The 54,616-nt window shown below is 66.4% G+C and carries 57 protein-coding genes, 1 tRNA gene and 1 pseudogene (2 of these 59 cut by a window edge); 21 read left to right on the top strand and 38 right to left on the bottom strand.

Annotation, left to right across the window (positions count from 1 at the left end):
• Positions 1-680, bottom strand: the 5' portion of a protein-coding gene (locus ACT3CF_RS02155; RefSeq protein ID WP_478420085.1) for a hypothetical protein. 79 nt of this gene lie to the left of the window's left edge; the window shows 680 of its 759 coding nt (coding positions 1-680); it begins with the start codon at positions 678-680; the stop codon falls past the left edge of the window.
• A gap of 54 nt (positions 681-734) precedes the next feature.
• Here ACT3CF_RS02155 and ACT3CF_RS02150 point away from each other — a divergent pair, with 54 nt between their 5' ends.
• From ACT3CF_RS02150 to ACT3CF_RS02135, 4 genes are all read left to right on the top strand, one after another.
• Positions 735-2,306, top strand: coding sequence for a TIGR04141 family sporadically distributed protein (locus ACT3CF_RS02150; RefSeq protein WP_478420084.1), 1,572 nt, complete (start codon positions 735-737; stop codon positions 2,304-2,306).
• A 194-nt stretch (positions 2,307-2,500) separates the two neighbouring features.
• Positions 2,501-3,904, top strand: coding sequence for a site-specific DNA-methyltransferase (locus ACT3CF_RS02145; RefSeq protein WP_478420083.1), 1,404 nt, complete (start codon positions 2,501-2,503; stop codon positions 3,902-3,904).
• Complete coding sequence (locus tag ACT3CF_RS02140) at positions 3,901-4,380, top strand: DUF5681 domain-containing protein (RefSeq protein WP_478420082.1); 480 nt, start codon at positions 3,901-3,903, stop codon at positions 4,378-4,380. The genes ACT3CF_RS02145 and ACT3CF_RS02140 overlap by 4 nt, the downstream gene beginning before the upstream one ends.
• Complete coding sequence (locus ACT3CF_RS02135; protein WP_478420081.1) at positions 4,377-4,772, top strand: DUF5681 domain-containing protein; 396 nt, start codon at positions 4,377-4,379, stop codon at positions 4,770-4,772. Before ACT3CF_RS02140 ends, ACT3CF_RS02135 begins: the two co-directional genes overlap by 4 nt.
• Before the next feature lie 6 nt (positions 4,773-4,778).
• Here ACT3CF_RS02135 and ACT3CF_RS02130 read toward each other — a convergent pair whose 3' ends face one another.
• A complete protein-coding gene (locus ACT3CF_RS02130) occupies positions 4,779-4,985 on the bottom strand; it encodes a helix-turn-helix domain-containing protein (RefSeq protein ID WP_478420080.1) in 207 nt (68 codons plus the stop codon).
• A 122-nt stretch (positions 4,986-5,107) separates the two neighbouring features.
• Between ACT3CF_RS02130 and ACT3CF_RS02125 the strand changes: the two genes are divergently transcribed.
• Positions 5,108-5,341, top strand: coding sequence for a DUF5818 domain-containing protein (locus tag ACT3CF_RS02125; RefSeq protein WP_478420079.1), 234 nt, complete (start codon positions 5,108-5,110; stop codon positions 5,339-5,341).
• Here the strand turns inward: ACT3CF_RS02125 and ACT3CF_RS02120 are convergent.
• Genes ACT3CF_RS02120 through ACT3CF_RS02090 form a run of 7 tightly spaced genes read right to left on the bottom strand, consistent with a single transcriptional unit; the run spans position 5,320 to position 11,752 of the window.
• Entirely contained in the window at positions 5,320-6,195 is an 876-nt protein-coding gene (locus ACT3CF_RS02120) for a DUF2971 domain-containing protein (RefSeq protein WP_478420078.1), read from the bottom strand. The genes ACT3CF_RS02125 and ACT3CF_RS02120 overlap by 22 nt on opposite strands.
• A gap of 40 nt (positions 6,196-6,235) precedes the next feature.
• The gene (locus tag ACT3CF_RS02115) at positions 6,236-6,514 is read right to left on the bottom strand and encodes a hypothetical protein (RefSeq protein ID WP_350031591.1); all 279 of its coding nucleotides are present in this window, start codon (positions 6,512-6,514) and stop codon (positions 6,236-6,238) included.
• A 25-nt stretch (positions 6,515-6,539) separates the two neighbouring features.
• Positions 6,540-7,250: a hypothetical protein gene (locus tag ACT3CF_RS02110; protein WP_478420077.1), complete on the bottom strand. Its 711-nt coding sequence runs from the start codon at positions 7,248-7,250 to the stop codon at positions 6,540-6,542.
• Positions 7,247-8,011, bottom strand: a complete 765-nt coding sequence (locus ACT3CF_RS02105; protein WP_478420076.1) for a hypothetical protein — start codon at positions 8,009-8,011, stop codon at positions 7,247-7,249. Before ACT3CF_RS02105 ends, ACT3CF_RS02110 begins: the two co-directional genes overlap by 4 nt.
• On the bottom strand, positions 7,995-9,845 hold the full coding sequence (locus ACT3CF_RS02100; RefSeq protein ID WP_478420075.1) for a hypothetical protein: 1,851 nt from the start codon (positions 9,843-9,845) through the stop codon (positions 7,995-7,997). The genes ACT3CF_RS02105 and ACT3CF_RS02100 overlap by 17 nt, the downstream gene beginning before the upstream one ends.
• A 40-nt stretch (positions 9,846-9,885) precedes the next feature.
• Positions 9,886-10,107 (bottom strand): hypothetical protein, encoded by a 222-nt coding sequence (locus ACT3CF_RS02095; RefSeq protein ID WP_120219631.1) that lies wholly within the window; start codon positions 10,105-10,107, stop codon positions 9,886-9,888.
• 55 nt (positions 10,108-10,162) lie between these two features.
• The gene (locus ACT3CF_RS02090; RefSeq protein WP_478420074.1) at positions 10,163-11,752 is read right to left on the bottom strand and encodes a DNA cytosine methyltransferase; all 1,590 of its coding nucleotides are present in this window, start codon (positions 11,750-11,752) and stop codon (positions 10,163-10,165) included.
• Positions 11,753-11,821: 69 nt separating this feature from the next.
• On the opposite strand from ACT3CF_RS02090, the gene ACT3CF_RS02085 reads away from it, so the two are divergent.
• Positions 11,822-12,265: a very short patch repair endonuclease gene (locus ACT3CF_RS02085; RefSeq protein WP_478420073.1), complete on the top strand. Its 444-nt coding sequence runs from the start codon at positions 11,822-11,824 to the stop codon at positions 12,263-12,265.
• A gap of 282 nt (positions 12,266-12,547) precedes the next feature.
• On the opposite strand, the gene ACT3CF_RS02080 is transcribed toward ACT3CF_RS02085, so the two are convergent.
• Positions 12,548-15,736 carry an SIR2 family protein gene (locus tag ACT3CF_RS02080; RefSeq protein ID WP_478420072.1) on the bottom strand — a complete coding sequence of 1,063 codons (3,189 nt, stop codon included), beginning with the start codon at positions 15,734-15,736 and terminating at the stop codon, positions 12,548-12,550.
• 118 nt (positions 15,737-15,854) lie between these two features.
• Here ACT3CF_RS02080 and ACT3CF_RS02075 point away from each other — a divergent pair, with 118 nt between their 5' ends.
• Positions 15,855-16,046 carry a hypothetical protein gene (locus tag ACT3CF_RS02075; RefSeq protein WP_478420071.1) on the top strand — a complete coding sequence of 64 codons (192 nt, stop codon included), beginning with the start codon at positions 15,855-15,857 and terminating at the stop codon, positions 16,044-16,046.
• A 288-nt stretch (positions 16,047-16,334) separates the two neighbouring features.
• Here ACT3CF_RS02075 and ACT3CF_RS02070 read toward each other — a convergent pair whose 3' ends face one another.
• Positions 16,335-20,006 (bottom strand): hypothetical protein, encoded by a 3,672-nt coding sequence (locus ACT3CF_RS02070; RefSeq protein ID WP_478420070.1) that lies wholly within the window; start codon positions 20,004-20,006, stop codon positions 16,335-16,337.
• Between the two features lie 337 nt (positions 20,007-20,343).
• Between ACT3CF_RS02070 and ACT3CF_RS02065 the strand changes: the two genes are divergently transcribed.
• Positions 20,344-21,729 carry a hypothetical protein gene (locus tag ACT3CF_RS02065; RefSeq protein ID WP_478420069.1) on the top strand — a complete coding sequence of 462 codons (1,386 nt, stop codon included), beginning with the start codon at positions 20,344-20,346 and terminating at the stop codon, positions 21,727-21,729.
• Positions 21,730-22,005: 276 nt separating this feature from the next.
• Here ACT3CF_RS02065 and ACT3CF_RS02060 read toward each other — a convergent pair whose 3' ends face one another.
• Entirely contained in the window at positions 22,006-22,335 is a 330-nt protein-coding gene (locus tag ACT3CF_RS02060; protein ID WP_478420068.1) for a hypothetical protein, read from the bottom strand.
• Between the two features lie 116 nt (positions 22,336-22,451).
• Here ACT3CF_RS02060 and ACT3CF_RS02055 point away from each other — a divergent pair, with 116 nt between their 5' ends.
• The 4 genes and pseudogenes from ACT3CF_RS02055 (at position 22,452) to ACT3CF_RS02040 (ending at position 26,756) form a co-directional block, all read left to right on the top strand.
• Positions 22,452-22,946 carry a DUF3489 domain-containing protein gene (locus tag ACT3CF_RS02055; RefSeq protein ID WP_478420067.1) on the top strand — a complete coding sequence of 165 codons (495 nt, stop codon included), beginning with the start codon at positions 22,452-22,454 and terminating at the stop codon, positions 22,944-22,946.
• A pseudogene (locus ACT3CF_RS02050) lies at positions 22,928-23,374 on the top strand (DUF2924 domain-containing protein). Before ACT3CF_RS02055 ends, ACT3CF_RS02050 begins: the two are co-directional and overlap by 19 nt.
• Complete coding sequence (locus tag ACT3CF_RS02045; protein ID WP_478420066.1) at positions 23,371-25,059, top strand: recombinase family protein; 1,689 nt, start codon at positions 23,371-23,373, stop codon at positions 25,057-25,059. The pseudogene ACT3CF_RS02050 and the gene ACT3CF_RS02045 overlap by 4 nt, the downstream one beginning before the upstream one ends.
• Before the next feature lie 341 nt (positions 25,060-25,400).
• Positions 25,401-26,756 (top strand): DUF6538 domain-containing protein, encoded by a 1,356-nt coding sequence (locus ACT3CF_RS02040; RefSeq protein WP_478420065.1) that lies wholly within the window; start codon positions 25,401-25,403, stop codon positions 26,754-26,756.
• Positions 26,757-26,853: 97 nt separating this feature from the next.
• On the opposite strand, the gene ACT3CF_RS02035 is transcribed toward ACT3CF_RS02040, so the two are convergent.
• On the bottom strand, positions 26,854-27,321 hold the full coding sequence (locus ACT3CF_RS02035) for a hypothetical protein (RefSeq protein WP_478420064.1): 468 nt from the start codon (positions 27,319-27,321) through the stop codon (positions 26,854-26,856).
• A gap of 645 nt (positions 27,322-27,966) precedes the next feature.
• Between ACT3CF_RS02035 and ACT3CF_RS02030 the strand changes: the two genes are divergently transcribed.
• From ACT3CF_RS02030 to ACT3CF_RS02015, 4 genes are all read left to right on the top strand, one after another.
• On the top strand, positions 27,967-28,737 hold the full coding sequence (locus tag ACT3CF_RS02030; RefSeq protein ID WP_478420063.1) for a hypothetical protein: 771 nt from the start codon (positions 27,967-27,969) through the stop codon (positions 28,735-28,737).
• Positions 28,738-29,183: 446 nt separating this feature from the next.
• The gene (locus ACT3CF_RS02025) at positions 29,184-29,462 is read left to right on the top strand and encodes a hypothetical protein (RefSeq protein WP_152997792.1); all 279 of its coding nucleotides are present in this window, start codon (positions 29,184-29,186) and stop codon (positions 29,460-29,462) included.
• 137 nt (positions 29,463-29,599) lie between these two features.
• Positions 29,600-30,382, top strand: a complete 783-nt coding sequence (locus ACT3CF_RS02020; RefSeq protein WP_478420062.1) for a hypothetical protein — start codon at positions 29,600-29,602, stop codon at positions 30,380-30,382.
• Between the two features lie 36 nt (positions 30,383-30,418).
• Complete coding sequence (locus tag ACT3CF_RS02015; RefSeq protein WP_478420061.1) at positions 30,419-30,598, top strand: hypothetical protein; 180 nt, start codon at positions 30,419-30,421, stop codon at positions 30,596-30,598.
• Positions 30,599-30,725: 127 nt separating this feature from the next.
• Here the strand turns inward: ACT3CF_RS02015 and ACT3CF_RS02010 are convergent, their stop codons facing one another.
• On the bottom strand, positions 30,726-30,932 hold the full coding sequence (locus ACT3CF_RS02010; RefSeq protein ID WP_478420060.1) for a hypothetical protein: 207 nt from the start codon (positions 30,930-30,932) through the stop codon (positions 30,726-30,728).
• A gap of 231 nt (positions 30,933-31,163) precedes the next feature.
• Here ACT3CF_RS02010 and ACT3CF_RS02005 point away from each other — a divergent pair, with 231 nt between their 5' ends.
• Positions 31,164-31,745, top strand: a complete 582-nt coding sequence (locus tag ACT3CF_RS02005) for a recombinase family protein (RefSeq protein ID WP_478420059.1) — start codon at positions 31,164-31,166, stop codon at positions 31,743-31,745.
• 80 nt (positions 31,746-31,825) lie between these two features.
• Here ACT3CF_RS02005 and ACT3CF_RS02000 read toward each other — a convergent pair whose 3' ends face one another.
• Together ACT3CF_RS02000 and ACT3CF_RS01995 are read right to left on the bottom strand one after the other, a co-directional pair.
• Positions 31,826-32,539: a helix-turn-helix transcriptional regulator gene (locus ACT3CF_RS02000; protein ID WP_478420058.1), complete on the bottom strand. Its 714-nt coding sequence runs from the start codon at positions 32,537-32,539 to the stop codon at positions 31,826-31,828.
• Positions 32,540-32,812: 273 nt separating this feature from the next.
• Positions 32,813-32,905 (bottom strand) — tRNA-Ser (locus tag ACT3CF_RS01995).
• A gap of 163 nt (positions 32,906-33,068) precedes the next feature.
• Here ACT3CF_RS01995 and ACT3CF_RS01990 point away from each other — a divergent pair.
• From ACT3CF_RS01990 to ygfZ, 3 genes are read left to right on the top strand one after another with little or no spacing between them, the layout of a single operon-like run.
• On the top strand, positions 33,069-33,830 hold the full coding sequence (locus tag ACT3CF_RS01990; protein ID WP_478420057.1) for a DUF1134 domain-containing protein: 762 nt from the start codon (positions 33,069-33,071) through the stop codon (positions 33,828-33,830).
• A 35-nt stretch (positions 33,831-33,865) separates the two neighbouring features.
• Positions 33,866-34,111, top strand: a complete 246-nt coding sequence (locus ACT3CF_RS01985; RefSeq protein ID WP_478420056.1) for a DUF1294 domain-containing protein — start codon at positions 33,866-33,868, stop codon at positions 34,109-34,111.
• A 42-nt stretch (positions 34,112-34,153) separates the two neighbouring features.
• On the top strand, positions 34,154-34,900 hold the full coding sequence (ygfZ, locus tag ACT3CF_RS01980; RefSeq protein ID WP_478420055.1) for a CAF17-like 4Fe-4S cluster assembly/insertion protein YgfZ: 747 nt from the start codon (positions 34,154-34,156) through the stop codon (positions 34,898-34,900).
• 8 nt (positions 34,901-34,908) lie between these two features.
• Here the strand turns inward: ygfZ and ACT3CF_RS01975 are convergent, their stop codons facing one another.
• From ACT3CF_RS01975 to ACT3CF_RS01870, 22 genes are all read right to left on the bottom strand, one after another.
• A complete protein-coding gene (locus tag ACT3CF_RS01975) occupies positions 34,909-35,598 on the bottom strand; it encodes a phytanoyl-CoA dioxygenase family protein (protein ID WP_478420054.1) in 690 nt (229 codons plus the stop codon).
• A 157-nt stretch (positions 35,599-35,755) separates the two neighbouring features.
• On the bottom strand, positions 35,756-36,892 hold the full coding sequence (locus ACT3CF_RS01970) for an OmpA family protein (protein ID WP_478420053.1): 1,137 nt from the start codon (positions 36,890-36,892) through the stop codon (positions 35,756-35,758).
• A 119-nt stretch (positions 36,893-37,011) separates the two neighbouring features.
• Positions 37,012-37,530 carry a DUF2793 domain-containing protein gene (locus tag ACT3CF_RS01965; protein WP_478420052.1) on the bottom strand — a complete coding sequence of 173 codons (519 nt, stop codon included), beginning with the start codon at positions 37,528-37,530 and terminating at the stop codon, positions 37,012-37,014.
• A 22-nt stretch (positions 37,531-37,552) separates the two neighbouring features.
• Positions 37,553-39,739, bottom strand: coding sequence for a GTA baseplate fiber-binding domain-containing protein (locus tag ACT3CF_RS01960; protein ID WP_478420051.1), 2,187 nt, complete (start codon positions 39,737-39,739; stop codon positions 37,553-37,555).
• Positions 39,740-39,766: 27 nt separating this feature from the next.
• Complete coding sequence (locus ACT3CF_RS01955; RefSeq protein WP_478420050.1) at positions 39,767-40,153, bottom strand: NlpC/P60 family protein; 387 nt, start codon at positions 40,151-40,153, stop codon at positions 39,767-39,769.
• Positions 40,150-41,007, bottom strand: coding sequence for a DUF2163 domain-containing protein (locus ACT3CF_RS01950; RefSeq protein ID WP_478421315.1), 858 nt, complete (start codon positions 41,005-41,007; stop codon positions 40,150-40,152). The genes ACT3CF_RS01955 and ACT3CF_RS01950 overlap by 4 nt, the downstream gene beginning before the upstream one ends.
• A gap of 26 nt (positions 41,008-41,033) precedes the next feature.
• Entirely contained in the window at positions 41,034-43,301 is a 2,268-nt protein-coding gene (locus ACT3CF_RS01945; protein ID WP_478420049.1) for a phage distal tail protein, Rcc01695 family, read from the bottom strand.
• Positions 43,302-43,331: 30 nt separating this feature from the next.
• Positions 43,332-43,907, bottom strand: coding sequence for a tail tape measure protein (locus tag ACT3CF_RS01940; RefSeq protein WP_478420048.1), 576 nt, complete (start codon positions 43,905-43,907; stop codon positions 43,332-43,334).
• Positions 43,900-44,103 (bottom strand): phage tail assembly chaperone, encoded by a 204-nt coding sequence (locus tag ACT3CF_RS01935; RefSeq protein ID WP_478420047.1) that lies wholly within the window; start codon positions 44,101-44,103, stop codon positions 43,900-43,902. Before ACT3CF_RS01935 ends, ACT3CF_RS01940 begins: the two co-directional genes overlap by 8 nt.
• Entirely contained in the window at positions 44,100-44,411 is a 312-nt protein-coding gene (locus ACT3CF_RS01930) for a GTA-gp10 family protein (protein ID WP_478420046.1), read from the bottom strand. Before ACT3CF_RS01930 ends, ACT3CF_RS01935 begins: the two co-directional genes overlap by 4 nt.
• Positions 44,408-44,815, bottom strand: a complete 408-nt coding sequence (locus tag ACT3CF_RS01925; protein ID WP_478420045.1) for a phage major tail protein, TP901-1 family — start codon at positions 44,813-44,815, stop codon at positions 44,408-44,410. The genes ACT3CF_RS01930 and ACT3CF_RS01925 overlap by 4 nt, the downstream gene beginning before the upstream one ends.
• 52 nt (positions 44,816-44,867) lie before the next feature.
• Complete coding sequence (gene gp17, locus ACT3CF_RS01920; RefSeq protein WP_478420044.1) at positions 44,868-45,269, bottom strand: tail completion protein gp17; 402 nt, start codon at positions 45,267-45,269, stop codon at positions 44,868-44,870.
• Positions 45,266-45,517 carry a hypothetical protein gene (locus ACT3CF_RS01915; RefSeq protein WP_478420043.1) on the bottom strand — a complete coding sequence of 84 codons (252 nt, stop codon included), beginning with the start codon at positions 45,515-45,517 and terminating at the stop codon, positions 45,266-45,268. The genes gp17 and ACT3CF_RS01915 overlap by 4 nt, the downstream gene beginning before the upstream one ends.
• Entirely contained in the window at positions 45,514-46,068 is a 555-nt protein-coding gene (locus ACT3CF_RS01910) for a head-tail connector protein (protein ID WP_478420042.1), read from the bottom strand. Before ACT3CF_RS01910 ends, ACT3CF_RS01915 begins: the two co-directional genes overlap by 4 nt.
• 86 nt (positions 46,069-46,154) lie before the next feature.
• Positions 46,155-47,210, bottom strand: coding sequence for a phage major capsid protein (locus ACT3CF_RS01905; protein WP_478420041.1), 1,056 nt, complete (start codon positions 47,208-47,210; stop codon positions 46,155-46,157).
• The gene (locus tag ACT3CF_RS01900; RefSeq protein ID WP_478420040.1) at positions 47,207-47,611 is read right to left on the bottom strand and encodes an HK97 family phage prohead protease; all 405 of its coding nucleotides are present in this window, start codon (positions 47,609-47,611) and stop codon (positions 47,207-47,209) included. The genes ACT3CF_RS01905 and ACT3CF_RS01900 overlap by 4 nt, the downstream gene beginning before the upstream one ends.
• Positions 47,608-47,916: a DUF6127 family protein gene (locus ACT3CF_RS01895; protein WP_478420039.1), complete on the bottom strand. Its 309-nt coding sequence runs from the start codon at positions 47,914-47,916 to the stop codon at positions 47,608-47,610. Before ACT3CF_RS01895 ends, ACT3CF_RS01900 begins: the two co-directional genes overlap by 4 nt.
• A 93-nt stretch (positions 47,917-48,009) precedes the next feature.
• Entirely contained in the window at positions 48,010-49,119 is a 1,110-nt protein-coding gene (locus ACT3CF_RS01890) for a phage portal protein (protein ID WP_478421313.1), read from the bottom strand.
• Between the two features lie 51 nt (positions 49,120-49,170).
• Entirely contained in the window at positions 49,171-50,493 is a 1,323-nt protein-coding gene (locus ACT3CF_RS01885) for a DNA-packaging protein (RefSeq protein WP_478421312.1), read from the bottom strand.
• 65 nt (positions 50,494-50,558) lie between these two features.
• On the bottom strand, positions 50,559-51,077 hold the full coding sequence (locus ACT3CF_RS01880) for a hypothetical protein (RefSeq protein WP_478420038.1): 519 nt from the start codon (positions 51,075-51,077) through the stop codon (positions 50,559-50,561).
• Positions 51,078-51,258: 181 nt separating this feature from the next.
• Positions 51,259-52,206: a diaminopimelate epimerase gene (gene dapF / locus ACT3CF_RS01875; protein ID WP_478420037.1), complete on the bottom strand. Its 948-nt coding sequence runs from the start codon at positions 52,204-52,206 to the stop codon at positions 51,259-51,261.
• 137 nt (positions 52,207-52,343) lie between these two features.
• Complete coding sequence (locus ACT3CF_RS01870) at positions 52,344-53,666, bottom strand: dicarboxylate/amino acid:cation symporter (RefSeq protein WP_478420036.1); 1,323 nt, start codon at positions 53,664-53,666, stop codon at positions 52,344-52,346.
• A 71-nt stretch (positions 53,667-53,737) separates the two neighbouring features.
• Here ACT3CF_RS01870 and glmM point away from each other — a divergent pair, with 71 nt between their 5' ends.
• Positions 53,738-54,616, top strand: the 5' portion of a protein-coding gene (gene glmM / locus ACT3CF_RS01865) for a phosphoglucosamine mutase (protein ID WP_478420035.1). It continues 462 nt past the right edge of the window; 879 of the gene's 1,341 nt are visible here — the first part of the coding sequence; the start codon lies at positions 53,738-53,740; the stop codon falls past the right edge of the window.

Below are 54,616 nucleotides of genomic sequence, written 5' to 3'. Positions count from 1 at the left end.
CCGCCGCTTGTATGATCGAACTCCGCATAATCGAAGATAACCAGTCCATAGCCATGCCTGGGCAACAGGGTGCGGCGATAGTCATCATACCGCCGTCGTTGCTCGCCGCGCGGCACGCCCGACACCGTAATCCGTTCGTCGAACAGCTTCACGCGCTGGGTATGCTGCCGCTCGTGGTACTCGATCACGAGGCGAAGTTCGTGATAATATGCATCGACGGGCAGCAATGACCGTCGACCAGAGGACCCCGGATCGCCCTGCAGGAACGAAAAACGGTGCTGGCGTGAAGCCTTCCTGCCGAGGACCGCGTCGCAGATGTCGATGATCCAGGCTTCATCACTGCTCGCTCTGACGGATGACGGCGAGCTGTTACGTGCCTTACCAATGGCGGGCTTGATCCCCCTGCCATGGGCGAGCGTATCGAGCACCCGTGTCATGTCGGCGTGCTCGGCGCTGCCGATGCGAACCTCCCAACGGCCGTAATGGGAATGCCATTGCAGCCCAGCACTTCGAAGCGCCGCGCGGAACCGTTTTGGATCGATGCCCCGGGACCGGGCCAACTCGATGGCCGATGTGATGGTTGCCTTCCTTGTCATCTGTGACCTGCCCTGATCGATGCCCACTACCAACCATCTTGAAGCGAATTTTTGCCTGGAAAGATCAGAAAATACCTGATGCAATAGAAAGTTCGATGAAAATACTGACTATGTAATCGTCGAACTGATGGGGGCACCATGGCTGAAAAGACCAACAAGCTTACGGTCGGCCTCATAAGAGCCGATCTGACGGAAGTTGACGAGATCGTGAAACCCGATGTTCAGGGCATTTCGGTCGAGGAGGTGGGCATGTTCTACACCGAACGATCCCGGCCACGGCCACCAGACTGGATCACCGACTTTTTCGGCAACGTGCTTGGCGACAATCTCGGCATAATCACGTCGAGCGCAAAGGGCGTTCTGCTCGTGCCCATAGCTGACGGAAACGAGACCCGCATCTTCGCGGTCATCTTCGGGCATGGACGTCACTTGCTGCGGGATGGAGTACTCGAAGAGCGTTTCGGCCTGAAGGTCGTGCTCAACAGCGTCGATCCGGACAGCCTTCGCAGCATCGACAAGACCGCCCTCGGATCTGTTCCGAAGCAGAGTCGGGAGCAGATCAGTCGAGAAGGCGGTGCGGCCAGCTTTGGTATCGATATCGAGCAGGACCTGGTGAATTCCGTGACCGGGAAATCCCGCATCGAGAGATTTGGCCGGACGATTACCGGTCGAGACACCTTTTCGGCCTCCGCTAAATCCGACGTGCGGGATGTCGTTGATTTCCTGACCGAGGCCCTCGAGCAGTCCAGGAAGGAAACATACAAGGATCGCTTTGATTGGATCGACCATATCAAGGACGTGCGGTCCAGGGACGCCATTGAGGCGCTCAACAACGAGCTCGTGCGCCGACTTCAGGCGGGTGAACTGGATCACATATGGATGGCTCCCCCGGATATAATTGACTGGGCGGATGCGAAGGGCTTCCGATATCTTCGCAAGCGGTCACCCTTGTTCCCCGACCTGGATATTGGTGATCTCATCAGCGCCGCCGGCGATCACGCAGTCGACCTCGAGTGGCTCAAGAACTCGAATATCCTGCTTGTATCCGCGGCAAGCGATGACGTTATCGGCCGCCCATGGCCGGCATACAAATGCATGTATGCCGAGATCGAAATCGGCGGTGCGATGCATGTTCTGAATGCCGGCAAATGGTTCCAGGTCGCCGAGGATTTCACAGCACTGGTCAACGCCGATTTTGAAAACACCCCAGAATGCCCAATCGAACTGCCCGAATACCGGCATGGCAATGAAAATCTGTATAATCTGGATGTGACCGCGGCCTTGCCTGGCTCACATTGCATGGATGCCGACCTGATTATGCATGGTGGTGGCCAGAGCAAGATCGAGTTCTGCGATGTTCTGACTCCCGACAGGACGCTTTTCCACGTGAAGCGCTACAGTGGGTCCGCGCAGCTCAGCCATCTGTTCTCGCAAGGTATGGTGTCGGCGGAGCTGCTTCTATCCGACGCCGAATTTCGTCGAAAGCTGAATGATAGGCTGCCTGACGCCCACAAGCTCGCCGATTTCAATGCCCGGCCCGACCCCACGGAGTATGAAGTTGTCTTTGTCGTCATCAGCAAATCAGCCAACCCACTCAACCTTCCCTTCTTCAGCAAGGTGAGCCTGCGAAATGCACGGCGAAGGCTTCTGGCCTATGGATTTCGGGTATCAAGAAAGAAGGTGCGCGCTATCGCGAACGAAGCCGCATGACGCGCTTGGCCGACGCCGCATTTCAGGCAACGCCGACCTTGAGCAAACGATCTGAACAGCTTATGGTCGCAGCGCCTTAGACGGGACTGACGATGCGCGGCATGGGCCGTGATGATCTCGCCGTTGCAGGGCGGTCAAGCTGGACATGGGTTCAGCCCCGCTTGGAAAGGTCCACCGCCGAGCATGGGTGAGGCGTGGTTTTCGGATCAACATCCGGAGCCCACGCCTTTTTTTATGTGGTGGGCTCCGGTAGCGACACGGAGCCCATCATGGCAAAGCTTGAAATCATCTATCGCGCGGTCGGCGATCTTCGCCCCCGCGCCACCAACCCCCGCACGCACACGAGGAAGCAGTTGGAGCAGATCGCGGCGTCAATCCGGCGCTTCGGCTTCACCAACCCGATCCTGATCGACGAGGAGGACGGGATCATCGCCGGCCACGGCCGGGTCGAAGCCGCGAAGCTGATCGGCATGACCGACGTGCCGACGGTTCGGCTCGCCGACATGAGCGAGGCGGACATCCGCGCCTATGTCATCGCCGACAACCGGCTGGCGGAGAATGCGGGCTGGGATCGGGAGCTTTTGGGCCTCGAACTCAAGTATCTGTCCGAACTCGACATCGACTTCGATGTGACGATCACCGGCTTCGAGCCGCCCGAGATCGACGTGCTGATCGGCGAACTGTCGCTTGATGGCGATGCTGATGATCCCGCCGACGCCGTGCCCGAGCCCGCCGCCGGACCCGCCGTCACCCGTCCTGGCGACATCTGGCGCATCGGACCGCATCGCCTGATCTGTGGCGATGCCACGCGCGCGGAAACCTACGCCGCGCTGCTGGGCGAGGAGAAGGCAGCGATGGTGTTCACCGATCCGCCCTATAATGTGCCGATCAGCGGGCACGTGTCGGGTCTCGGTAATGTCCGCCATCGCGAATTCGCCATGGCGTCGGGCGAAATGTCCAGCCCCCAGTTCACCGGGTTCCTGACCACCGTATTCGGTCATCTCGCCGAATTCTCGGTCGATGGTGCGATCCATTTTCAGTGCATGGACTGGCGCCACATCGGCGAAATCCTCGCGGCGGGCGACGCAGCCTATACCGAGCTCAAGAACCTGTGCATCTGGGCGAAGACCAACGGCGGCATGGGCTCGCTCTATCGCTCCGCCCATGAGCTGGTGTTCGTGTTCAAGTCGGGAACGGCGCAGCACGTCAACAATGTCGAGCTGGGCAGGCATGGCCGCTACCGCACCAATGTGTGGAGCTATGCCGGGGCCAACAGCTTCGGCGCCAATCGCGACGAGGATCTGGCCATGCACCCTACGGTGAAGCCGGTGGCGATGGTGGCGGATGCGATCCTTGACTGCTCGCGCCGCAAGGACATCGTACTCGACGCATTCGCTGGCTCCGGCACCACGCTCGTTGCCGCGCACCGGACCGGCCGGCGCGGCTACGGCATTGAGATCGACCCCATCTATTGCGACGTGATCATCCGCCGCATGCGCGAGACCTGCGGCTTGGATGCCGTTCTCGATGCCGATGGGCGCGGGTTCGAGGAGGTCGCTTCGGAACGGCTGACCGATGTGAAGGAGGCGGCGGAATGAGCGACCACGGCGTTGGCAAGGGCCGGCCGCCCCGCAACTGGCAGTTCAAGCCCGGGCAGTCCGGCAATCCGGGCGGTCGGCCTAGGAAGAAGGGCGTGATCGATGTGCGCGCCATTCTCGACGAGCCGATGACCGCGATCCAGGAAGGGCGCGCGCGGACGGTCTCCCCCAGGGAAGCCGTCCTGCGCAAGATGGTGCGAAAGGCGCTCAAGGACGACGATCTGCGAGCGATCCGCTATCTGATCGCCCAGTTCGATCGGCATGGCGTTCTGGAAGCACCACCCTCCGGCATCGGCGGGGGCGTGCTGCCGTTCCCCAATACCATGCCGTGGTCAATGGCGATGGATCTTGCCGAGAATGTCGGGCCGCCGCCCTGGAATGATAAGCAGAAGGCATGGGCGCGGGCGCGCTATCTGGCGAACCGGAGCGATGAGGAACGGCATTACGACGAAGCAAGGGGGTATCCGGACCTGTGAGCAAGGGTGTGAACGAAGCTAGCGGGCGCGATGCTTCGCCTAGGGGTCGTCCTTTCGGCCCGAGCAATCCCGCGCCCCGCAAGGGACGACAAAAGGGCGCGCGCAATGTCGAGTCCATTGTCCGCGAAATCGCCATGGAGAAACACAAGGTGAAGAGCGACGGCAAGATCCGCCGCCTCACCACGGCCGAACTGGTGCTTCTGGCGCTGCGACGGAAGGCGCTGAGCGGCGATGTACGCGCGGCGGCCGATATCGACCGGCTGCATGATCGGCATGGTCCGGCGGAGGTCAAGGGCGGCTGGCTGGTGGTGCCCGCGCCCATGAGCCAGGAGGAATGGCAGGCAATGGTCGAGTTGCACAATCGCTTGGTCGTGCATCCCGACGAACGCTGAGCGCCGTCAGTCGAGAAGCTTGCCCATCGATACGCCGAGCGCATGGGCAAGTTTCTCCACGACCGTGATCGTGGGGTTGCGCGCGCCGCGTTCGATGTCGCTCACATAGGTGCGGAGCAGCCCCGCCTCATCGGCAAAGGCTTCCTGGCTCAGGCCCCTGTCCTGACGCAGTTTTCTCAAGTTGGCGGCGAGCCGCTGGCGAACTTCGTCCATCGCCAGAGAAACACGCGTTCGCAGTCGATCAGTCTACAGACGATCAGTGACATTCCGCTTGACTTCGTTCGGCGTGGAAGCCTTCGGTGTGTCACTTATTGTCTACATTCGGAGCAAGCTCGATGCCACGCGGCACTCGTCATACAGTGACTGGAATACTACACCTCGCCAGGCGCGGCTTCGAGCTGCATGTCGATGGCGGCGGGGTCTGGGCACTCGACGTTCCGTCGTGGCGCCGGACGCGGAAACTGGTGGACCAGCGGGTGACGGTTGTGGGAACACGATCGGGATTCGACCTGCTGGATGTCCATGTTATGTGGACTGCGTCACCTACTCAGCTGATCTCAAGACCGTAGCTGGTCGGCAATCGCCTCACTTCTCGTACCGGCACGCCGTGGAACCTGTCGGCAATCAACTTGGTGAGTTCGCTTCGGAATGCCTTATCCATCTTCTCGCCGATGATGATCTGCTTCACCGCTTCCGTTGGATAGGCTCGCTTGATCGGTTGCTTTCCCCCCTCAAGGGTACGGATCAGGAGTCTGATCTCTCGTTCATAAGCCCATTCTGCAGGCTTTGCCGCGAATGCCCGGCGCCATATCGACTTCATCAATGCGAGCGCCTCATCCGCACATTGCTGGAAGTCTTCCAGCTGGCTTGGCCATGCTTCCTTCTTGTCGAAACATTTCATTTCCGTCTTTGTTTCGTCGATCGCCATCAGGTGATAGTCGTACTGATCTTCAGCGACGACATAGATGAAACTGTCCACGAGCGGAGGCGTATCAAGATATTCGACATCGGTTAGGTAATCCTTGGGATCGTCCCCGAGGATCAGACTTTCATCAAAGGCAACGCAGAAACCGCGCATGCCATCGGCATAATGAGACCACATGAGAAGATTGTCCGGTGCCGCGCAGAAACATGCGATCCGGGTGTGATCGAAAAGCAATTGGAAATCAGGTTGCGCCTCGTCGAGTGACTCGAAATATTCCTGCCAATCGTCCGGAGGATCAAGGATATCCACGTCCACAAAGCCCCAAGTAGCGCACGCGGCCTTGAATCGATCCACTTCATTCAAGGTCGGGATCCCTTGCTGCAGGCTCGACCAGAATTCGAATGGGTCGTTGAAATCCTCGAAATGCCGACAAAACAGAACGCCATTTTGGAGGTTTTCCAGACTGTAATGGTTCGGAGGAAAATACTTGTAGATCATGCCATGGTAATCGAGAATGCCGGAGCCAACCCGCCGAGCATCACTGCTGATTGTTGCCTGAACTATCACTGGTCTTGTTGTCGCGGATGCGCCAGCATTTCGTTTCCGCGTTCTGCTCGACCACCCCTTCAGCTTCCATCAATGCAAGAACGGTCCGGGAAATATGCCCTTCGTGGCCGACGTGCCCTGAGTATATACCAAGCGATCGGCCGATCTGGGCGTTCTTCAAACCGGATGCGGGCGCTTCGGTCAGCAGCAGGTAGATCGCCTCCCGCAGCTTCGCCATCGCGTCCTGTGCCAGTACGTAAGGATATGCCATTTTCCTGCGTCTGCCTTTCGGGTGCCTATTGTTCCTTGGGTTTGAAGCGATCGAATTCCTTGGGAAGCAGGTTCACGATGTGCGCTGCATCCAGATCGAAAAGATTCCAGGTGACATCCAGCTGCTGTCGCACCTTGGCCAGCCGCCGAGGCGTACCGGCCGTCTTGCCGCCCGCTCCTCGCTTCAACCCGTCCTTGCCATCATCGAAATAGAGTTGCCGGGCCGCTCTTTGGAATTCCATGCTGAACATGTCCTGCTGACTTGTCAGCTGCTCGCGTATTTCAGGCAGAACCGAGGGGTGGGCGCACAGCAGATGATCAGCGGCATCGCCGAGGCTGCCCAACAGGACCACCGGCATCCGGATCAGATGGCGCTGGGCCTTCTGCCAGTCTCCAGGGTTACTCGGATACCAGCGATGGATTTCCTTTGGCTTCCTGTCGCCTTCGGAGTTTTTCGGGAACACAACGTCGCGCAGTATGAATGTCAGCCAGGCCCAGATGCCGGCTCTGGGCAACACATGCGTCCACTCGGGACCCAGTGACTGAAGCACTCGAGCAGCCAACTCTTTCGAAGTTGCGGCAGGAGCATCGCTGATCGATTTGGTGCCCGAGACCGGCAATGCAAATTGCGGGTCGACAGGATTGATGGCGCTCTCCGGCAGGTCTCCCTCAAAGATCCGCTTGAAAGCGACCAGCCCCATCGGCGTGAATTCGTATATGGCTGGATATTCTGTCATTCGGCGTCTCCCGGCTGGGTTTCCTGAAGCAGCTGGTCTGCCAGGTTGTGGCGAGAGCAAAACGAATCCAGAAGACGTTCGATGTAGTTCTGCCTCTCGTTCTTCTCTTCGGAATCTGTAGGCGGGTTTTCGCCGGGCATGATGGAATCAGCCCATTTCAGCCAGTCTTCGACCCAAGGCAGATCGTCGGAATATTCTCCTCGCAGGATCTCGTCGAAGACCTGCTTCACGACGCTGGGAAGCACAGCGCCGACAAAAACGGGATCGTTGCGGGCCCACATCGCGGCGTTTGCTATACGCTTGTCCACCTTGACCAGGGGATAGTCCGATTCCCGGATCTCGAGCTTCCATGACTGGGGAGCCGTATCATCCGCAAGGAACAGCAGGATGCCTTTGCTGCTTTCCTGGTCCTTGTGGTCATTCTTCTTCAAGGTCCAGCTGTCGGTACTGGCAAGCAGCAGCCCCATCGCCTTCGTGCCCGGATCAGCGATCCGGAGCTGACAACTCGGCGCGACAAAGCCCTGAGACTGCAACTCCCGGCTGCTGCTCATTTTGCCAACCGTTCCGAGATCAACAATCTCGACCCGCTTGTTCTCGACGAGGCGCAAGGAAACCCGCGCATTTTGTGGAAATTGCTTGAATGCGTCGGGACTGACCAAGGTCATGGTCACCAACGGCTTGCCGCCGATCTCGGTCAGCGAGACCCTCGCGACTGATTTGCTGAGCTGGCGTCTCCCGGTGAGCCTAATCCGTCGACGCATTGCTCTCGGTCCTTATGCGAATGTCGAGTTCACGGCGAGTGTCGAAGCCTTTGACTTCGATCACGCTGCCAGACACCCAGTCCTGAATTCTCAGACGATTGTCCGTGAAACTGGGCGTGCAGTTTTCCGAAAGGATTTCCAGATCCTCGAACCGGAAATCATACTCGCTCCATGGCGGCTTGCCCGAACCATCCGCATAGGCAACCGTGACATCCGCCAAGGCCGGGAACTTCGTGTAGTCGGCATTGGAATTGAGACGAAAGCCATCTTCAAGTGCGTCTACCGTTACCGCACTTGCATTGGCCGGCGGCGGATCGACAACTGTGGGACGATCCGGATTCGGATCCTTCTCGTTGGGCTTCGGCACTTTCTTCTTCGGACTGGACGGGTCCGGCACGGAAAAATATCCCTCCCACACCGAAGTGTCCGGCTCTGCACTCTCTTCGGTCAAGAACTCGCGAAGATCGTCCGGAAGCGATTTGACCAGCCGCTTCACGTGTATTCCATCAAAGCCTGCATCGGCGAGCTTCGTCCGAACCTCCTTGGATTCAAGCAGGTCGAGATGCGCCTTGCCTTCACAGAAATTGAGATACTGAGCCAGCGGCTCCTGATCGATCAGCATGACAAGATCTATGTCAGCGGGCCGCCGGCTGCGAACATCCGGCAGACTCATCCCTTCCCGAAAGAGGCGGTCCAACGGCATCTTGCCATAGGGTGTTGGTGCAGCAACAATCGTCACGCCGACCCTTGTGGTCTGGCCAGACTTGGTCATCGGGAAAGTGAGTTCGAAGGCGATTGTCTCGCCGTTGGCGAGCTTCTCTCGATAGCGTTCTGCATCGGGCAGATCCCGGTAATCGACCAGCTTTGCCTTGGCGTCCGGCAGCTGGATGGCCGACTTTGAACCGGCAAGACCAGCATCGATCATTGCCAGATAGCGGCTGGTCCCGCCCTTGACTGGCTTCGACTTGATGTGTTGCGACACACAGGGCGCAACCTGCTTGATTGAATCCTTGTCGAGGCGATCCACACCCACTTCGACGACCAAGGTTCCGTTGAGAATTGCTGGAGCGAAATGATCTATCGCAGCGGCAAGAATGCCGTCCTCATCCAGCTCGTCATGAGGAAACGGGATGACGAGGGAAAGCCCTGTCAGATCGGCATCCTGGGGGTAAGGCGAAAGCCGGAATGCATCGACCAGCGATGCGTGAAATTCCGCTCCATCATGCAGCCTGTAAATCGAGTTTTCTTCGCTTTCGGCAAGATATGCATGGGTGGACTTGAAGTCCGATCCATATTGATCGGCCTTCAGTACAGACATGCCACATGCGGCAACGGCCTTGTCATCGAAGCGCCGGGTCAGCCCGATGACGGTGTGCATCTGTGAGGCAATCAGAAAGGTCACTCGCCCGATACCTCTGCCTCCCCGTCCGGTGCCGGTCTTGTTCGAGAGGCCGAAGTTCAGCCAGTATCCCCAGAAATCGCCTTTTCGATCCTTCAGATCGCCAAGCAGACCCTTGGTGTTCGAATCCTCGACTACGATCCATTTGATCCGCTCACTGGCCCAGCCTGTTGGCACAGGCAGGTTGGCTCGTTGACGGTGCTCCATTGCCTGCCTGAGGAAGGCCCCGCGTTTTCCAAGTCGATCTTCATGAAAGGAGAAGCGGATGACGACCGGCTTTGTCATGTCCAGCCGGGCATCAAGACTGTTCTGTATAGCCTCTCGGACGAACGTTTCCGAATAGGGATAGTCGACGCGGTCGAACATCTCGCTGTCGAGCCCCTGATTTATGGGCGTGCCTCCGACCGAAGGCCATATCCAGGACCAGCCACTCATGCTTGAACCCCACATTCAGATCTGAAGATACCGCTCACGCCTACAGCCGGAACTCCCCGCCACTGCCCTCGCTTTCCTTCGAAAAGCGCGCTTTGGCACCTTCGAGGCCCTTCTGCAGGGCGCCAAAGATCTTTCGGATGTCAGCTTCGCTGAATTCATAGGCCGACCTGTTGGACAGATTGCCAATCAGCTGAATGTCCTTCAGCGCCTTGTTGACCCTTGCCTCCGCAAGTTCGACGAACTTTTGACGCTTGTCGCGCATAGGAATCTCACATTCTCGAAATATGCGTGGAATGTGTCACGATTCGCAATTTTCGTCAATCCATACGATCACATTCCGAAAATATTGCGGGAATGTGCAGGACGTGCGCCGATCGAAGCAGTCGCGCTTGTGCAAGCAAGTTACTGAGAATGTTTGCAATCTGACGAGCAAGGAGCGGTGGAACAGCATTCCCCACCTGGACAAACTGCTGAGTCCGGTTGCCCTCGAAAAAGTAGTTGTCGGGGAATGTCTGCAAACGCGCCGCCTCCCTGACAGTCAGACTGCGACACTGAGTCGGGTCGGGGTGAATGAAGTAGTGCCCATCCTTGGATATGTGGCTGGTGATGGTGCTGGAAGGAGCGTTCCAGCGCTGCACCCGGAAGCGATCAGCGAACTTACCGGAGTCCCAATTGCCATGTGCAGGGGCCAACTGGCCCGGGTATTCGTCCGCCTTGGGAGAACGTTGAAAGTGCTCGGCAAACACGGCCGCGAAGGCATATCGCGCGAGGTCGCTCTCCATGTGCCCGCGGGTTTCGTGATTGGGGAGTTCTCGCAGTTCCGGATCGCTCAGCCAAGCCCCCAGCCGGTTGTCGGATACCGAAGCCATCTGCCTGCTGGACCGCGGCGGAAGCTCTTCGATTTCCTGGAGATTACGCGCGTGACCGACCAATGTGTCGGCAACGCGGTTCAGCCAGGTGCCTTCATTGCGGCAGGCAGAGGCGGCCGCCCGATATGCCGCGATGACAGTCTTGCGCCATGTTTCGGGGTTGTCTTCAGTACGGCTGAGGCCGCTGCGAAGTTTCGGCATGCCGGATAGAACCGACGATACCGTCGCCTGAGTGGCAACGGGTTCCAGCGTGTGCCCGGAGAGCATCCCGCTGTCGTCACGTGATATTCGGTCGGAGCGGATGCCCAGGAGAATCACGCGGTGACGGCTCTGGGGTATGCCATAGTCTTCGCAGCGAATGATATGGCCGCCGTGGCGCCCCTTGCCACCTGCAACCAGAGGGATGAGCGTGTAGCTGTCGGGACTGCCTCCTGCAGAACGCAGGTCGGACAATACCAGATCGAAGATGCCTTTGCCCTCGACCCTAGAGGACAGCATCCCCTTCACGTTTTCCATCACGAAGGCGACCGGTTTCAGCTTCCCGATGATCCGGATATATTCACGATAGAGGAAGTGGCGATGATCCTCCGCGGGATCGTAACCCTTGATGCCGCGATTGCGGGCACGACCGACAAGCGAATAGGCTTGGCAGGGTGGCCCACCGATCAGGATCGCTTCGTTTCCGGCCACCTCGCGAATTTCGTCGAGCACGGGATCCAGTGCGGCGGTCGCAGCTTCCGTGCCCAGTTCCAGCATCATGGTTTCACGAACCGCTGCGGCCCATTCGGCTGCATGTTGCGCGATCAGGTCATCCCTCGAGATCCGGCCGGCAATATAGTCATAATAGGCCTGCGGTATTCGATCGAACTGCCGAACAAAACTGCGGAGGCGTAATGTAGCGAATGCGGACGCCTCCTTCTCGATCGAAAGCGCAATATCGAAAATTCTGCTTTCCGATTCATCTCGCAACGAAGAAAAACCCTCGGCCAGACCTCCCGGCCCTGCAAACAGATCAACAGTCTTGAAACTTCTGGTCATCCGCCCGACAATTCCTTTCATGGTTCAACCACATACCAGGACCGGCGGAACTAGCCAGGGGAATTCGTGATGGCCGACGTCGTCGACAAGGCGACGCGGTCCAGAATGATGGCGGGGATCCAGGGGCGCAATACCAGGCCCGAACTCGCCTTGCGAAAAGCCCTGCATGCACGGGGTTTACGATATCGGCTGCATTACAAGGGATTGCCGGGTAGGCCCGATCTGGTCTTTCCGAAATTTCGGGTAGTCGTGTTCGTCCATGGATGTTTCTGGCATCGCCACGAGGGCTGCCGGTTCACGACCACGCCCGCCACTCGACCGGAATTCTGGGCTCGGAAATTCGAGCAGAATGTTCTCAGGGATCAAAGGGCGCTTGCCGCTCTCGAGCAGTCCGGATGGCGAACCGCGGTCGTGTGGGAATGTGCGATCAAGGAGCAAGGTGGCGAACAGGTCGGTGACAAGATCAGCGCATGGTTGATCGACGGCCATGAGTCATTGGTTGTTCCTGATTGACACGCCGAGCCGAGCGCGGGGCCACAGCCGGAAAAATTCGAAAACTCCCGGCGCAATCGAAGAAGCGGAGGCTGCATCGTTTCCAATGAGGACTGCTAACGCCCTAAGAACAGACGTGCGGAAACAATCGCCGTTGTGGAAACCGATAGTTCATTCAGCAACCAACCCGGAAAGCGAGTGGTCGTGAGTAGCTTTGTGTACGGGGGCGGCTATGGGAATCTCATAATTCTTCTAGACGAATTGGGCTGCTTCGACTTGATGAGCATGGTTCCGACTGCAGGCTTAGCGAAAACGGATAGTTCGCTGCTCGAGCGACTGATAGCGTCGATCGACCTCTATTGAAGGATCTGCTGCCATAAGGCGATCCAGAATATCAGCCATGTCGTAACTGCTGCCGCCGGTCGGGCCGAAAATCAGCCAGAGGAGGTCGAGCACTTGGTGCGGGTACGCCTCCGGCGCTTTGCTCTGCTTGATTGGATGAACGCTGGCACGCTCGCGCGCATAGGGACTGAAATAGGGTCGCAGCTTGGCCAGCGCGTCCGGGAAATGCTTTCCGGAGCCTACTGCCAGTGCCATTAGGTCGCGGTTGAGCGCATCGTCGACGAAGCGGCGTTCCTTCGGCCAGACCCGGTCGAAGAAGGGCACGACCATCTTCTCCCAAGCCTCCTCGGCGCCGGCCTTGTCATTATGCATCCAGCGAACCAGGACATCGAGCGTGCCGGTGCGGATCTTGAGCGGCGCTTCGCGTAATGCGCGGCCAACATCGGCTTCGCCGATGCCCCATCGGTCGGCGTCGTCGCCGCGTACCGAGGCGAGCGCTGGTCGCAAAATGCCGGATGCGATCTGCGCAGCAAAACCAGAATCGGCCCGGGCCTCGACGACACCGCGCAACACGGCCTCGGGCGCCACCTTGGTGACTTCTGGGGTGATGCTGCTGTGCGAGACGAGCACCGCGCGCAGCCCACGCGCCTCATCCGTGTCCGCCGCTAACCGCGGCAGAAGGTGCGCCTCGACCAGCTCCACATCGGCAAGGAGCATGAAGGCGAAGTCGTGGATGAGCACCGCACGCCCGACGATCCCAGCCTGACCGTCGTCGCTCGCGACCAAGGCGAGCCGCGCACGCTGGCGTTCCTCATGTGGTCCCTCGGTCTTGCGCGTGTGATCGAGCTCGGCAAGGAGGACCTGCGCCAGCCTGCCGGCAGCGCGATTGATGGCGGTTTCGTAGAGGTTCTTCTCGAAGTCGATCTCGTGATCGGAAACCCGCACCGCAGGCCAGAGCCTGTCGCACCAGTCCTCGAGATTGGCGATAAGCCGGCGCGGGCCGAACATCAGCAGATCGACCACGCTCGCGGCAATCGGCTGGAGGGCTTGCATGTCGAGCCCCTCAAGGTGCGCCAGGGCATCAACCGCGAGCTGGTTGCGCAGCGGCGCATCCTTCTCGTCATTGCGGAACGCTAGCGCCGCCATCAGATCATCCCACAAAGCGATATTGGGCGCGGTCAGCTCGGCGGCCGTGAGCGTCTCGAACGCGCCCTTGGGGTCGGAGCGGCAATAGCTTCTCCACCCCATCTGCTGATTGATGTCGGGGCTCTGGCTGAGTTCCGCAGCGACCTTCAGGCGATCGTCGGGATCGGCCTCGACGATCGGCCCGCTGTCGCCCACCACGGTCCGCACGCCGTAGCTGTAGGAACCGAAAAAGTCGCGGTCCTCGACTGCGCGATCGAGATGAGGCCGTCGCGCCACGATTGCGTCGAGTTCGGCCCCGCCCGCTTCCGAGAGCACGCCTGCGGCATCGAGCATGTTCAGACGGAGCCAGACCTCGCTGTCGCGAGCATGTGCGCGCCAGTCGACCTGGCCTTCTTCCAGAGGATAGCCGGCATAATAGGCGTCGCCATTGGTCCGGATTCGGGCCTCAACGGCATCGAGGAGCGCGGGCGTGGCATCTGCGGCCCTGTCGCGCAGCGCCAGGGCAAACTCGCGGCGGATGATCCAGAAATCAGTGTCCTCCAGCTCGAGCAGCAACTGCAGCGCCTCGTCCGCCGAGAAGGCGGCTACGTAACGCTCCGCATGGAGCAGCAGCCGAGTACCCATCCGCCCCGGCCATGTCCGCCATTGCGCCGCCTGCGCACGGGCGCGATCACGATCGACGGCGACCGCTTTGGGAAAAGCGTTCACGATCGCACGGACGAGGAAGATCACGCCGTTGTGATGCTCGTTCTGGCCATGATCCTCGACCGAGGGAACGCTGTAGTCGCTCGTGTCGTAATCATCGACGATCATCCCGAGATCGACCGACTGCTGAAGCGAGGAGCGCAGAGCTTCGCTGCCAAGTTCAAGGATACGCACCGCATAGTCGTCGAGCGCATTCAGAGCTTCGATGATCTCGTTCGCGCCATATTCGTCAACGACATGGAGATCGAGCGCGGCAAGATTCGACAGTCGCAGCTCGCCCGCTTCCGCGTCGACAGCTTCCGTCACCTCATCCCCGTCCTCCTCATGGAGCCGCCAAGGTCGACGGGCCACGAGCATCGGCGCAAGAAGATTCACCGACTGCGCGAGCTCGCCATCGAGGATCAGGCCCGATTCGAGCTTCTGCTTGAGGGCATAGGCATTCTCGTCGAAGTCGCCGGCACGCTCGGCCGGCCCGGCCGAAAACAGTATGCGCCAAGCCTTGAGCCAGAAGGACGATGCCGGTGGGGCTTGCCGCAGCCGTTGATCGAGGCGAGAGAGGAAGTCATATCCTAGGATCGCGTGCCATTCGACGGCGATCATGAAGCGCTGGCGGTCCTCGAAATTGCGCGCGATCCAGGCGGGGATCACCCAAGTGGCGTCTTGAGTCGACCAGAGTTTGTTGTCTTGAAGGACGCGGAACCAGCCCGGATCGGTGATGGCGTCAAGCGCGACCGGCCAGAGATCGCTGCGGTCGGTGAAGAGCCAGGAAAGCTCGCGCAGTTGCTGATCGGTGAGCGGGCTGCTGTCGCCGATGAGGATCTGCCGCGCGCGCTCCTCGCGCGATCGCTTAGGGCGCTCGATGATATCGGCAAGCCGGTGGAGGTCGCCCCAGAGCGGCGAATGATCGGGGACACCGGTCACGGGGTTGAGCTTGCAATAAGTGAGCGGCGTGACCGCCAGCGTGCCCCACCCCGCCTCCGCCTCGACAGGATCATCCTCATAGGCGTCTAAGGCATAGACGGGGCGCAGGTCCGGAAAACGGGCGCGGTCGGCTTCCAGCACATTGAGGAAGTAGCGGACCGGCGCATCGGTGGCGCTGTAGCCGATGAGGACGATGGTCTTGCAGCGGGCAAGATCGAACAGGAATCGTGAGGCCCAGCCCGAGCGCATATAGGCGTCGCCATAGTCGGCGATGGTGAGGACCAGCGGCGTCGGATCGAGGTCGAGCGTCGGGTCGACCAGCCTGCCATGGATATGAATAGCCGGCGCCGCCGGGCGCGGGGAGGGATTGGCCCGCAAAGCTTTGCGATCGAACCAGCGGCGCAGGTAGTTCTAGCGCTCGCTCGAGCAGCGTGTCGAAATTGGTGGTGACGGCGAGGACGCGATTGCTGAGATCGCGCGAAAGTCGCAGCACCGTGTGGTGCTGGTCGAGCCGCGGATCGGCGGGCACCGCCAGCAGTTCGGAGGCAGCGCGCACCATCGCCTCGGGATCCGCGAGCCGGCAACCGAGGGCGCCGAGCACTTCCTCGAAGCGCTGACCGTCATAGGATCGCTGCTCCGACGCATCCATCTCGACGCCAAGCCGCGCATAGGTTTGGTCGACCAGTGACTTGAAGTCGGGGAGCTGCGGCGCGCTGATGCCTGTACCGCACAGGAACACGACGTCCCCTGCCATCAATGCGTCGATAAGCGCAGAAGGGAATTCTGGGCCATGATCCGAGAAGCGCAAGGACAAGGGAGAGGGCTTTCAAATAGGGCAGACCTAGAAGCGAGCGAACGTGACCAACTTTTACCAGCACGGCAACGTGAATGCGAGGTTTCTGAGCGCGTCAATGGCTCCAGCTTGGTCCCAAATCTGTTGGACAAGCCGCACTAATTCGGGTTTGGCCAGCATCTCCTACCTTCCCTCGATGCGAAGCTGGGCATCGAGATCTTCGAAGACGCCATGTCGATCATAGGATTTGGCGAGTTCGTGAAGTGTGGCCCCCAGGTGCGGATGGGTCGCCTCTAGCGCCACCGCCTGATTACGAAAATAGTCGGCGAGCTCGCGTTCTTGGTCGCCACCCTCATAGGCGCCGCGCGAGGACGTGCCGCGCTTGTTGATCGTGCCGGTGTAAAAGCCGCGCAGCATCTCCTCCGATCCGGCACTCTCCAGCAGCGATCGCGCGCTTTCTCCCGGCCAGATGCCGTCAGCACCGTCCGGTGCGTGGGCAAGGATTTCGCCCAACGTGATGTCGCAGACCTCCAGCCTATCCTGCTCCGTCGCGAGGCGCCGAGCCTCCTCTACGAAGGCGGTAGCCTCGCTGGAATCAATCGAATCATCCGCACAGGTTCCTGGCTGCCGCCGGCACGCGTGCAGTATATGCCAGGCATTCTCCGCTGCGCCTTTGTGCGCCTCATTGACCTCGCGCTGCGGTCCGTTGCGCCGCTTGTACACTAGACAGAGTAGCTCAACGTAGACTTCCGGCTTTGCCATTAGCACGCGGTAGAGGGTCTTTGCATGATGCTCTCCTCTGAAGCCAAACGCGCGGATGAGCGCGAATTCGAGCTGGACGAGCCGCATCTCCTCGATGGTCCCGGCAGCTTCGATAAAGTCGATCGCGTGCTGGAACACATAGCTTTGCGGCATATGTCCTTGGTCGATCTCTTCGCCCTTCAGCACGCCCTCGAGCATGGCCATGACAAGCTCGGGATCATAGGCCGAAAATTTGATGTGGCAGGCGTTCAGCGCCGAGACCGGCCGCCGGTGCTCGATCAGTTTGCCGAGTGCGTGTGTCATGTCCGCGGGGTCGTCGAGCCAGAGATTGCTCGTGCAGTTCGACCAGTAATGTTCGGCCTGCCCGATTTCCTCGGCGCGGCGCCAGATATCCGGATCGTGCGGACACAGCACGAGCAGGCGCGCCAGCCATTCTGCCGACCGTTTGTTGGCGGGCGCAGAAGCGAAGATCGCGTCGAGCGCCCCCTCGCGCTGGTCGGGCGGCGTACAGCACAGGATGGCAGCGGCGAGCGTCGTGCCGACTGCACCACGCTGAAGGTCGCCCGCCTGTTCGACAATCCAATGATGCAGCTTCTCGCCCGACAGGCCGATATGCGGAAGATGGCAGCCGACCGTCCAAGGATCGCCATGCCCTTCGGCAAGCTCGAGTACCCCGGGCCAGCCGTCACAATCGAAAATCTCCTTGAGGGCGGCGCGGGCGACGATCGCGCCCTGTCGCTCACCCACATCGAGCGCTTCGCCGCGGGTTCGGATCGGCAGCTCTACCCAGCCGTTCTTGAACAGCCAGGCATTCCGGATGATCCGGTCTTCCGGTTCCAGAGCGACGTAGGCGGCCTCAAGCGGCTCGAGCAGCGCGCCGAGCGCCGCGTCGTCGCGCTCGTCATAATTGCGGTGCCAGTGCAGCTTGTGCCGCAAGGCCGCGCGCAACGCCTCTTTGTCCGCATCGCCGAGCGTGGCGCAATCGGTCAGCAGCTCGATAATGCGCTGCTGGCGGGGGCCATCGAGATGGGAATATTTCGGGATCAGCTTCGCTACCCTCTCGGCATTGCCGCGCGACATCGCGATCTGGCGATCGATCGCGGCGACTTCCATAGTGTGCCGGTCGAGAACGGTCGCGCCGTAGCCGGCGCCCGCATCGTCGTCGCGCCATTTTGGCCGTGCGATATGACTGGCCGTATCCGAACCCGGCCCGGTCATGCTGTCGAGCAGCGCGAAGGCAGCATCGGGGGTCTGTTCGATCAGATAGTCGATCGCGGCGATGCGCTGTTCAACGGTGGCCGCAGTCTGGGGAAACCAGGACCGATAGAGATCGAGGAGAGAGCTTTTAGGATTGTTTCCCCAATTACCGTGGATTTCGACGGTGCAGAGTCTGGCGAGGATTAGCGATACACGGCGCAGCCGGTTGGGCGCCCAAGCCAGCGTCTCAAGTGCCCAGAGCATGCCGGCATGCCAGCAACGGCTACCGAACCCTGATCCGCTCGTTTCCAGGAATACGGCGAGCGCACCGCCATCGGGCGCCGCAACCCCGGCCTCGACGGCGGTCAGGAACTCGTGCGGACTAGCTTCGGCCAAGGCGGGTAATTGGCCGGCTAGCGACAGCCAGCGAACGCGGTCGCCGCCGCGCAGCAGTGCGCGGACAAGCCGATCGATGCGGCCTTGGATGTCGTTGGCGGCGAGCCCCGGGACGTCAACGCCGCGCACGGCCAGTTTGATGAGCGTGTCGCACAGCGAATCGAGAAGCAGGCCGCTGATCGGGCGCACCTTGCCATGGATCGCAGCGGCGTAGCGGTGCTCATCCGCCAGTTCGAGCTGCGGATCCGGGGCCGATAAAACCGTTTCAAGCTCGGCAAAATAGCGCTCAAGCTGCGGCGGCGTGATCCGCTCTCCGAATATGGCGAGCAGTTCGAGAGCCGATTTCGCCTTCCAGACCGTGCCGATATGGAGAAGCGGCGAATCGTCAAGCCGCTCCAGCGCAAGGAGATCGGCTTCAAGTTCGGCATAATCGCGGCCGCTGATCCGCGCGACGATATCGGTATCGTCGTCCTTGCCTGTCGACCAGCCACCGACCAGACAGACGGTCGCGAGCGCATCCGCCGCGGGATGATCGAGCCAGGCCGGCCGACGGATTGAGGGATTGATGGCATGCTGACGACGGAACACCGACCAAGAGCGGCCGCATAATGTCGACAGGCGACGTGTGTCATTCTCGTCGAGACCGATGAGCTGAAGCGCTTTCTCGAACTCGGAGGGCAGCGCGCGCTCAAGCAGCAGCTCGGCATCGTTGAGCTTTCCAGCTACCCCCCTGAACTGGCGCGCCATGTCCCCCGATGCGTAAGGCACGACAAGCGCTAGCCGGTCGCGCACTGATGGCGCTTCGGCAATGGCAGGCGTCGCGGCGACCGCGATCCCAATCGCATCGTTCGCCTCGACAAAACGCCAACCCTCGACGCTTGTCACGACGACGGCAACGTTCCCAAGGTCGCGCTCCTCGATCATGGCAGCCGCTGCGAATGCCGCCGCCTCCTCTACACTGTCGGCCTTTATGGCCAGTGGCTCACTCGATGTCCCATCGCGAATTCGGCGGACCCGCTGGACGAGCTTCGCGGCCTGGTCCGTCCGTCCGGTCAGCAGTGCGTTGGAGGTAATGCGCGGCGAGCATTGCGCTCCCCATTTCGCGAGATAGTCTGCGAGACTTTCAACGCCGGGGCCCGACAGGCCGAGCTCCTCGCCGAAGGCAAGACGTACGGCGGGCGATTGCTCCAGCCATTGTTCGAGATCATCGGCGTCATAGGCACGCACATCCTTCCACGCGCCCTCGGCGATCTTCTCGTCCCGCCAACGTGCCTTGGCGGGCCAACGGCGCGCAGTGAGCGCCACATAGGTCCGGGTCGCGCGGTTATTCTGCGGGAGGGCAACACTGCGCTTTGTATAGTCCTCATTGGCCTTCGCGACGATGTCGGCCCGGCAGCTTAGTTCCCAGCAAGAATGACCGGCCGGCACCCAGGCATTGCCATGCTCACTATATAATTCGCCGTCGAAACCCGGGAGCGTGACGGAATCTCCGGCGGGCATCGCTAGTTCGGTCGTTGTGACAGCGCCGTGGATCAATCGCCGAATGAGCCGCGGCAAATCTGCTTGTGCCGGAGTCGTGCCCGCCCACCGGGCAATTTGCGTCGCATTTACCATGGCCCGGAATAGCCCATGAGGACATTGAACGGAAGAAGAACAAAATGGGTCGTGCAACATGCGCCTGCACTAGTAGTGGACGGCGCCCGGCACGGGACCCAAACTGGTGTCATATAGCGGCGGGAGCTCCGACTCGCCGTCACGAAGCGCACTACCAAATTGATTTATTCGTATTGACTGCATTTTGGTGGAGAAGTCAGATCACGACCCTATCTAACCATCCATGACCGACCAATTCTCCCGCGACCGCTCCGAAAAGCTGGTCAAATTCTATGAAGCTTATCGGACCTTGCTCGACGCGACACCGGTGGACGGCAGGTTCATAGAATATCGCTGGTGGACACTGCCGAACCCGCTCAACGCCGCTTGGATGGCGTACAGCCATATGCTCAACGAGTATGCGACCGAATTGGCAAATATCATCAACGATCTCACCAACCATGTGCACCGACTACGCGCGTGGGACAGCGTGCTTGCTGGGCTCAACGACACCGACAAACACGAGGTGAGCCACGAGTTCATAGAAACGCTTGGGACGGTCGCGCTCGGTCAGCCCTATGCGATCAAGTCACGATTCGCGTTTGCTGTCGGGCATCTATCGCATCAGGCTAACCAAGCCGCGGACGGGCGGGACTGGAAGGATGAGTTTCCGGACAAGAACCTCTACCTCAACGACATCGAGCCCTATGCGTCGCAGTGGAAGAAATACCGACAGTTCAAGCTGAAGCTGGAGCGGTTGGCGGGCAAGAAATTTAAGCAAGCGTCAGACGACTTCCGCAACACCTACAATCACGGCTTTTCGTCGCGGTTTGTTGTCGGCATGACCGCGATGGTCAAACGCGAGGTGATCGGAGGCCAGGTCCGCTACGCCTTTGGCGGGAATGATCCGTTGACAGTTGCCGAGGTCGTCGATCTCCTCGCAATCGAACGCGACCATTGCCATCGCGCGTTCGAGGCGTTCCAAGCGCTTGTCGAAGAACAGATTGCCGCGATCGTCGCGGTCGAGGGTGGCGGCCAGGCGGCGAGCGGCGGACGGGCACCCGACCCGGCCGTCGCCAGCGACTTCTTCAACTTCTCGCCCGAGACCGGCGATATCGTGTTTCGCGGCAAGAAGGTCGGCTCGGCCATCTATGCTGATGGCAAGACCAACGTGGCCTTCAGCATCGCCTATGAAAGCCAGGACGAGAAGTGGATCCTACCGCTGTCGTGGCTCGGCCATGGGCTGAGCCAAGCCGGGCTCGATAAGCGACCGCCAGTCGTCGTCGAAATGAGTTTCGATGCGGAGGATGTCGAGCTGGTGGCGAGCGCCGGACCAGTGCTGCTGGTCGAAAAGACCCTTAAGGTCGATGGTCGATCATGGCGCTTTCATAAGTCGGACGCTGATCACTGGCCGTCACCGCTCCATGGGCACGATTACGATCACGGGCAGGTGATCGACGGCATTACCGGCGCGATCTACGACAAGGCGACGAGGAGGCACATCGGACAGCTCAAGCCTAAGAAGCTCGATGCGATGCACCAGATGCTGCGCTCATCAAAGGATTTTGCGCCGCTGGCGGCACGGCACCTCCCCACGCCACTATCCTCACCGCCGCCAAAGAAGCAGTAACCTCAGGCAGTGTCTGGCGGCCGCCCGACAAATTTCAGGTAGTCAGAAGCGCCGAGCAATCTCGCTTGGGCTTGGGTGCTCAAAAACGGCAATACTGTCATCCACAAGACCTTTCGATCAAGGTCATCGAAATGAGCGACTGCTTTTGACGCCGGCAGTCGGACAGCTGACCGTCGCCACCAGCCTCAGCATAATATGAACGGACGGCGGCTTCGGGCTTGTCGATCCTGACAGCAGACAGTCAGGATCGTCCAACCAAGCAGACAGCTGCGGTGATCAGGCCGTCTCATCTCCATTTCCGACCCCCTCAATCAATTCCGGGATTGCCGATGAGAGAATCTCAATCCTCATGCCCTGCTCCCGAAGAGTTATCGCAGCGGCTCTCGCGTGGTCCGGCGACGAGCTTGTCGACTGTCCCTCGACCGCCAATGACGTCGCGTCCTCGGCGGCGATGGTGACGAGATAGAACAATCGACGGATGAGTTCGTGGCGGGCTTCGGCGTCTTCGGACATGCGCCGACGAAGCCCTGACCAATCGAAGAAGTCGAGACGCAGCTTTTCGCGAAATTCGCACATTCCGTTCGACTTCGCGGTGGGAGAAAGCATTGCTGTCGCTAGTGAATCGCGGCCGGCTGGACGGCCGCCGCCCTGATCAGTCGACCGGCGGGGCCGTGGGTGGTGGGAGCGGCGCGGTGTCGACTCCCACACAGGAGACACCCACAATGACCATCAAACTCAACGACCTGCAGCTCATCCTGCTCTCCACCGCCAGCAACCGGGAGGATGGCAATCTGCTTCCCGTGCCGGACAGCGTCACCAGCGACGGGGATCGCATGAAGGTAGCGATCGCCTCGCTGGTCCGCCGGAAGCTGGCGATGAAGTCGAACGATCACATCGTCATCACCGACGCTGGTCGCGCCGCGATCGGAGCGGATGAAGCAGCGTCGCAACAGGCCGAAAGTAGGACCGACATCAAGCACGGCAATACCGAGCCTCTCGCCGGACCTGCCGCTCCCTCGGCGCGCGCGGGAACCAAGGCGGCGCTGCTCCTGGACTTCCTCGCCCGGGAGGGCGGAGCCACGCTCGACGACCTGACCGGGGCCAGCGGCTGGCTGCCGCACACGGTGCGCGCCGCGCTCAGCGGGCTGCGGAAGAAGGGGCACACCATCGCCAGCGAGAAGATCGGTGGCGTCCGTTCATGGCGGATCGCCAGCTGATGACGAAGCCGAAGGACCTCGACGCGCGGCTGGAGGATCTCGAGGCAATGGATCTCGAGCAGTTGCGCGACGCATGGCGGAGACAGCTTCGCACCACGCCGCCCAGGGTCAGCGCCGGCCTGCTCCGGCTGGCGCTGGCCCATGCCTGCCAGGAAAAGGCGTTGGGCGGACTGTCAAACGCAACCCGGCGGCGCTTGCGCGAGACCGTCGCCGCTGGTCGGCCGCTGCCCTCCATCCTTCCGGGCATGCGGCTGGCGCGGGTCTAGCAGGGAACCACCCACATAGTCACCATGGACGAGGACGGCGTCATCCGCTGGAACGATCGGGAATGGCGCAGCCTCAGCCAGGTCGCCCGGGCCATCACCGGCACCAACTGGTCGGGACCCGCCTTCTTCGGCTTCCGGGCCAGGCGAGGCGCCGCGTCATGAAGCCGGTGCGCTGCGCGATCTACACGCGCAAGTCGAGCGAGGAGGGACTGGAACAGGACTTCAACTCGCTCGACGTGCAGTTCGCCGCCTGCTCTGCCTATGTCGCCAGTCAGGCAAGCGAAGGATGGACGCTCATCAACGCGCGTTATGACGATGGCGGCATCTCGGGCGGGACGCTGGAGCGGCCGGCGCTCCAGCGCCTGCTCACCGACATTGCTGTCGGCCGGATCGACATCGTCGTGGTCTACAAGGTCGATCGGCTCACCCGCTCGCTGCTCGACTTCGCAAAACTGGTCGAGGCGTTCGACAAGGCCGGGACCAGCTTCGTGTCGGTCACCCAGTCGTTCAACACGACCACCAGCATGGGGCGCCTCACGCTCAACATGCTGCTATCCTTCGCCCAGTTCGAGCGCGAGGTGACCGCCGAGCGCATCCGCGACAAGCTCGCCGCCTCGAAACAGAGGGGCATGTGGATGGGCGGGACGCCGCCGCTCGGCTATCGTCCGGACGGTCGCAGCCTCGCCATCGTCGAAGACCATGCCGAGATCATCCGTCCGATCTTCCGGACCTATCTCGACCTTGGCAACGTCCGGCTGCTGCAGGATCGGCTGGAAGTCGATGGCACCGTCAAGCCGACGCGGATGACCAAGGCTGGCCGTCCCTACGGCGGCGGTCCGTTCAGCCGGGGCGAACTCTACGCCATCCTCGGCAACCCGATCTATATCGGCCGTATCCGTCACGGGAAGACCACCTATCCCGGCCTGCATCCGGCGATCATCGAACAGGAGACGTGGGACGCGGCCCAGCGGCAGCTACGCGAGAACGGTCGAGGAACCCGATCAAGCCCCCGCATCCGGCATCCCAGCATCCTCGCTGGCAAGCTGTTCGATGATCGTGGTGAGCCGTTGATCGCGGTCCATGCCAACAAGGGCAAGGTCCGCTATCGCTACTACGTCAGCCGGTCGCTCCAGCTCAAAGGCGATGCCAAGAACACCGGCGGCATGCGCTTGCCCGCTCGTGAAATCGAAATGCTGGTAATCGATCAGTTATGCCGCACCATCAGTGATTCGATCACGCTGCTGGGCTCTTCTCCATCATCCCCCGACGAACAGGACATTCCGGTGCTGGTCGAGAAAGCCCGAGGTCTAGCATTGCGCCTGCGCGATGGTCGGGGTGGTCTGGTCCAGACGCTGGTCGGCGACATTATCGATCGCATCGACATCATGCCTTCCGAAGTGCGTATCAAACTGGATCCTGTCGGTCTCGGCTGTCATCTCGAGATGACGATCGATACGGAATCGCCCGCGCTCCTGATCATCGCGCCAGCCACGCTGAAGCGCTCGGGGCTGGCCGTGCGAATGGTCCTCGATACCGGCGAAACGGCGATCAGCCGTGAGCCGGACGTCCGGCTGATCGGCGCCATCGCCAAGGCGCATCGCTGGTGGAACCGGCTTCTCGAAGAACCGAATCTCACCATCACCGACCTTGCCCGAACTGAAGGCGTCACATCATCCTACATGACCCGGGTCATCCGGCTCGCCTTCCTCGATCCGGCGATTGTCACCCGGATCGTCGAGGGCAAGGCGCCCGCTGGCATCGACACCAAGCGCCTGACCCAGGCCGATGCGATCCCGATCGCCTGGAGCGAACAGCGGCAAAAGCTCGGCTTTTCGGTCCGCCGCTAAGCTCGGCGATCCGCTTGCGATCGCTCCCCCACTAGCAACACCAATCCCGTACCACGCAAAGGCGCCGCTGAGAAACGGCGCCGGAAAGCCCGGAAATCGCTGGGAAAGCCCGGTTCTCTCGGTGGCGGGAATAGCCCGAAAGGTCCGCATTGTCGGGCGAAGACCTCATGAATTATCCTGCAATATCAATATATTGACTGTGTGTGGCGGAGACGGAGGGAGTGTCCGCTCGAGATGCATCAACCCATTGAATCACATTGGATTCAGCTACTTACCCCCTTGTTCTGGGGTACATCTTGGGGGTACATCGGGGGTACATCGACCCTCAATGGAGCCCGAAATTGACGACCCGCAAGGCCCGGCTTGGCCAATATCTTGAGTGGCACAATGGCAGCATCCGGGTGACTGTCCCCGTTCCGAAGCCGGTGCAGGAGCGACTTGGAACCACTCGCCTGAAGCGTTCGCTGAAGACGGACAGCCCCGCGAACGCCGAACGAATCAAGCATGCGGTTATTCACGAACTGAAAGCGCGCATCGTGAACGCCGAGCGGGCCACCGACGGTCTCACTGGCGAAGCGATGGACTGGCGACAGACGCTGGTTGCATCCGAGCCCGGCCGGGCTCGCGAGGCCATGGAATGGCTCCTGCAAGACCGCGCCGAGGAACTGGAGCAGAAGCGCGGGCTGACCGTCGCGCGCGAGTTCGTCGCGGTGGCCACCGGCGAAGCCACGCCTATCGACACCCTTCTGGAATCTTACCTCGCCACCTGTGGTCTCAAGCCGCGCACCCAAGACGGCATCCGCCGGTGTGTCCGAATCTATCAGGAATGGGCAGAGCGGAACCGAGAGCCCACCACGGTGGAGCAGGTGACACGCAAGGTCGCGGGGCGGTTCGTGTCGGACCTGCTGACCCGCATGGCTCCGCAATCGGCGGTCACCTACACCAAGTTTCTCGGGGGCTACTGGCGGTTCCTTGAGGGCAAGGGATACGTGTCCGAGGTCCCGTGGACGGGCCAACTGAAGGGCGTGAAGCAGGCCCAGAAACGCCGCTCCGCCGTCATGGAGGCAACCACCAGCACCACCGGCGGCAAGCGCCCCTACACCGACGAGGAAGCCCGCGCGCTGCTATACGCTGTGCCGGAGGGCCCGGTTGACCAGCGGACGCTGGACCTTGTGTGGATCGGCGCGCTGTCGGGCATGCGCCTGGACGAGATTTGCAGCCTGCGGGTGCGGGACTGCGCAGACGGTTGGTTCAACGTCAGCGCGGATGGGGCGGGCAAGACAGATGCTGCCACCCGCCGCGTCCCCATCCATCCCGGCTTAACCGCCATCGTGGCCCAGAGGGTCGCCGGAAAGAAGCCGGGCGACTACCTGATCCACGATCTTCCGGAGCCCCCGAAGGATTCCATTCGCGAACGCTCCATGCCTGCCAGCAAGGCCTACACGCGCTTCCGCCGGAGGCTGGGGATTGACGAGCGGGCCGAGGGACAACGCCAGTCCAACGTCGATTTTCACAGCTGGCGACGCTGGTTCATCCGGAAGGCCAAGGACGCGGGCTGCGAACCTTGGACCATCGCAGATGTCGTGGGCCACAGCACCGACGATTTGCCGCTGGGGCTGACCATGGGCAGGTATCCGGGACGCGCCAGTGACCGGGCGCTCCTCGAATGCGTGCAATCTGTCATCCTCCCGTCCTGAGTCGTTCGGCGCCCGCCGCCTACGCAGCAAGTGCGCGGTCGGGCTGCGTACCGGCGCGATCCCGGCGTAAGCCCAAGGGGGCCCCTTCGGGGGTCCCCTATTTTTTCGACGTGACCAGCCCGCCTTCCGGCAGGCACTTCAGCGCTTGGAAGACGCTCGCCGAACCCTCCCGCGTGGTGGACTTGAGGTTCATCATGTCAGCTTCGATGGTGTGGCAGCGGCTCTGAATGGTACGATAGCGCATTCCGCCGTCGATGACGGTGAGTGTTGCGAACAGCGCAGTCACGGCGATGAGGTAGATGAACCGCGCGCCGCGACCTGACGTGTATGCCGAAGTTACGAGCGTCGCCGCGAAGCCTGCGGTCGCGACCACGAACCCAATGTCAGCCCATTCGATGATGCGCTGGCATCCCACGTAGTAAACCGCAGTCGCGGCAATGGCCCAAGCAAACCGCTGTCGCGGATCTTCGGGCTTAGTCTGTTCCCCCATACATCCCCCTGGAGCTTCACCCATGCCCATGATCTCCGTCATGACGGAGCTGGAGGCCGTCAACGAGATGCTCATGAGCATTGGTCAGGCCCCAGTATCTACCCTGGAAGTGACCGGCATCAAGGACGCACCCGCGAACGCAGCGGACGACCATGCCGATTATCCCTCACCCTCGGAGGGTGCGGTAACTAGGTGTATGGAACGGCTCCCCATGTCCTGAAGGTTCCCTCCAGCTCCTCCGCAGGTTCACCGCCGGTGCATCCGTCGGTTCGATCCTCCCTCAGCCCCTGCCCTGCCGTCGTCCGGAGCGCACATGGCGATTAACCCTCACCCTCGGAGAAGGGAAACCGTAGGTGTTCGCTGTCGGTGAAACTTCAGGTTCCTGAAGGTCCATCCTCCTTACCAATCCCACCTAGAACCTTACCGTAAGACCCTCGGTCGGTCCGTTCGGCGAGGACGATGGATTGGCAGACCCGCCGTCCACCCTCCGCCCCCTCCAGTTTCCATCGGCCGACCTCTCGCCTGCCCGGCAGGTGATCGACGGTCGCTGCGCGGGTCCGGTCATCTGTGGCGGGGATCGGACCCGCATTCACTTCTCACCGCCACGCCCATCCGCTTCCCCGATCCCGGCTCGCCAAAGCCGGTTCGGCGATGCTGCCCGGCGTCGCCCCTGCCACCGCTGCGCAAGCAGTCCGTCCAACCCCAAAGAGACCTACCGCCATGTCCGATACGACCACCAACGGTTCCTTCGCCGTCGACAGCACGGAGTCGACGTTCACCGCCACGACTGCCGATTACACGCTGACGCCCGACGAGGAGGCGTTGGTCGCCGGGATCGAAGACCTCGACCCCATCGACTCCATCCCATCGCCCGTGGTCGCCACCGGCGACACCTCCCGCTTCGCCGTCGTCCCGCCTGTCACCGCGCTGCCGCCTGCCCTGCAGGAATACGTCCGGCAACAGCTGGTCGGCATCCCGCAAGAGCGCCTCGCCGAAGCGGAGCGCGGCGCAATCCTCGTCGCCATGCGGAAGAACGCGCTGGAGCTTCGGGTCAAGCAGGGCGCTGGCCCCGGTGCCACACCCTACGCTCGGGAGCTTCTGGACATCTCGCGCGCGATCTATGACCTCGAACGCGAGTTCGACAGCATCACCGCCAAGCTGGCGGAGGTCGACCGCTATGAGACCGACACGGACCCGGTCACCGGCGCAGCGTCGCCCCGCCCGGTGTATGCCGTCGACGGTCAGAGCCGCCGAGCCCTGGAACAGCGTCTGGCCCAGATCACCTATGAGATCAGCCTCAAGGACGGTGAAGAGGGCCGCCGCCGTCTCGCGAAGGCCAAGAAGGAAACCGCAGAGTTCCTGAAGGCCCAGCGGGATCAGCTGGCCGAGGACGCGGAAGCGCGAGCCATGGCCGAGCAGATGAACCGGGAAGCCCGGATCAAGGCCAAGGCCGAGATGTACGCCAAGCACAATCGCTCCAGCCTTGGCTAACGCCATGCGCAACGCGTTCGTCTGGTCGGCGCTTTGGCTTGCGATGGCCTGCCTCTGATGGCCCGCTACTCCTCCCGAGAACGCCGCTGGTACGGTCGCCGGTTCACGCCGCTGCACCAGCCGGTTGCCGAGCCGGACGACCGCGAATGGCATACGCAACTGCCGAATGGCATGCTTGTGGTCGAGTTCGGCAATCCCGTCCGTCGCCTACCCTGCGAACCCCAGCCGGTGCTTGTGAAGGGCTCCCCCGGAGCCGCGAAGGCAATGCCGGAGCCCTCCTCCGCAGAGGCCGCAACGCCTCCGTCAGATTGCAGCAAGTCGACACAGGACCCCCGTGAGTGGAAGCCCGGCCTCGGTCGGGACTGATCCTCGACACCATCAACCATCGATCCTCCCCGCTCTGCCTCCGGGGAGGGTCGCCCATCAACTTGAGGCACCACGAGAGCATGACCGCCACACCACGCCCATCCGAGGCCCACGCCTCCCCCGCCACCCGCGACGATGCCATTGCGGCTATGTGCCGCGAATGCATTTACGACGACCTTGAGCCCGGCACGTGGCGCGAACAGTGCGCCGCCTGCACGGTGACCGCCTGTCCGCTCTACGCCTTCCGCCCGGTTCCCGACGTCCGCCTGCACGGCCGCCGCCTGTCCCGCGAGGACGCCGCAGCGCACGTGCGGGCCAAGCTTGCGGGCATCCGCCGGACGTCGCCGCAAGCGGCCTGAAATGAGCGCCAATCACCAGCCGCCGTTGGTGATTCAGCACATCGCGGCTGGCTCCGGCCCGATAGGTCCACACAATCGACACCCCCGCCGGATCACCAGCGTACAGCGGGCGTACCCCACCTCAACAGCAGGGCCACATGCCTGACGAAAAGTATTGTTCGGGGTGCGGACAGACCCTCCCCGCATCCGCCTTTTATGCGCGGAAGAGTGGTAAGCTCTCCAGCCGGTGCAAGAGATGCGTTTCGGCGTCCAACTCGGCGCGGGAGCGCGCACAGACCGCCGCCCGCAATGCTGACCCGGAAGTCATCCGCGCTCGCCAGCAGCATGCCGAAAGGGTCCGCAGAGAACGGGAGGCCCGAGAGTTAGCCCGCCGGGTCGCTCGCGAAGCCGCCCTAGCCGAAGCGAAGGCACGCGCCGAAGCCCGCACCGCTTCTCGCGTCAAGACCGGGGCCAAGCTCAAGGGCAACCGCCGCAAGGCTGTCCAGCCGGTCTCCCCGGAGGAACTGGCAGCGAACCGAGAGCGGGTCGACTACCTGCTCCTGCTTCTGTCCGACCGCCATCCGACCGAACAGATTGCAACCGAGCAATCCTGGTACGCGGCGTATGCCGAGGTGGACCGCCTTTGGTACGTGTCGGGGGACCGCGAGTGCGTCGCCTGTCATCGGCGGGTTGCTCCCACCGAGATGCTCCCCCCGACGCCCGGCAACGGTCGCCCCGGCATGTGCCGCCCGTGCGCAGCGTATGCCGAAGAAGAGAACCACCGCCGCACCTTCGGTCCGCTCATCGGCCCCCTTCAGTCCCGCCGTAAGCTGCGGATGCGGGACGGTACGTGGATCACGTTGGGCGAACTCGCCCGCCGACACCGCGCCCGCACCCAAGGCCGTCCCCACACCACCGCCTCACCGGCGCTTGCCGCCTAACCCCAACCCATCTGGAGCATCCACATGGCATCTGCCTTGTTCGACGACATTCACGCTACCGCCCGCTTTCCCCTCGCCGCGACCGTTGCGGCGTTGAGTGCGCCCACGGATCCCCGCAGGAACGACTTGGCGCGGCGCGCGTCCGCCATCGCCCACCAGCAGGGCTATGACGAAGCGACCGAGGTTCTGCGCACCCGAGCCGCAAGGGCGCATTGAGGGCACGGCGGGGCGGTTGGTTTTGGCGCAGAAATCCGAAGCGCCATAGCGCTCCCGACGATTGCCGGTTCCCCCCGTCGGGGGTGGCGTCCCGGCGGCGTTCGTTCACCGCCGGGCGCGCTGGCCTTCAGCTGCGCAGGCGGCCCCGCCCCCTGCGGAACCCCGCCGGTTGATCAGCGGCGATAGCGTCTAGCGCAGCCTCGACCCGAGCGAGTTCCTCCAGCGCAGCCTGTCGGCGGGCGAGCAGGCGCTCGGTTGGCGTCAGCACGCGGCCAAGGGCCAACTGCTCGACGCGGGCGCGGGCCGGAAGGCCGATGATGGATTGCGTTTCCATGATGCTCCTCCTGTTAGCTGGAGCCGCGCAGATAACGCCCGCTCCGGGCGGCGGAAGGTGATGCTTCCACTAGGTCGAGGGGTTCACGGTCGACCGAGTCTCGCCAGCGACGAAACGCCGACATAGCTCAGAAGGTGTAACCTGCGCGCTAGGCTCAGAAGATATCTTGACGACCAAAGTGAGCTATGGATATGAGCTAGGCAACAGCCACCCCTAACTTGCGAGCCACCCATGTCGCATCGCATCGCTTACTACCGCGTCTCGACCACCGACCAGTCCATCGAAGCCCAGCGCACCGCCATGGGCGGCCCCTTCGATCAGGAGTTCTCGGACGAAAGCGTTAGTGGTGGAGTGCAAGCCAAGGATCGTCCTGGCTTCGCCGCGATGCTCGCCGCGCTGCGCAAGGGCGACACGTTCCACGTCTACGCGGTCGACCGGCTCGGGCGCGACGCAATCGACGTCCAGACTACCGTCCGCGACCTATTGGCCAAGGGCGTGACCCTGCACGTGCACGGCATCGGCCCCATCGGTGAAGGCGTGGGCGAGATCATCATCGCCGTCCTGGCCCAGATGGCCGCCATGGAGCGCCGCAGGATCGCCGAGCGCACCGAAGCGGGCCGTATGGCCGCCCGGAAGGCACTTGCGGAGACCGGCAGGACGCACCGGGGCAAGGAGAGCCTTGGGCGTCCCTATGCGGCTGATGCCGCTGCCGTGCGGGAATGGCGGAAGGCGCAGAGCGCCAGCATCGCCGCGACGGCCCAGCATTTCGGCCTCTCCGCTGCGACGGTGAAGCGCTATTGCGCGGCGGGGTGACTTGCTTCCGCTTTGCCCTGCTTTTTTCGGAGCGGGCATGAGACAGCACCCCTATGTAATTCTTAGGGCAACCCCATCGTCTAGAATGGGACTTCATCGTCGTCGGGCTGGGGCTCTAGGGGCCATAGCACGTCCGCTGACACGCGAAGCCGCTCGCTCTCGTAGTTGGCAATCAAAAAGCGTGCGGCTGTGATGTAGGATGGCCGTTGACGCGTCGAAACCGCCATCCCTTCATCCGTATAATATGGGACCTTCACGTACTCAGTCGAAGATGCAGAATAGAGCGCCAAACCAGCGCGCTCCAACGCGGCCAGTTCACCGTTCAATCGTGCCGTTGTCTCCAGCTTGTCCAGCAGCGAGCTGAAGCGCCGAGGCAAACAGCGGTCAACTTCCCACGGATTTCCGATGAGCCCTTCAAGCGTTTCGATGACCGCCCGAAGGTCGGGCATATTCTGTTCCGTTGGCTCGGCACTACAATCCAAGACAGCCATTGTGGCCCGCTCAAGCAGAGCGACGACGGCATCTGCCTTTTCGATACGCTTAAGGACCTGCGCCTGAGCAGCGTCAGCTTCAGCTTCGGGTTGCGTATCGTTATCCGGCTCCGGGAGGAGCAGGCCACCAACAGGCACTCCCAGTGCAGCAGCAATGTCAGCCAACGTCTCGTGCCTGACCGGCTCGCCGTTCTCCGCCCGCTGGATCGTGCGCACGTTCACCCGCGCCTGATGCGCCAAGGCCTCCTGCGTCATCGCACGCCGGTCACGCGCGCTCTTCATCTTCCGTGCATCGATTAACATGCAATCACCTCCTGATGGAGAGAAGCATTACCTCCGAGGCACACGGCAGCGCCACGAAGGGGAGCCGACTCGGCCACGCCAAACTACCGCATTTGACCCGACAGTGCACCGGCCAACCCGACAATTATCCGACAGCGGACGACATTAGGCCGCCACCCCTGCTACGTGGTGTAAGTCGGGGTACGGTACTGGGGTACAGACTGGGGTACACTGGCCAACTTCGTGAGCCAGTAACAGGCTGATTTCAAACGGATTTGTGGCGCTGGCTTGAAATGGCGGAGACGGAGGGATTCGAACCCTCGGTACGAGTAATCCCCGTACGGCGGTTTAGCAAACCGCTGGTTTCAGCCACTCACCCACGTCTCCGGAAAGGGCCTGAGGTCGAGCCCTATAGCGGCGGTCTTTGCGCGGATCAACGCCCATCGCCCGCCCGAACGCGATTTCGAGTCGATTGATCGTCCGTTCATTGCAGTGACAGAACATCACGCGTAGCGTCGGGGCGGTTTCTGGGTGTTGGGAAAGGCATTCGATGGGCTTGCGTCGGTGGATGATCGGGTTGGTTGCGGCAGGCATGTGCCTGGGTTCCGCCCCGCTTGCCGCGCAGCAGATGACGACGGTCGATCCCAATGTCGCGATCGATTCGGATCTGCACACGCCGCCGCCCGCACCGGTCCGTCGCGATGACGATGCGGGCGCCTATCGCCAGGATCAGCCCGTCGCGCCGCCGCCGTCGACCCCGGTCGCCCCGGCCGGCACCACCGACCGCGGCGCGCTCGACGCGCGCGACCGGGCGGAGGCGCAGGCCGCGAACACCTATGAGGAAGGCGACCTGATCGACGCGGCCGAGGGCGTGTTCGGCAAGGGCGCGGCGGGTCTCGCCGGCATCATCGAGAAGATCCTGAAGGAACAGGGGCGGCCCAACGCCTATATCGCCGGGCGCGAGGCGGCGGGGGCGATCGGCATCGGGCTGCGCTATGGCTCGGGCGACCTGTTCCACAGGATCGAGGGGCAGCGGAAGGTGTTCTGGACCGGCCCGTCGATCGGCTTCGATCTCGGCGGCGACGCGGCCAAGGTCTTCGTGCTCGTCTACAATCTCTACGACACGCAGGATCTCTACCGCCGCTTCCCCCAGGCGGAGGGGCGGCTCTATTTCGTCGGCGGCTTCTCGGCCACCTATCTGCGCCGGGGCGACATCGTGCTGATCCCGGTGCGGCTGGGGGTCGGCTGGCGCGCTGGCATCAACGCGGGCTATATGAAGTTCAGCGAGAAATCGCGCTGGCTCCCCTTCTGATCGCGATCGCGGCGGCCTTTGGCGGCATCAACGCGGTGACCTTCCTGCTCTTCGCCGTCGACAAACGGCGCGCGCGGCTCGGCCGCCGCCGTGTTCCCGAAGCGCGGCTGCTCGGCTGGGCGATGGCCGGCGGCAGCCCGGCCGCCTTCGCCGCGCGCGCGATGCTGCGCCACAAGACGCGCAAGCAGCCCTTTTCGTGGCGCCTCCACCTGATCGCGCTCGCCCAGGCGCTGCTGATCGCGCTCGGCGTCGGTGCGGCCCTTTATCGCGGGCAGGGCTGACGCCCCTTTCGCCGCGGCGTGCCCGCGCCTAACTCTCATCGCATGACCGATCCGATCTCCGCTCCTGCCGCCACCTGGCTCGACGATCGCGCGCTGCTCCGGCTTTCGGGAGAGGACGTGCGCGGCTTCCTTCAGGGGCTCGTGACGCAGGACGTCGCGCATCTCACCGCCGCCGCGCCGCAATGGTCGGCGCTGCTGGGACCGCAGGGCAAGGTGCTGTTCGACTTCCTGCTCTGGGCCGATGGCGACGCGGTCCTGATCGATTGCGAGGCGGCCCAACGCGACGCACTCGCCCGGCGGTTGACGCTCTATCGGCTGCGCCGCCCGATCGTGATCGCGCCCGTCGACGGGGGCGTCCATTGGGCCGCGACCGGCGATGCCGGCGTCGCCGATCCCCGTCTCGCCGCGCTCGGGCGGCGCTGGCTCGGCGATGCCGCCGGCGCTTCGGCCGCTGCCGCCTGGCGGGCGCATCGTCTCGGCCTCGGCGTGACCGAAGGAATCGCCGAACTCGGTCAGGACAAGACGCTCTGGCTCGAATGCAACGCCGCCGAACTCAACGGCGTCAGCTTCACCAAGGGCTGCTATATCGGCCAGGAAAACACCGCCCGGATGCACTATCGGTCAAAGGTCAACCGGCGGCTCGTCGTCGCGCCGCTCGGCGAGGCCGGCGAACGCACGCGCGCGCGTTATCCCCAACTCGGGCTGATGGTCGAGCATCGCCGCGTCGAGGATCTGGGCGACGCGCTGCTTCCCGGCTGGCTCGCGGCCGCGCTCGCGCCGGACGACTGACCCGGCCGTCAGATTCCGCGCCAGGCGAGCGGCGCGGGCAACGCCTCCGCTGCGAAATCGACCTGGAGCACGCGCCGCCGCCGCGGCCTTGTCGCGGCGGCCGAGGCATGCAGGATCGGCGTGGCATAGGCCCAGACGTCGCCGCGCGCGGCGAGACAGGGGCGCACGCGCGCCGCGGCGACCGCCCCCGCGATCTCGCCCTCCGGCCACAACCGATCGTGCGTGGCCTCGGCGATGAGCAGCGGCGCATTGTCGGGATCGACGGGGTCCAGGTGGATGCGCAGCGTCACCATGCGCCGGAGTAGCGCAAAGGGCGGCGCGACATGGATCACGCCCTGCTTGACCGTCCAGGGGCCGAAACCCTCGCACGCCCGGCGCTCGCGCACCGCAACGGTTCGGTCCTGGTGCCAGCCGAGCGCCCAGTTGGCGTCGGCATTCTTGTCGAACAGGATCGCACGAACCGGGCGGGGTGCACCCGACGCGCCGATCGCCGCCAGCGCGGCGGCGGCCGCCCGGCCGATCGCGCGATCGGGGTCGAGCAGCGCGGCGAGCGGCGCTGCATCGCGAAGGCGCGCGCCCGGGCGGCCGTGATCGTCGGACGAAATCGCGGCCTCGATCGCCGGGATCATTTCGGTCGCCGCGCCGGGCAGATGCACCGCCCCCGTCGCGGCGAGAAGCTGTGCTGTGTTCGGATCCATCGCGGTTCTGATTGCCACGCGCATGGGTGCGCGACAACGCCCTGGAACGCGGCCGCAGACAATCGGCCTCGCGCGCAAAGCCTCCAAAAGAAAAGGGGAGGCCGGTCGCCCGGCCTCCCCCGATCTTTTCCAGTCCGGAACGGACCGGCGGTCGTGATTACATGCCCGCGCCGGGGCCGTAGGTCACTTCCACGCGGCGGTTCTGGAGCTCGCGGACGCCGTCGGCGGTCTCGACGCGCGGGCGGCTTTCGCCGAACGCTTCGGTCGAGATCACACCGTCGGGGATGCCCTTGCCGACGAAGTACGCCTTCACCGAGTCAGCGCGACGCTGCGACAGGCGGACGTTGTAGCTCGCCGAACCCGAACGGTCGGCGTGGCCGGCCAGCATGACCTTGGCGTTGCCGCAGTTCTGGTAGTTGCTGAACGCGTTGTCCAGAATGCTCGCGGCTTCCGGCGTGATGTCCGACTTGTTCCAGTCGAAGAACACGATGTACGGCCCGGGGGTGCACACCACCGGCGCGGGCGCCGGAGCGGGCTCGGGAGCCGGAGCCGGCATCGGCTCGGGAGCCGGGGCGGGCGCAGGCGCCGGAGCGGGAGCCTCGGCGGGCTTGCCGAAGTTGAACGTCACGCCGCCCAGGATGCTGTGCGAACGGAAACGGCCATAGGTGCTGCGGCCCGCGGTGTCGACGAGCTCGACGCCCGGCGCGTTGAAGAAGCGGTACTTCAGCGAGAAGTCGATGTTCTTGGTGATCGGCGCGCGAACGCCGGCGAGCACCTGCCACGCAACGACCGTGTCCGAGTCGTCGAGGAAGTTGCCGCGGGTGTTGAGGCCGATCTTCTCCTTGACGCGCGCGACGCCGAGACCCGGGCCGACAAAGCCCTGCACGCCGTCGTCGTCACCGAAGTCCCACAGCGCGTTGACCATGAAGCTCAGCGCCGAGGAGCTGCCGCCAGCATAGTCATAATTGCCTGCGGGCGCGAACGCCGGAGCGCCGGCCGCGTTGATGAACGGGGTGGTCAGGTTCGAACGATACGAGCTGACATTGGCCTTGCGGTAGCCGACTTCCGCTTCGAGGCGGACGGCGCCAAGGTCGTAACCGATCGTGCCGGCAACGTCGTAACCGGCCTTGTGGTCGGCCTTCGCGTTGTCGGTGCCGGTGCCGACGTCGAAATTGATGTCTTCGACCAGCATCGTGCCGCCTTCGACACCCACGTACCACGCATCGTCGCGGGCGAGGGCGGGCGTGCTGAGCGCGGTCGTCGCAAGTGCCAAGGTAACGGCAAGCTTCCGCATTTTAATCCCCTTTCCTGAATGTCACTACGGACAGCAAAAACTCACTACCGAAACGATAGTTTCGACGCAAGCGCACAAATCCGCCACTGTTGCACTCTTGCCACAGGTCAAACCCGGCATCATCCGGAAGCGATCAGCCCATGGGTCCGCAGTACAGCGATAATGGCGTTTATCGCAGCGCGCGCGGGCTCATCAACCGTTATGCCGCCTGCGGGTTCCGCGATGCTTGCCGGACCCACGCCGACGGCCTGTCCGCCGCTCCCGTCGGGCACGCCCTGGGCGTTGCCGATCTGCCACGCGCCGCCCACAAAGCGGGCGGGCAATGATTCGCTTTCAATCCATACGCTTAACCCCTCATGCGGCAGGACAAAGCGCCACCCCCCCGGTGTCCATCCGGCCACGCTCCCCGCCTGCCCCGCCCAGTCGCCGGCGGGTGCCGTGCCGACGATCCAGCACCGGCCCGGCTGGGGCGTCGCGGGGGGCTGGTCGCGCGGGGGCTCGACGACGCTCGCCTGGCACAGCAGGTCGATCCGCATCAACGCCTCGTTAAGCGTCATTTCTTTCTGCGCCTGTCCCGGCTGGACCATCGGCAGCGCGAGTCGCGGCGTGGCCATCGTGCCGCTCGAATCGTCCGTCATCGCCTTCTCCTCCCTGGTTGGTTCAGCCGACCGCGCCGCCCGGCGGCGACGCTGCGGAAAGCACCGTTCGGGCTGGCGGTGAGGCGCCGTTCGTGCCGATCTGGCAAACCGCCACCGCCGCGATGCCGGCGGCCGCCGCCGGCGCCACCCGCAACTGCGGTTCGGCGCAATCGATCGCCGCGACGATGCGCCCCGCGCCGTCGGTCAGCGTGACGCGATAGGCTTCGCGATCCTCGCCCAGCGGCGCATCGACCCCGTCGATCCAGTCCCACCCGTCGCGGCTGCGCCGCACCCAGGCCAGCACCAGCGCACCGTCGGGCCGGCGCGCCGCGCGCAGATGCACCGGCGCAGGCGGAACGCAGCCGCGTCCCGTCACCGCGCAGCGCGCGATCACGCCCTCGCCGTCCGCCACCCCCTCGGCCAGCACCGCCGCCGTGCCGCCCGTCGCCGCCCGGTCGAGCGTCAGCACCGCCAGCGTCGCGGGCGTCAGCAGGACGAAGCGGTCGCCCGCCCCCGCGCCGCCGATCGCCGCCTCGGTCCCCTGCCGCCCGCGCCACAGCCCCTGCAGCCGCCACCGCGCCCCGCCCAGCGGCTCGGCCCGCGCGAACTGGACCAGTTCGTCGCCGATCAGCGCACGGTTCGCGCCCGCCGCCATCGCCGCTGCATCGGCATCGCCCAGCATCATCCCCGGATGCGCCAGCACGACCTCGACGCGGCTGCGCCGGTCGGCAATCGCCGCGATCGCATCGGCGACCGGCGGCACCGCGATCGTGCCCAGCACCGCGGGCGCCGCCGTCGCGCCCGCGGGCTCCCAGCGCGTCTCGCCCGCATCGGCGAGCATCAGCGCCGCGCGCCGCCACCCCGGCCCGCCCGCCGCCGCCACCCCGATCCGCGGCATGGCGGCGGCGCCGTCGATCCCGGCGGGGAGTTCGAACGCGTGCAGGATCGTCGGCCCGATCGCCAGTGCCGGCGCGGTCACCGCCCGCCCCGCGCTCGCGGGCGCGGCTGCGACCGGCTCGGGAACGCGGACGCATTCGATCGTCACCACCATCGCCTCGAGCCGCCATTGCACGATCCGCCAGCAGCCGGGCTCGCCCGCGATCGTCACACATGCGCCCGGTTCGAGCGCCAGCGCGTCCCACCCCAGCGTCAGCGTCCGCCGCTCGCGCGCCGCCTCGGCCCGCGCCAGCGCCGCCTCGGCCATCGCGCGCGCTGCCGGCGCCGGGATCGCGGCGGGAAGCGCGACCTGCTCGCCCCGCGTCCCCACCCCCGGCCGCACCGCCTGTTGCAACCCGGCCTGATAGTCGCGCGCCGGGTCATAATAGCCGAGCGCAAAGGTCGCCGGCGCCGCCGCGATCGCGTCGATCGCGCGCACGCCGCGTCCCGGCCGCCGCGCGCCTGCCGCACCCGCGCCGGCATCGACGACCGGCGTCGCACCCGCGCCTGCATCGGCGGGCACGATCCGCCCCCCGGCGGCGCGGAACCAGCCGCCGCCCGCCTCGACCAGCATCGCCAGCACGGCGCGCATGTCGTCGCCCTCGGCGGCATAGCCGGTGAGCGGCGGCCCCAGCGCCGCCCCCGCCGCCACCACGCCGCCGCCCAGCATCGCCGCCACCGCGCCCGGCGCCACCGGCCCCGCATCGGCCTCGACCTCGAAGCTCAGCGACGGGATGCGCCCGCCGAAATCGTCGAGCGCCATGTCCTCGAATACCGCATAGGCGAGCCCGCGATGCGCCGGCGCCCGCGCGGCGCCCTCGGCCGCCGCGATCAGCGGATCGGGCGCCTGGTCCTCGTCGCCGCGATGGAGGCGCAACCCGGCGCGGACCTTCATCTCGCCCGCCGCATCGCGGATCAGCCGGCCCTCGGCCCAGATCCGCCGCACCGCCCGGATCGGCCGCGACGACAACGCCACCGCAAACGACGCGGTATAGGCATAGCCGCCGCCCTTTCCCGCGCCCGCGCCCGCCGCTGGGTGCTCGACCAGGTCGGTCGCCCAGATCACCGTCCCCGCGACGCGCATCGTCCCGAACAGCTTCGGGATCGGCGTGCCATAGGCCCCCGCCTGCACGCGCAGGTCGCTCAGCCGCCCGCCGCGCCGCGCCGCGCCGAACAGCCGGTGGTCGATCGCATTGCCCAGCAACGATCCCGCCGTCGCGCCCGCCGGGCCGGCGATCGCGCCGCCCGCCACCGTCAGCACCAGTGTCGCCATCTTCCGTCCCCCCGCTGCGTGCGGCGTTCAGCCGCGCCACGCCCCCGTCACCGGCCACGGCCGGTCGGGCCGCTCGACGACGCGGCGCAGCATCGCATCGGCATGGATGACGCCCGCCGCGCTCGCGATGCCCAGATGCGCCTGTCCCCGGCGCGGCGCGAACAGCAGCACGTCGCCCGGCGCCGCCCCCGCTTCCGCCCCGACGGGCCGCAGCCCCGCGCGCGCCATCGCCGCCGCCACGCGCGCCGCCGCCGCCTCGCGCCAGCCATAGCCCGTCGGCACGCCGGGCACCGTCAGCCCCGCCTCGCCCAGCGCCCAGGCGACCAGCCCGACACAGTCGAAACCGCCCGCGGGGTCGCGCCCGTGCAGGCGAAAGCGCGCCCCCAGCGCCCGCCGCGCCGCCGCGACGATCAACCCGCCGCGGGATAGCGCGTCAGCAGGTCGATCCCCGGCAGATAGGGTTCGCCGCGAAAGTTCGCCGCGTTGCCAAAGCGCGTCGCGCACGTCTCGATCCGCTTGTCGCATCCCTCGCGCACCTCCACCCACAGCGGCATCGCCGCGCCTGCCAGCCGCGGCGCGCGGCGCAGCGTCACCTGCGCGTCGGCCGCCGCCGCGATCACCGCCTCGGTTCCCGCCAGCGGCCCGTCGAACCAGCGCAGCCGTCCCTGCGCCCAGGCATCGGCCGGCGCGCCGTCGGCGGGGCCGCGGTCGAGCGTCAACACCGCGCCCGTCGCCGCGATCACGCGCGCCATCCGCCGCCGCCCCGCCATCGCCACGCGGCACTGCGCATCGCCCAGTTCGGCGCGACAGCCGGGGCTCGTCACCGGGCATGCCGGCCGGTCGAGCGGCGCCGTCGGCCCCGCCAGCTCGGCGGTCAGCACGCCGTCGCGCATCTCGACCGCGCCGATCGTCCCCTCGGCGAGCACCGGGCCGGGCGCGGGCGCGGTCCAGTCGGTGGCGAACAGCCGCACGCGCGCGCCGTCCCACCGCCCGGCGATCAGGTCGGCGGCGCCGATCGCGGCATCGTCCAGCGCGCCGGTGACGTCCATCGTGTCGGGCTCCAGCCCGCTTCCGCGCCGGATCGCGCTCGGCGTCATCCCCGGCGCGGCGCGATGGATCAGCCCGTCGATGGTCAGGTCGCGGTCGTGCGCGGTCAGCCCGATCGTCACGCCGTCGCACCGCTCGATTCGCCAGCACAGCGCGATCGTCGTCAGTACCGCCGCCCCCGCCTGGCCGATCACGCCGCCGCCCGCCGCATCGCCGCCCATCGTCTCGCCCCCCGCCGTCTCGCCGCTCATTCGCGGATCTCCACCAGCGGCACCGACGCCGCGACCCCGGCCAGAAAGGTCGCGCGGCTCACCTGCAACCGATCCTCGGCAAAGCGCACGGGCACGTCGAAGGCAAAGCTCGCCGTCACTCGCGCCCCCGGCGGCGGCGGCTCGGCCAGCTCGATCTCGCCCCCGGCGCGCAGCGTCACGTCGGCGCGCGCCAGCCCCGCGACCTTCACCGACACGCTGTCGGCGACGGGGCGCGTGATCCGCCGCACCGCCTCGCCGTAACGGCGCACCAGCGCAAAGCGGCGGCGCACGCCGTCGCCGGTGCCGATCCATTCGTCCTCGCCGCGCCAGTCGAACGGGTCGCGTAAGCGAAACCCGCGCGCCGGTCCCATCCGCGCGCGGAAAAACGCGATCAGCGCCGCGATGTCCGCCTCGGACCGCACGCCGGGGCCGACATCATAGGACAGCCGCGCCTCGGCCCATTCGGCGTTGCGCATCTCGTGCCCGCCCGCGCTCGTCACGATCGCGGTCGACACCTCGGGCGCCACCTCGGCCTCGCGGCCCAGCGCGATGGGAAACTGCACGTCGTCGAACGCCTGCACCGCCTTCTCCTCTCCCGGCAGATCGAAATGGACGAAACCGTCGCGCAGCACCTGCGGCAGCGCCCAGACGAAGCAGTGCGCGACGCCGCGCGCCCGCGCGCCCGCGGCGGCCCCGGCGATCGCATGCCACTGGTCGCGCGGCGTCCCGGCGGCGACGAACCCGGCCAGATAGTCCTGGCGGTCGTCGGGATAGCCCAGCCGCGCCGCCGTCGCCGCGATCGCGCGCGCGCTCGCCGCTGCGTTGCCCGCCGCCGCCCAGTCATAATCCTCGAGCTGCAGCCGCTCGAACGCGGGCGCCGCCCATCCGGTCGGCAGGTTGGCGCGCCGCGCCTCGGGCATCGCGGGGTCGAGCACCGTCGGCAGATAGGCGAGCAACAGCACCTCGGCGCCCGGCGCCCCCGCTTTCACCGCATCGCGCAGCGCCAGCGTCGATTGCGCCAGCAGCGCCCCTGCCGCGTCGAGCACGCGCGCATCGGTACCGCCGTCGCGCAGCCGCTGTTCGGGCGGATCGCCCAGCGCCGCCTTCGCCGCGTCGTCATGGATGCACAGCCGCCCGTCGGGCAGCGTCCACCACCACGGCTCGCCGATCTGGAACCGCACCGCCAGCCCCGCCGCCTGCGCGATCGCGACAAAGGCGAGCGCGACCTGCCGCAGATAGGCCATCGCTCCGGCATGCGCGGGCGAAAGCAGCGTCGATGCCGGCGTCCATGCCGTCGCCGCGGGCGTTCCGTCGGCGGCGCGCTGCTTCCAGTCGCCCCAGCAATGCTGGTCGAGCAGTTCATAGGAAAGCGACCAGATCACCGGCATGTCGAGCGCCGCCGCACGCGCTGCGAAATCGGCGTGCCACGCGGCGCACGCGGCGTTGATCGCCCCGCCCGCCAGGCTCACGTAAAAGCCGTCGCCCAGCGGTTCGAGCCGGAAATAATGGCTCATCCCCACATAATGCAGGATCGGCCCGCGATAGCCGAGCTGGATCAGGTTGCGCAGCACGCGCGCGGGCGTCAGCGGATAGACGTCGTCATAGCCGTTGGCGATGCACAGCCCGTGCGGCGGCACCACCACGTCGCCGATCGGCACCACCGCCCCCGGTCCGTCGCAGCGGATCTCGCTCAGCGTCACCCACGCCGTCCTCGCCTCGGCAAAGGCGCCGCCGCCGGGCGCATAGCCGGGCGGGGTCAGCGTCACGAACATCCGGTCGACATCGCCCGCCCACACCGGATCGGCCTCGCCGGGCAGCGCAAAGCCGCCGTCCACCGCGGCAAAGTCGATCGTCACCACCGCATCCTCGGGCGTACCGACGGCATAGTTCCACAGCCGCACATGCCATTGCCGCGCCGATCCCGCCGCGTCGCGCCCCTCGATCGTCAGCACCGGGCCGTTGATCGCGTCGAGCGGCGTCACCCCCGCCGACCGCCAGCGAAAGCGCAGCCGCACGTCGCGAAAGTCGCGATGCGCGGCATAGGCGAGCAGCACATGGTCGTGCCGGTCCTCGGCGGACCAGATCAGCCCCGCCAGATCGCTGCCGCGCTGGAACACCAGGTCGACGCGCAGCGCGTCGGGCGCGGTCGTCGTCACCGCCGCCATCATCGGTCGCGGGAAATCGACGGTCCAATAGACGGGGTCGAACCGCGTCATCCACCCGCTCGCCTGCCCGTCGCGTGCGCTTGCCAGCCAGTGCCCCATTGCTCGTTCCTCCTCGCTGTCGGGCAGCGTTCAGGCGCGCTCCAGCGCCGCGCGCACCGTCCGCGCCACCTGCCGCCCCGATTGCGCCAGCGCGCGCGGCGCCGTGTCGGGCGGGGTCTGGATCGTGATCGCGACGCGCACGTCGCGGGCCGTTCCCGCTACGGCGGCGGCGGGCACGATCTGGCCTGCGCTCGTCGGCACGAACAGTTCCGGCCCGCGCTCGCCGACGCGATAGGCGCGCGCCGGGCTCACCGGCCCGCCGGTGGCCCGCCCCGGCGCCCCGCCGAACAGCCCGGCCAGCGCCGCGATCAGCCCCCCGCCCCCGCCGCCGTTCCCGCCGCCGCCGATCAGCGCGTCGATCCCCGATCGCAGCGCGCTCGCGGCAATGTCGTCCATCACCCGCAATACGCCGCGGCGCAGATCCTCGAACCCCAGCCGGCCGTTGCGCACCGCGCGCAACAGCGTCGTCTCGATCGCCGCGCCCGCGCGCTCGGCCCCCGTCACCAGCGGCCCGTCGATCGCCTCGCGCATCGTCGCCACGTCGCGGGCAAAGCCGGCGGTGTCGGCGCGCACGCGCACCACCAGCGTCTCGATCTCGTCATCCATCGGGAAACAGCTCCTTCAGCCGCGCCAGCACCGCCGCGTCTGGCGGCGTGGCATCCTCGGCGCGCGCGGCGGCGACGATCGCGGCGATCTCCGCCGGGGTCGCCGCCCAGAACTGGTCGGGGCTCCAGCCGAGCCACAGCCCCACCATTCCCGCCAGCCGCACCGCCGCCTCGCGGAACGGCGCCGCGCCGCTCATCGTCCGGCCAGGATCTGGCCGATCAGCACGCGCAGCGGCGCCTGGTTCGCCGCCAGCCCGCGCGCCGCGACGCCCTCGGCAAAGGCTTCGCGCGTCAGCCCGGCGGGCGGGTCGGCCAGGCAATGCCAGAACAGCGCCACCGTCTCGGCCAGCGTCAGCCGCGCCTCGGCCGCGCGCTCGGCACAGCCGAACAGCGGCCCCAGCTCGGCCTCGGCGGCAACCAGCGCGGCAAAGCTTGGGCGCAGCACCAGTTGCGTCGCGCCCAGCGTCAGCGCGGCCTCGCCGCGCGCGGGGTTGGCGGCGCTCATGCCGTCACCACCGCGCCGGCGCTTTCGAGGTTGAGCGTATAGCTGCGCTCGCCATTGTAATCGCCGGCATAGTCGAGCCGCGTCACCAGGAAGCGCCCGGTCATCGTCTCGCCGCTCTCGAAGCTCAGGCGATAGCTGTCGATCGTTCCCGTCAGCGCGTTGGCGCGCACGCGCGCCTCGGCGGTCGATCCGGTGAACACCCCCGCCGCCGACACGCTCACTGATCGCACGCCCGCGCCCGACAGCAATTCGCGCCAGCCGCCCGAATCCTTCGACGTGATCGCCACCGCCTCGCCGCTGATGCTCAACTGCGTCGTGCGCAGCCCGGCGACGGTGACGAATCCCGGCGGGATCGCGCCGTCGCTCACCTTCAACAGGAATGCGCTGCCCTTTTCTGCCGCCATCGGCCTTCTCCTTGTTCCGGTGGGTTGCCCTGGGCGCCGTGCCGCGCCGCGCTCACATGCTGCGCAGCATCCGCACGCGCCATTCGCTGATCGCGGCCCAGCGCGCGGCGCCCTCGCGCAGCACGCGGCTGCGCATCAGCAGCCGCCCGACGATCCGCCAGCCTTCGCCGATCTCGGCGGGCATCGCCTCGATCGCCGCCTCGGCCTCGCCGATCAGTTCGCGCAGCCGTTCGGGCCGCTCGCCCGTGTCGCGCACGAACAGCGCGATGCGCCCCTCGCGCCCCTGCTGGTCCTTGGTGCCCCAGTCGGTCAGCACCGGGTCGTCGACGACGACAAAGGGGTGCAGCGCGCGCACCGGCGGCGCGTCGTGGATCGCGGTCACGCCCTCGGCGAGCGGGGGATGCGCGCGCAGCGCCGCCGCCATCGCGGCGTGCAATCGGCGGTTCGCGCTCATCGCAGCCATCCTCCGATCCAGCGTGTCGCCGCGTCGTCCATCCAGCGCCGCACCAGCCCGCGCCCGCGCAGCCGCACCTCGACGCCCGCGCCCCCCGCCGCCTCGGTTACCGACGCCGCGACGCCGGGCATCTGCACCCGCGCGGCCGCCGCGACGCGCGCCGCCGCCGCGCGGGCCGCGCCTTCGCCCGCGGCGGCGCCCCGGCGCGCGATCGTCGCGAACGCCCCGAATCGCGTCCCGCCGCTCATCGCCGCACCTCGCATCCGATCCGCAGCCGCCGCCACGGCCGCCACAGCGCCGCGATCGCCGCGGGCGGCATCGCGCCCAGCGCGCGCGCCTCGAACAGATGCGCAATCAGCAGCACCAGTCCCTGCGCGATCGCGGGGGGCAGCCCGTCCCAGCCGGCGGTCAGTCCCGCGGCATAATGGACGCGCACGCGCCCCGCCGCGCCCGGTGCGACGATCCGCACCCATCCCGTCTGCGCGGCGTCGATGTCGAGCTGATAGGCGTCGACCGGCAGCGCGAACGCCGCGCCGTCGGCGGGCAGCCCCTCGACGCGCGTGATCGCCGCCACCGGCGCCGCGGCCAGCCGCTGCCAGCGCGCGCCGCCCGCGCCCAGCGTCTCCGCATGGTCGCGCAGGATCAGCGTGCGCCCCGTGAACGCCTCGGCCAGCGCCAGCGCGGCGGCGGCCTGGCCCTCGATCGCGGCATCCTCGGCCGCGCCATCGATCCGCAGATGCGCCTTGGCCGCGTCGCGCGCAGCCGCCAGCGCCGCCGCCGGAAAGGGCGGTGCAGTCATGTTGCTCTCCTTGAACGGTGCGGGGGATGGATCGCCGGTCCGGCCCCGCCGCCCGCGCGGGCGACGGGGAACCGGCGCGGCCGCGGTCAGGCGGCGGCGAACTTCATCAGCTTGATCGCCTCGGCATTGATGACCGCGCCGCCGACGCGCTTGGTGGCATAGAAATGCACGAACGGCTTGTGCGTATACGGATCGCGCAGGATCTGCGTCTCGCGCCGCTCGGCGATCAGATAGCCCGCCTGGAAGTTGCCGAACGCGATCGCCGCCGTCCCCGCGCCGATGTCGGGCATGTCCTCGGCCTCGACCACCGGATAGCCGAGCAGCGTCGCCGGCTGCCCCGCCGCGATGCCCGGCGTCCACAGGAACGCGCCGTCGCTCGTCTTGAACTTGCGGATGCGCGCCAGCGTCGTCGCGTTCATCACCCACACCGCGCCCTGGCGGTACGGCGCGCGCAGCGCCTGGACCAGGTCGATCAGCCGCTCCTCGGGCGCGCTCCCGAACGCGCCCGCCGCGCCGCTCGGCAGATACTGGATCGTCCCGAACGGCCGCGTCGCGTCGCCCGTCGTCGCGACCGGCTGCTGCAGGAAGCCGCGCGGCTTGTTCACCCCGTCACCGTTGACGAACGCCGCCCCCTCGGCGCGCGCGAATTCGTGCGCGATCTCGCCCGCCAGCCATGCCTCGACGTCGAACGCGGCATCGTCGAGCATCGTCTGCGTCGCCGCCGGGTTGGCATAGAGTTCGCCCGACGGCGGCACGATCTCGGCCAGGCTGGGCGTCGCCGTCTCGGGCCGTGCGTCGGCCTCGCCCGCCCAGCCCGCGGGGGTGCCGCCCGTCGCCACCAGCCGGCGATACCCCGCCGAACCCACCGCCACCACCTGCGCGATCGCGCGGATCGGCGACACCGATTTCAGGATCGAATCGATCTGCGCGTCGATCTCCTCGGGCACCGCGACGCCGCCGGTCGCGTCGCCGGTCCCCGCCATCGCCTTCATCTCGATCGCGCCCTGCCCGGCGCGGACGAAGCGCTCGAACGCCCCCGTCGCCGGCATCGCCGCGCCCGCCAGCATCGGCCGCACCGCGGGCCGCGCGCCCTCCACCTCGGCAAAGCTCGCCGCCAGCGCTTCGTTGATCGCGTCGCTCATGCTCGTCTCCCTCCGCTTGGATTGCACGCCGTCCCGGCGACGGCGTGGATGCGCGCCAGCGGCTGCATCGGCGCCGTCACCAGGCTCACCTCGATCAGTTCGACCTTCAGCAGTTCGCGCCGCGCGCGCTGGCGCGTGGCGATCGCGCGATAGCCGAAGGACAGGCCCGTCACCCGCCCTTCGGCCACCGCCGCCGCCGGCGCGGGCGCGTCGATCCGCCCGATCACGCGCAGCCCGCGGCCGTCCTCGGCCAGCGCCTCGATCGCGCCCACCGCCGCCCCGCCATGCTGCCACAGGATCGGCACCGCGCCCGCGCCGGCAAAGGCGCCCGCGCGCACCACGTCGCCGCCGCGGTCGGGGACGTCGAACACCGCGGCATAGCCGGCAAAGCGCAGGCTCATTTGAGCCAGCCGGGAAAGCCCAGCTTCACCGCCAGCCCGACGAGCAGCAGCGCCGCCACCATCCGCCCGGCCCAGGCGAACACCGCGCGCACCGCCGATCGCTTGGCGTCGCGCCACGCGCCCAGCAGCTCGCGCAGCTCGGCCATGTCCTTGCCCGCCTGCCCGTCCTCCAGGCCCAGCCGCGCCAGCGCGCGCGCCGCGCCCACCGCGCCGGCCTCCTCGGCGATCGCGCGCGCGGTCGCCACGTCGCATCCCTCGGCGGCAGCCTGTTCGATCAGCTGCGCCAGCACCGTCTCCTCACGCATGTCGTCCCTCCTGGTTGCGGGCGGCGTCGCGCCGCCGCATTCGGTCCCCGCCCCGAAAGTCCGGGCCGATCGCCCGGCGCCCCCCACGCCCTTTCAGCCTTCGATCCCCAGCATCGCGCGCTTCTCGGCGGGGGTCAGGAAATCGGCCGCGCTCACCTGGCGCCACAGCCGCTCGCGCTCCTCGGCCAGCACCAGCACCTGGTTCAGGTCGACGTCGAGCCGCGCCTCGGGGAACCACGGCGTCACCGCCTGCGCGATCGCCTCCAGCACCATCCGCGCCAGCGGCAGCACCGTCGATCGCCACAGCGCGCGGTTGGCCTCGCGGTAATTGGCGTGGGTGTTGTCGCCCGGCATCCCCAGCAACAGCGGCGGCACGCCGAACGCCAGCGCGATCTCGCGCGCGGCATTGGCCTTCAGCGCGACGAAATCCATCTCGGCCGGGGTGATGCTCATCGCCTGCCAGCGCAGCCCGCCTTCGAGCAGCATCGGCCGCCCGGCATTGGCCGCGCCGGCAAAGCCCGCCTCCATCTCGCCGCGCAGCCGCTCGAACTGCTCGCGCGTCATCGCCGATCCGTCGCCGGGGTCATAGACGAGCGCCCCCGACGGCCGCGCCGCATTGTCGAGCAACGCCTTGTTCCACCGCGTCGCGGCGTTGTGGATCGCCACCGCGCCCGCCGCCGCGCCCAGGCAGCCCAGCCCGTAATGGTCGTCGCCGGGATTGATCGTGCGCAGGTGCAGCAGTTGCGGCCGGCCTGCCGCATCCTCGGCCGCCACGCGCGTCGTCCGCGCGCCCACGCGATAGCGATAGGCGACCGGCCAGCCGTCGGCGTCGCATTCGATGCTCACCCGCTCGGGGCGCAGCGGGAACAGCATCGCCACCGCGCCCGCGCCGTCGGTGACGATCTGCACATAGGCATTGCCGTGGAGCATCAGGTGCGCCGCCACCGTCTCCAGCAACGGCACCCCCGATATGCGCTGCGACACCAGCGCGATCAGCGCGGGGTCGCTCGCCGTCATCGGCACGCGCGCCACCTCGTCGCTGACGATCCGCACCGCGCGCTGCACCACGGGGTTGCCGCCCATCGCCTCGCGCAACTGCGCGTCATAGGATCGCGGCCAGTCGCCCGCCGCCATCGCCGATCCGCCGCTGCCCAGCGGCACGCGCGCGCCCTCGCGCCCGGCCTTTCGCCCGAACCACTTCATCACCGCCCTCCGCCTGATATCGAAAATCGCCGCCGCGCCGCCGCCGCGGGCTCAGAGCGTCCGGACCGCGCCCGGCGGACGCGGGTTGAGCAACAGCGCGTCGATCGCCCACACCGCCGCGTCGGCGCGGTCGGGCGATCGCCCCGGCCCGGCATAGCCGCCGCCCATCTGCAGCGCGCAAAGCTGGTCCTCGAGCTGCGGGAACGCGCCCGCGTGCCACACGCGCCCGGCCTCATAGAGCATCGCCACCGGCTCGGCGCGCACCGCCTTGCCGTGCCGCGCGTGCACCAGCCGCACGGGCAACCCCGCCTCGGCCGCCTTCAGCACGCTCGTCACCATCTTCCCGCCCTGGTTCGCCTCGGCGACCACCTGGTCGGCGGCGTGGCGCGCGGCACAGGCGGCGACCGCCCGCGCCCAGCGTTCGGGAACGCACGCCGCGACGCTCGCATCCTCCAGGATGTAACCATGGCCGTCGCGCCCGATCCCCGCCGCGACGATCCCGCATTCGTCGCCGGTCGCGCCCGCGGGCGGGTCGACCCCCACCACGATCCGCACCAGCTCGGGCGCCGCCGCCACGCGCCGCGCCTCGATCAGCGCGCGCGTCCACAACGCGCCCTCGACCTCCTCGATCAGCTCGCCGTCCAGCTCCTGCCGGCCCAGCCGCGTGCCCGCGAACTCGGCCTCCACCGCCGCGACGAACCCGGGCGCCAGCCACGGATTGTCGCGCGTCCGCCCGTGGGTCTCGACCGCGTCGGGCATCGCCATCACCCGCCGCAACAGCCGCACCGGGCGGGGCGTCGTCGTCACCAGCACGCGCGGCTGCGTCCCCAGCCGCAGCCCCAGCATCAGATTGTCCCACGCCGCGTCGCCGAACCGGCCCCATTTCGCCAGCTCGTCGCACCAGGCGACATGATGCTCCGGCCCGCGCAGTGCCTCGGGCGCGTGCGCCGAATAGACATAGCCGCGCGCGCCCGACGGAAAGCGCAGCTCGCCGCGCGTGCGGTTCCACCCGATCGCCTCGTCGTCGCGCGCCACCGCCAGCAGCCCGCTCGCCCCCTCGACCATCACGCGCCGCGCGTCGTCGAGCGTCGCGCCGACCAGCGCGATCCGCGCATCGGCGCGCCGCCGCGCATAGTCGCTCACCCATTCGGCGCCCGCGCGCGTCTTGCCGAAACCGCGCCCGGCGCGGATCAGCCACACGCGCCAGTCGCCCGGCGGCGGCCGCTGGCCGGCGTGCGCCCAGCGCGACCATCGCGTCGCCAGCTCGCGCTTGTGCACGACGGGCAGCGCCGCCAGCACCGCCTCGCGCGCCGCCTCGGGCAGCGCGGCCAGCGCCGCGACCGGATCGTCGCCCGCCACTGCCGCGTCCGCCACCGCCGCGTTCGCCACCACCGCGTCCGCCACCGCCCCGGCCGTCGCGCCGGGTCCGGCCGCGCCGCTCACCGCGCGCGTCCGCCCGGCCCCGCCAGCAGGCGGAGCTGTTGCCGCAGCAGCGCGTCGGTGTCCGCCGCGCTCACCCGCGGCGCGGGCATCGCGGCATCGCCGGCGCCGCGCGCCGCCGCGTCCGTCGGGCCGCGTTCGGCACGCGCCTCGCCCTGCCGCGCGCGGTGCCGCGCCAGCAACAGCATCGCCAGCGCATAATCGTCCTTGCCCGCCCGCGCGCCGCTCGCCGCGTCGGTGTCGAGCACCGCCAGCGTGCGCCGCAACAGCGCCTGTTCCAGCCGTTCATAGGCGGTCATCACCGCGATCGCCCATTCCCCCGCGAACGCCGGCTCGCGCCGCCGCAGCGTCTGGAAATAGGCCAGGCTCGATCCTGCCGCCGCGGCCGCCGCGACCGGATCGCCGCATTCGGTCAGCCGCGCCAGAAATCGCCGCGATTTCTTGACCATCCGGTCCTTGCGCCGCGCCGACACATCGACGCGCGGGCGCAGGTCGTCGCCCGACAACACAGGGTGCATCGCTCGCTCTCCCTATCGGCTGGACAGCAAAACGGGCCGAAAGGCGTCGCCGCCCCGGCCCGTTTCGATCTGCTGGCTGCGACCCGGCCCGACCGGCGCGAGTCGCAATTTCTCAGTGTTGCATAGCTGTACCGGATCAGCGTGACGATGTCAAGCGCTTTTATCCTATTTGGTTATCTGCTCACGCCCGCAGCGCGGCGAGCGCCGCCTCCCACGCCGCGACCTCGTCGTACCGGCGGGCATGGATGTTGGGCACGCCCGCGCTCGCCGCGGCCAGGTCGACCTCGACCGTCGCATCGTACAGAAAGCTCGCATTGCCGCTGATCGTGACGACGCGCTCGGCGCTCGCGCGGCCGCGCACCAGCCCGCCCTTGTTGAACACGCGCACCTCGGTCCCGAACGCGATCCGCCCGGTCAGCCCGGCAGCCAGCGTCGATGCCGCCATCGCGCTGCCGCAGCTGTCGGTCAGCCCGACGCCGCGCTCATAGGTGCGCACGAACAGCGCATCGGCGCCGCGCAGCTCGACGAACGACACGTTGGCGCGCGCCGGGATCAGCGCCGGCCCCGCCTCGCACCAGTCGCCCAGCGCGACCAGCGCCGCCTCGTCGACCGTCTCGACAAAACGGACCAGGTGCGGGTTGGGCATCGCGATCGCGGTAAAGCGCCCCGCATCGGGCAGCCCGGGGATCGCCGCGTCGATCACCGGCGCGTCGATGCCCACCAGCCCCACCGCCGCCGGCTCGATCGCCGCCGGCCCGGCGACGGTGCGGATCGTCACGACGCCCGGCGCGATCGGCGCCTCGCGCGCAACCTCGGCGGTGCTGGTTTTCAGCCGCACGCGCGCATGGTCGATCCCCAGCGCCTCGAACCCCGCGCGCGCGACGCAGCGCAGCCCGTTCAGGCACGTCTCGGCCTCGCTGCCGTCGGGGTTGAGCATCCGCATCCCGAACGCGCAATCGGCGTCGCCCTCGGTCAGCAACAGGATGCCGTCGCCGCCCACCGGCCCGTCGCGATCGGCGAGCGCGCGCGCCACCGCGCGCCATTCGCCGTCGCTCAGCCGCATCGCGCGCGCGTCGATCAGCGGAAAGTCGTTCCCCGAACCATGGCATTTGACAAAGGCGATCTGCATGGCGGCCTCTCTAGGCGGTCGCGCGGCGGAAGGAAACGGTCCGCATGGACAGGCCGCGCCCCGTCGTCCCGCCAACGCACGGCCCGGCGCAACGGCCCCCGCCTGCGCGCTCGGCGCGGGCGTGAACCCCGCGCCGTTCAGCCCTGTTCGAGCAGCGCGTCGGCCTCGCTCGCGCCGTCGCGGGCATCGGCGCGCTCGGCGATCGCGGCGGTCACCGCCACGTCCATCGTCACATTGCCCAGCGTGCGGACGATGTCGGGCAGCGTCTCGACCGCGACGAGCAGCGCCAGCGGCTCGACCGGCACGCCCATCACCACCGCGATCGGCGCGATCGAGCTGATATAGCTGATCGTGCCGGGCAGGCTCACCGCGCCCATCGTCGTCAGCGCCGCCGCCGCGACGCCCGCGGCAAGCTGCGTCGGCCCCAGCGGCACGCCGAATACATGGCCGACATAGATCGCGACCGCCAGGTTCATCGCCGGCCCGGTCGCACGGAACAGCGCGACCGCCAGCGGCAGCACCACGCCTGCGGTCGCGACCGGCACCTTCAGCGCCTCGGTGCCGCGCAGCATCGCGGGCAGCGAGGCGAGCGACGACTGGGTGCTGATCGCCACCGCCTGTGCGGGGCCGGTCGCGCGGATCAGGTCGCGCAGCCGCACGCGCCCGCCGATCACGCCGACCGGATAGGCGAGCGCCCAGACCAGCGCGCCCACCGCGCTCACGATCGCGACATAATGGAGCAGCGCGCCGAACGCGGCGGTGCCCGCGCGCGCGCCGACGGCATAGGACAGCGCGAACACGCCCAGCGGCGCCAGCCACAGCACCCAGGTGATGACGATCAGCATCGCGTCGGCCAGCGCGCGGAACACGCCGGTCAGCACCGTGCGCTGCTCCTCGGGCAGCCGCGTGACGGCAAAGGCGAACACCGTGGTAAAGACGATCAGCGGCAGGAACGCGTCGTTCGCCGCGGCGCTCACCGGGTTGACCGGGATCAGCGCGGTGATGAAGCTCGCGAACGACGGCATCTCGCCCGCGGGGGCCGCCGCGCGGAAGCTCGCGCGCAGCGCCGTCGTCGCGTCGTGCGACAGCGGCCACAGCTCGAGCAGCATCGGCGTGACCAGCCCGGCCATCGCCGACGTGCCCCACAGGATCGCCAGGAACGCCAGGATCGACCGCGTCGCCAGCCGTCCCGCGCGCGCCGCCTCGGCGGTCTGCGCGATGCCGGTGACGAGCAGCCCGACGACCAGCGGCACGATCGTCATGCGCAGCCCGTTGAGCCACATCGTGCCCACCGGCTCGATCGCGGCGGCCCAGCGCAGCGCCGCCTCGGGCGCCGCGCGCGCGGCGGCGATGCCCGCGACCAGCCCGATCACCAGCGAGACCAGGATGCGCAGCGGCGGCGAAAGTCGGCCGATCGTCAGGCGGACCGGCGAAAGAAGAACACGGATCGTTTGCGACATGCTCGCCCTTTGTGGTTTTCGCCGCTAGTACGACAGGCGCAAGCGGCCACAAGGGCGTGAGATTAAGGCTGATGGCAAGAAAATATTTCGGGACGGACGGAATCCGGGGGGCGACCAACCTCGCGCCGATGACGGCGGCGATGGCGATGAAGGTCGGCATGGCGGCGGGCGCGCATTTCCGGCGCGGCGATCACCGCCACCGCGTGGTGATCGGCAAGGACACGCGGCTGTCGGGCTATATGCTCGAAAACGCGATGGTCGCGGGGTTCACCAGCGTCGGCATGGACGTGGTGCTCGTGGGGCCGATGCCCACGCCCGCGGTGGCGATGCTCACCCATTCGATGCGCGCCGATCTCGGCGTGATGATCTCGGCGAGCCACAATCCGTTCGCCGACAACGGCATCAAGCTGTTCGGCCCCGACGGGTTCAAGCTGTCCGACGCCGACGAACTCGCGATCGAGGCGCTGATCGACGGCGACGTGCCGCTTGCCGCGTCGGCGGACATCGGCCGGGCGCGCCGGGTCGAGGACGCGCGCGGCCGCTACATCCATTTCGCCAAGTCGACCTTCCCCTCGGACCTGACGCTCGACGGGCTCAAGGTCGTGGTCGATTGCGCCAACGGCGCCGCCTATCAGGTCGCGCCCTCGGCGCTGTGGGAACTCGGCGCCGACGTCGTCTCGATCGGCGTCGAACCCAATGGCAAGAACATCAACGCGGGCGTCGGCTCGACCGCGCCCGACGTGCTGTGCGAAACCGTCGTGGCCAGCGGCGCGGCGATCGGCATCGCGCTCGACGGCGACGCCGACCGGCTGATCGTCGTCGACGAAAGCGGCCGCGTGATCGACGGCGATCAGCTGATGGCGCTCATCGCCACCGGCTGGGCGCGGCGCGGGCGGCTCGCGGGCGGCGGGCTCGTCGCGACGGTGATGTCCAATCTCGGGCTCGAACGC

The sequence above is a fragment of the Sphingomonas chlorellae genome (assembly GCF_056485145.1).
The sequence above is the reverse complement of the archived record's forward strand: the minus strand, read 5'-3'. Positions and strand labels throughout refer to the sequence as shown.

What these genes read in the sequence shown, in the direction of transcription:
- ACT3CF_RS02150 (WP_478420084.1), top strand. Translation starts at nt 735, where the DNA reads ATGGCTGAAAAGACCAACAAGCTTACGGTCGGCCTCATAAGAGCCGAT.
- ACT3CF_RS02140 (WP_478420082.1), top strand. Translation starts at nt 3,901, where the DNA reads ATGAGCGACCACGGCGTTGGCAAGGGCCGGCCGCCCCGCAACTGGCAG.
- ACT3CF_RS02130 (WP_478420080.1), bottom strand. Translation starts at nt 4,985, where the DNA reads ATGGACGAAGTTCGCCAGCGGCTCGCCGCCAACTTGAGAAAACTGCGT.
- ACT3CF_RS02125 (WP_478420079.1), top strand. Translation starts at nt 5,108, where the DNA reads ATGCCACGCGGCACTCGTCATACAGTGACTGGAATACTACACCTCGCC.
- ACT3CF_RS02120 (WP_478420078.1), bottom strand. Translation starts at nt 6,195, where the DNA reads ATGATCTACAAGTATTTTCCTCCGAACCATTACAGTCTGGAAAACCTC.
- ACT3CF_RS02115 (WP_350031591.1), bottom strand. Translation starts at nt 6,514, where the DNA reads ATGGCATATCCTTACGTACTGGCACAGGACGCGATGGCGAAGCTGCGG.
- ACT3CF_RS02110 (WP_478420077.1), bottom strand. Translation starts at nt 7,250, where the DNA reads ATGACAGAATATCCAGCCATATACGAATTCACGCCGATGGGGCTGGTC.
- ACT3CF_RS02105 (WP_478420076.1), bottom strand. Translation starts at nt 8,011, where the DNA reads ATGCGTCGACGGATTAGGCTCACCGGGAGACGCCAGCTCAGCAAATCA.
- ACT3CF_RS02100 (WP_478420075.1), bottom strand. Translation starts at nt 9,845, where the DNA reads ATGAGTGGCTGGTCCTGGATATGGCCTTCGGTCGGAGGCACGCCCATA.
- ACT3CF_RS02095 (WP_120219631.1), bottom strand. Translation starts at nt 10,107, where the DNA reads ATGCGCGACAAGCGTCAAAAGTTCGTCGAACTTGCGGAGGCAAGGGTC.
- ACT3CF_RS02090 (WP_478420074.1), bottom strand. Translation starts at nt 11,752, where the DNA reads ATGACCAGAAGTTTCAAGACTGTTGATCTGTTTGCAGGGCCGGGAGGT.
- ACT3CF_RS02085 (WP_478420073.1), top strand. Translation starts at nt 11,822, where the DNA reads ATGGCCGACGTCGTCGACAAGGCGACGCGGTCCAGAATGATGGCGGGG.
- ACT3CF_RS02070 (WP_478420070.1), bottom strand. Translation starts at nt 20,006, where the DNA reads ATGCCCGCCGGAGATTCCGTCACGCTCCCGGGTTTCGACGGCGAATTA.
- ACT3CF_RS02065 (WP_478420069.1), top strand. Translation starts at nt 20,344, where the DNA reads ATGACCGACCAATTCTCCCGCGACCGCTCCGAAAAGCTGGTCAAATTC.
- ACT3CF_RS02060 (WP_478420068.1), bottom strand. Translation starts at nt 22,335, where the DNA reads ATGCTTTCTCCCACCGCGAAGTCGAACGGAATGTGCGAATTTCGCGAA.
- ACT3CF_RS02055 (WP_478420067.1), top strand. Translation starts at nt 22,452, where the DNA reads ATGACCATCAAACTCAACGACCTGCAGCTCATCCTGCTCTCCACCGCC.
- ACT3CF_RS02045 (WP_478420066.1), top strand. Translation starts at nt 23,371, where the DNA reads ATGAAGCCGGTGCGCTGCGCGATCTACACGCGCAAGTCGAGCGAGGAG.
- ACT3CF_RS02035 (WP_478420064.1), bottom strand. Translation starts at nt 27,321, where the DNA reads ATGAGCATCTCGTTGACGGCCTCCAGCTCCGTCATGACGGAGATCATG.
- ACT3CF_RS02030 (WP_478420063.1), top strand. Translation starts at nt 27,967, where the DNA reads ATGTCCGATACGACCACCAACGGTTCCTTCGCCGTCGACAGCACGGAG.
- ACT3CF_RS02025 (WP_152997792.1), top strand. Translation starts at nt 29,184, where the DNA reads ATGACCGCCACACCACGCCCATCCGAGGCCCACGCCTCCCCCGCCACC.
- ACT3CF_RS02020 (WP_478420062.1), top strand. Translation starts at nt 29,600, where the DNA reads ATGCCTGACGAAAAGTATTGTTCGGGGTGCGGACAGACCCTCCCCGCA.
- ACT3CF_RS02010 (WP_478420060.1), bottom strand. Translation starts at nt 30,932, where the DNA reads ATGGAAACGCAATCCATCATCGGCCTTCCGGCCCGCGCCCGCGTCGAG.
- ACT3CF_RS02005 (WP_478420059.1), top strand. Translation starts at nt 31,164, where the DNA reads ATGTCGCATCGCATCGCTTACTACCGCGTCTCGACCACCGACCAGTCC.
- ACT3CF_RS02000 (WP_478420058.1), bottom strand. Translation starts at nt 32,539, where the DNA reads ATGTTAATCGATGCACGGAAGATGAAGAGCGCGCGTGACCGGCGTGCG.
- ACT3CF_RS01990 (WP_478420057.1), top strand. Translation starts at nt 33,069, where the DNA reads ATGGGCTTGCGTCGGTGGATGATCGGGTTGGTTGCGGCAGGCATGTGC.
- ygfZ (WP_478420055.1), top strand. Translation starts at nt 34,154, where the DNA reads ATGACCGATCCGATCTCCGCTCCTGCCGCCACCTGGCTCGACGATCGC.
- ACT3CF_RS01975 (WP_478420054.1), bottom strand. Translation starts at nt 35,598, where the DNA reads ATGGATCCGAACACAGCACAGCTTCTCGCCGCGACGGGGGCGGTGCAT.
- ACT3CF_RS01970 (WP_478420053.1), bottom strand. Translation starts at nt 36,892, where the DNA reads ATGCGGAAGCTTGCCGTTACCTTGGCACTTGCGACGACCGCGCTCAGC.
- ACT3CF_RS01965 (WP_478420052.1), bottom strand. Translation starts at nt 37,530, where the DNA reads ATGACGGACGATTCGAGCGGCACGATGGCCACGCCGCGACTCGCGCTG.
- ACT3CF_RS01960 (WP_478420051.1), bottom strand. Translation starts at nt 39,739, where the DNA reads ATGGCGACACTGGTGCTGACGGTGGCGGGCGGCGCGATCGCCGGCCCG.
- ACT3CF_RS01950 (WP_478421315.1), bottom strand. Translation starts at nt 41,007, where the DNA reads ATGGGCGGCGATGCGGCGGGCGGCGGCGTGATCGGCCAGGCGGGGGCG.
- ACT3CF_RS01945 (WP_478420049.1), bottom strand. Translation starts at nt 43,301, where the DNA reads ATGGGGCACTGGCTGGCAAGCGCACGCGACGGGCAGGCGAGCGGGTGG.
- ACT3CF_RS01940 (WP_478420048.1), bottom strand. Translation starts at nt 43,907, where the DNA reads ATGGATGACGAGATCGAGACGCTGGTGGTGCGCGTGCGCGCCGACACC.
- ACT3CF_RS01935 (WP_478420047.1), bottom strand. Translation starts at nt 44,103, where the DNA reads ATGAGCGGCGCGGCGCCGTTCCGCGAGGCGGCGGTGCGGCTGGCGGGA.
- ACT3CF_RS01930 (WP_478420046.1), bottom strand. Translation starts at nt 44,411, where the DNA reads ATGAGCGCCGCCAACCCCGCGCGCGGCGAGGCCGCGCTGACGCTGGGC.
- ACT3CF_RS01925 (WP_478420045.1), bottom strand. Translation starts at nt 44,815, where the DNA reads ATGGCGGCAGAAAAGGGCAGCGCATTCCTGTTGAAGGTGAGCGACGGC.
- gp17 (WP_478420044.1), bottom strand. Translation starts at nt 45,269, where the DNA reads ATGAGCGCGAACCGCCGATTGCACGCCGCGATGGCGGCGGCGCTGCGC.
- ACT3CF_RS01915 (WP_478420043.1), bottom strand. Translation starts at nt 45,517, where the DNA reads ATGAGCGGCGGGACGCGATTCGGGGCGTTCGCGACGATCGCGCGCCGG.
- ACT3CF_RS01910 (WP_478420042.1), bottom strand. Translation starts at nt 46,068, where the DNA reads ATGACTGCACCGCCCTTTCCGGCGGCGGCGCTGGCGGCTGCGCGCGAC.
- ACT3CF_RS01905 (WP_478420041.1), bottom strand. Translation starts at nt 47,210, where the DNA reads ATGAGCGACGCGATCAACGAAGCGCTGGCGGCGAGCTTTGCCGAGGTG.
- ACT3CF_RS01900 (WP_478420040.1), bottom strand. Translation starts at nt 47,611, where the DNA reads ATGAGCCTGCGCTTTGCCGGCTATGCCGCGGTGTTCGACGTCCCCGAC.
- ACT3CF_RS01895 (WP_478420039.1), bottom strand. Translation starts at nt 47,916, where the DNA reads ATGCGTGAGGAGACGGTGCTGGCGCAGCTGATCGAACAGGCTGCCGCC.
- ACT3CF_RS01890 (WP_478421313.1), bottom strand. Translation starts at nt 49,119, where the DNA reads ATGAAGTGGTTCGGGCGAAAGGCCGGGCGCGAGGGCGCGCGCGTGCCG.
- ACT3CF_RS01880 (WP_478420038.1), bottom strand. Translation starts at nt 51,077, where the DNA reads ATGCACCCTGTGTTGTCGGGCGACGACCTGCGCCCGCGCGTCGATGTG.
- dapF (WP_478420037.1), bottom strand. Translation starts at nt 52,206, where the DNA reads ATGCAGATCGCCTTTGTCAAATGCCATGGTTCGGGGAACGACTTTCCG.
- ACT3CF_RS01870 (WP_478420036.1), bottom strand. Translation starts at nt 53,666, where the DNA reads ATGTCGCAAACGATCCGTGTTCTTCTTTCGCCGGTCCGCCTGACGATC.